Origin of the sequence: Arthrobacter sp. NPDC080031, assembly GCF_040702485.1 — a bacterium.
GTDB lineage: Bacteria > Actinomycetota > Actinomycetes > Actinomycetales > Micrococcaceae > Arthrobacter.
The window spans coordinates 1-57,671 of sequence record NZ_JBFBLA010000011.1 but is presented as its reverse complement, the minus strand read 5'-3'; the positions used below and the strand labels follow the sequence as shown (position 1 = coordinate 57,671).

Sequence of the window (57,671 nt, the reverse complement as noted above, 5' to 3'; positions counted from 1 at the left end):
CGTAGCCGGGGACGATCAGCGCGTTCTCGCCACTGGCGAAGCGCGTGACAATCTCCCCATGGCTGCCGACATCGAAGACCTGGCCGATCTCACCGGAGACCGGCGTGGCCTTGCCGTCACGTCGCAGCTTTTCGGCGGTCCAGCTGATGACGCCCTGCGCGTCGACCAGGATCTCACCCGGCGTCGCGGCGTTGCGCTCTATGCTCTCCCGGACGGTCTGACCGATCCGACGCATGAACTCCGAGGGATGCTCGGCGATGGGGGCGGCGGTGGCCGCGTGGAAGGAGACGATCCGGTCCTTGAAGCGGGTCGCCTGGAAGCTGGTACCCATGAGCTCGGTGGGAGGCACCCCGCAGCGGCGCAGCGCCGAGGCGAGGTTGTCCAGGTTCGACCACTGGCCGGTCGGGCTGGTCATGTACTTGGCGACGCGGGCGGGGTCGAAGCGCTGGTCGAGCCACTCGCCGTCGATCAGGTGCGGCTCGGCATCCCAGGTGCCGACCAGCTCGAACGGAACGTCATCAGCGTGCGCACGGACCTTGTCGGCGGCCGTGCCACCATAGACGAGGTTGCCCAGGTCCGGAAGCTCACCGGCCTGCAGCTCGCCGATCTCCTCCAGGCGCTCCTGATACATCTCCTCGGTCGCGCCCGGACGCAGCAGCTCGCTGCGCGCTCCGGTGAGTACGTCCCAGTATGAGCGCTGGATCGCCGCGACCTCGGGGTCAGAGGCATACTCCGGGGGCTCGATCTCGTCGAGCACGCCCTCGGTGCGCTGCAGCTCAGACTCCGCGCGCAGAATCAGCTCCTCGACGCCCAGGGCGGCGCGCAGGTTCTCCCGCGCGGTATCCACGGCCTCGCGACCGTAGGCCTCGGCCGGCTCTGCATCCACGAAGAAGGTCGGCAGGGAGCGGTTCTTGGCATCCCGGCGCAGCATGACCTTGGACCCGGGGCGCGGGGCGCTCTCACCGGGGACGACATAGTCCGCGACGACGAACATGCTCTCGCGGTCGACGTGATAGCTGTCCGGCACGTCGATGAGGGAGCGGCCGCGGCCATGCTCGGGGTGGCTGGAGCCGACGACGCCGACCACCGTGCCGGGAAGATCCTCGCGTTCGATGGGCAGGCCTTGGGCGAAACGCAGCAGCCGCACGGCGTCCTCGGAAGTCGGGGCGGGCACGGCCATGCCGCCGGGCACCCGGTGATTGGTGCTGTAGCGCAGCACCGTTCCGTTGTCATAGATGCGCGCCCCGGCGTACTCCTCCTGGCGCGTGTCAGTGAGACGGATCTCCATGCCGGTCCCGGAGATCCGGGCCTTGATCTGCCCGGGCTCACGGTCGCGCAGGACCTCGTAGGCCACGCCCTGGGACTTCAGCTCCTCGAGCAGCGCCGCCGAGCGCGCCACCGCCCGCTGGGACATGAAACGGTTGCGGTCAACGCGGCCGGTCTGCGGGTCGCGTCCGCCGTCGATGACCCACTCGCGGACCTGGTCGTACTCCTGGCGGCTCATCTTGTCCATGAGCGCCGTGAGGCCTGCGGCGTCGTCGTTGGTCATGGCGCGGCCGGCCTCGTACGGCTTACCGTCCTCGTCGAGCCGCCAGAGCGTCATGTTCCCGCGGCGCGGCTCAGACAAGGACTCCACCTCACCGCCGGCGTTCTTCACGATCGTCTCGTCGGGAATGTACAGCAGCTCGGTACCTGCGCGCTTCACCGTCGCACGCTCGGACCAGGCCGGGTCGTAAGGGCTGATCGGCAGCCGCGCCGAACGCGGGTCAATCTCCGCTCCGACACCCGTGGCACGGGTGAACTCACGCTGCAGCGTCTGGTAGCGCTCGTTGGCGGGGGAGTGGTCGCCGAACTGCGGCTCGTAGTCCGGGACGCGCTCGGAGAAGGCCGTGTCGATCGCAGTCAGACACGCGGTGACGCCGAGTCCGGGATCAGCCAGGGCGGTTCCGCGCTGGCCGAGGATCTGATCGACCCGTCCGCGGATGGCCTTCGCCTGGGAGATGGGAATGATCTCCCCGCTCTGCTCCCGGGCCTGCTCGACTGCCTTGTAGAAGACGTACTCGTAGAAGTACCGCCTCAGTCCGTGTGCCTTCTTCATTGCTACTCAGCCTCCTGTGGACGCTCGGGGACATAACTATGTATAGATCATACCCTGACGATTTGAATGGAAGCGATAGATGAGTAAGAAACGAGCCAAAAGACGAATGCCGGGACAGTCGAATTGCATCGACTGTCCCGGCACGGAGCGAATAGACCCGCCGGCACTACCCCCGGGACTTCATCTCTACGGCCATGGCCCGGTCGAAAGCCCCGTCGGCCAGGACCTCCCAGCTGGGCAGCGAGGCCAGGTAGGTGTAAAAGGCGGCGTGCACCTTGACCGTGGCCAGCGACCGCAGATCCTCTTCGGTCACGTCCTGCTCGGCGAATACGCGTGAGCCCTCGTCGCTGATCTGGCCGTTGATCCTGCGGGCGGCGTCGGTGTAGGCATCGGAGCGGACCTGGCTGATGTAGGTCTTCGACCCGTCGGCGCTGCGCAGCTCGCCGTCCCCGCCGACTGAGAAGTGCTCGCGGTCCCGCTGCATCTCCACCAGCGCGGTCTTGTACGCCTCACCAATCTCAAGGTCCAGGGCCTTGACCTTCGCCGAGCCGTCGAGATTGATCAGCATCTCCTTGCTGACCGTGCCCTCGGCGTAAACCAGGCGCTTGTGGTCCTTCTGCGTCGCCTGGTGGGCAGCCACGGTCGCGGCCACCTCCACGTCCTCCAGGAACTCCTCGTCGTTGCCCAGCATCATGGCCTCGTAGTCGTCCGGGTCCACGACCACCGGGGCGTTGGGATCGCCACTCTCGTCGGTGAAAACCATGCGCGTGATGACCTCCATGACCTCGTCCGAGTAGACGTCCGGGTCAAGGCGCTCGATGTCGATGTCCTTGTAGTCGTACGTCTCCTGGTAGAGCGTCTTGGCGTCGGCCGCCCTGACCGCCTGGGCCATGCGCTTGTCGAGCATCTTGACGAAGTCCGGCTGGTTCATGCGCACGTCGAACTCCATCGCGGAGCTGAGCGTGGGAATCGTCTGCAGCGAGTACTCGTGCCCCGGGTGGGTGATCGTGTTGCCGAGCAGCTTGAATGACATCGGCAGGATCGTCTCGTTGCGGTTCCAGACCGGCGCGTCGCCGGCGCGCAGCACGATCGAGTTGCGCGGCGAGAGGAAGGCGAAATCGTTGTACTTGATCAGCGGCTCCTCCTCCGTCGACCAGGTGCGCGAAATCGCTCCGTCCGTCTTCCCGCCGACCACCTTGTCCAGGTTCTGCGTGATCTGCTTCGAGCTGGCGTGGGTCCGGTGGGTCTTGCCGCTCATCTTCTCCAGCGTCTCGATCATCGAGTCGTCGGTCGACTTGAGGAAGACGATGTTGCTCGTGTTTCCCTGCACAATCTTGTCGACCGACTCGCCGTAGACGTCGCGCAGCTGCTGCAGCGTCTGCAGGATAAGCGTGAACTGCTGCTCCTGGCCGAGGCCGATGGAGAGCATGGTCTCGAAGCCGGCGATGCCATTACCGTCGGACTGCAGGTTGCCGAGCTCGTCGAGCATGAACCGGGTGCGGTAGAGCGGCTTCTGGTTCGACTTGGTCATGTACGACTGGTCAAACGAGACGTCCACCAGCTGCTTGACCAGGATCAGGATCAGCTTGGCGTACTTCATCAGGTGCGGGGGAGTGACGAGAAAGACCGCCTTGGGCGACTCCGAGTACCGCGCCATCGTCTGCGTGATCGCGCGCGCCCGGACCTCGACCTCCTCGGGGTGCCCTCCGCCGGAGAAGTCCAGCTTGCGGCTCGGAAAGGTCGTGTCGCCGGGCTGGAACGAGAGGATCTTCCCGTCGCGGGTGCCGCCCTCCCGCACCGGCCGCAGCTCGCGCAGCACGCCGTTCTTCACGATCTTCTTGCCGGTGACCGGCTCGACCACGAAGTGCCGCCCGTTGAGGGAGAGCTGGTAGCTCTTGCGGAAGTGGAAGTAGAAAGTGCGCACGAGCATGCCGCTCTGCGGGTTCTTCAGCTCCAGCTTCAGCCAGGCCTCGTCGCCGGGGAAGATTCCCTTGAAGTTGTAGCGCGCCCAGCCCACGCGGCCGACGATCTCCGAGTGCTCGAAGTCCTTGCCAAGGTTCTGGATGAACATCGGGTCCGCGTACGCCGACCAGCTCGCCATCTGGCCGAGCAGGTGGTCGCGCTTCATGAAGTTCGGCGAGAACCGCACGCCCAGCCGCCGCGGGAAGGACAGGCCCGCCAGGTCAGTGTTCTGGCTCGGCTTACCCGAGGTCAGGGTCGAGATCGTCGGGTCGGTGAAGAAGCTCATGCCCGTGATCGCGATGCCGTAGACCGAGGACATCATCTTCTCCGCACCGGCCATGGCGACCAGGGCGTTGTGGGCATTGCCGACGAGCGTGCGCATCGAGTTGCGCGGCAGGGCCTGGGTGGCGTTGAAGTAGAGCGTGAGCAGGTCCTGCTCGGCCTTGCCCTCCCACAGGAAATCCTTCTCGGCGACCTTGGCCTGCTCCTCGGCCAGGGCGTCCTCGTCCTCTTCGAACTCGCCGTTCTTGATGCGCTTCTCCAGCTCGGCAGCGGGGTTCTTCCACTTCTTCGAGGTCAGCTGCACGAAGAGCTGGTAGCAGTTGTACAGCGTGACCTTTCCCCACATGTCGTCCAGCCGCTGCTCCAGCGTGCCCGGGTCCATGCCGGTGGCTGCTGCGTACTCGCGCAGCTCACGCTCCTCCTCGAGGTAGTAGTCGATGAGACCGTAGGCGGCCCGTTTGAAGGCGTTGTTCGCCGCGTTCGGCCAGACCGGGTCCTCACCGCCGTCCAGCGGGAAGAAAACCTCGCCAATGTTCTCGATGTAGAGCGCGCACTTGGTCGAGTCGCCCTCGCGGGCGGCGTCGGCGGCCATGCCCAGCGGGTTGTAGATGTCGGTCTTCATCGCGTTGATCAGGTTGAACTGCACCGGCTCGAAGCCGCGCGTGACCAGCGGGATGTAGTTCTTGACGAGCAGCTCGCCCTTGGGGTCGTTGATGACCATGTTCGAGGGCTTCTTCTCCCTCGACCACATGTCGATCATCGGCTCGATGTAGGTCTGGCCCTTGCCCGCCCGGGTGATGGCCAGCACCATCGTGTTCACGGGAGCAGTGTCGACGATGTAGGCACCGGCAGGGCGCTGGACTTCGTACGCCGGGAACTCCCAGTCATCGGTGATCAGGTCAGACACCGTACGGTAGGGCCCGAGCTTGTCACGGTTCGCGCCCTGGAGCTTCCCAGGGTCCTTCGCCTCTTTGGCCTTGCGCCGGCTCTCCTCGGTCGGCGGGTTGTACGGGATCACCGTTGCGTCATACTTCCGGCGCAGCCGCTTGTCCCGGGGCAGGCCCGAGGCGTCGAAGAGCGCCTCGCCGAACTCCTCGTCGATCAGCGGCAGGGTCTCGACCAGCGGCTCGCCGTCGTCGCCGTCCATGGCCTCACCCTTGTAGTAGACGATGTTGCCGTCCTGGTCAATCACGTCGGACTCTGCGCGCCGGGAGACCTTGACCGTGCCCAGCCCCTTCTTGCTGAGCATCATGTGACTGATCATCGAGCTAACCTGCACCCCCGAGTGCGCACCGGCGTCCGGGAACCAGCCGTAGTTCTGCTGGACCTCCTCCGGCAGCGCGATGTGCTGGTCGTTGCGGTGGTCGTTGATGTCCGTGTGGTCGACCGTCGCGTTGTGCTTGGCGACCTGGCGTCCGGTCCAGGTGGAGATCACGATCATGACCAGCGCGCCCGATCCCAGCGTCAGGAAGAGCTTGAACCCGGTGACGGACCCCAGCTGCCCGCCGACGTTCGTCGCCGTGGGCGTAGCCCCTTGGTCAGCCTTCGGGGCGTCCTGGGCGGCGCTGCCTGCGTGGGTCCACCACGCTGGCACCGGGACGTCCTTGAGATCCGGGTAGCACTTCGAGCCGATCTCGGGGTTACCCTTCTCGTTGACGGCGCGGTAGCACGTCATCGGGGCCCCGCCCTGGCCTGTCGTGGTGTCCTCCACGTAGTACGAGTCCGGCTTTCCGCTGCTGTTTCCGCCCAGGCCACCGCCCATCGTCGCCCCGAGCGTGAGCACTGCCGTAGCAATGACCGAGTACAGCACCCACGCAACGATCGCGACCAGCAGGCCAGCGACGCCGGCGAGCACGAGGCCCGACGTGTTCGACTTCTTGCTCAGCCGCTCGCCGCGGTCCAGCTGCTGGTCTTCATAGACGTCCCGGTTCGTCAGCGTCTCCTCCGGCCGACGCGCCGAGATCTTCTCCCAGCCGCTGGCCTTGGGCCGTGCCGCCCTGCGCTTGCTGCCTGCCATTGTTCTCCCTGCCTGTTTCCGCGTGTGTCTGTGTGTCCTGCGCCTGTTGTGATCCCGAAAGACGCCGACGGCGCACAGGGTGCGAGCCCCATGCGCCGTCAGACCCCGTCGATCTCCGAGTCGGATCAGCCGCCCATGGCTGCCCCGCCGATGAAGCCGGCGAGGCCGCCGAGCACGGGCAGCGCGACGATCAGGGCGATGAGCATCTTGTTGTAGCGGCTCTGGATCTCCGAAGCCCTTGCCAGCTCGCTGGCGTAGGACTCCTTGTCCGCAGCCATCTCCTCCAGCCGCGCCTCGTAACGGCGCTTGACCGAGTCCTCGACAACCTCCATCTGCTGCAGCAGGTCCGTGTTGCGCTGCGTGGCCGAGTCGGTCTTCTCCTTCTCGAGGGACAGGCTGTGCTGCCATTCCGTCTCTCGGGCCTGCATCTGGGTGATCGCGTCCTTGCGGTTGCGGTCGAGCTCGTCCTCCATCCGGCGGATGCGGTCGGCGTGCTCGTTGCGGATCGACTCCAGCAGCGCCTCCTGCTCGCGGCGCAGGACGCCGATCTCGTCGGTGGTGCGCTGGTGCTCTGCCAGAGCCTCGGCCTGGGCGATGTCCGCCTTGCGGTTGTCGTCGACGATCCGCTGGATCTCGGCCTTCCACTGCCCCAGACGCTGCTCCTCGGCCTCGAGGTAGGCCTTCTGCTTCTCGGCCAGGACCTCGAAGATCCGCGTAGTGCCGACCTGCATCTTCAGGGCGGCGTCGGAGCGGCGCACGCGCAGGATCTCCTGGCGGTCGTGCGAGTAGGAGTTCTCGAGCACCCGCTCGATCTCGGCGACGGCGTCGGCCTGCTCGCGCTCCATGCGGGAGCGGTTGCGCTCCTTGTACTGGATCTCCGCCTGGAGGGCGGCCTGCTCGGCGAGCTTCTTCGCCTGGGCCTCGTAGTCCTGGACGATCTCGGCCTTGCGGGTGCGGATCCGCTGTTCCTTCTCGGACTCCCGCTCGCGGTGCGCCGCCTCGGTGCCGTCCTTGAGTGCCTTGTAGCGCGAGCCCTCGCGGTCGGTGGCCACGTCACGGATGACCTGCTCGACGTGGGCCGACATGAGGTTCACGTACAGCGTGCGCAGTTCGTCCTCGTGCGCCCACCGCAGCTGGGCAAGGTCGGCGTTGGCCTGCCGGTTGAGCTGGGCGACCTGGTCGCCGAGCCATTCGGTCGCACCCTGCGGCACCTCGATCTGCACGACCGGCGCGCCGATGGCGAAGGTCGCATTGAACTCGTCCAGGCGCACGTCGAGGTCCAGGTCCTCGGAGAGGAAGCGGCGGGCGATGACCTCGCGCACCTGCTCCTGGTTCTCCAGCAGGACGGCTTCCTCCTCGGCCGGGGCGTAGGCCGTATCGTCGGCGGTCACAGGACCGGTCTCCTCGTCGAACTCCTCGAAGCCGGCCGTGCCGTCGAAGCCGGGCTCCGGCTCCACCGCAACCGGGGCCGCGTCCTCGTCTCCGAAGTCGACGGCTTCGTCGTCGAACACGGGCTCATCGCCCGCAGCGTCGAAGACCGGCTCGTCACCGGCACCCTCCTCCCCGCCGGGGATGGAGTCGAAGATCGGGTCACCTTCGTCGGCGGTGTCCACGGCAGCAACAGCGTCCGCGTCCGCGTCCACCGCGGGAAGGGTCCCGGGCTCGTCGGTGGTGACGCCGCTGTGCTCGCGCCAGGCCTGCGCTCCGACAGCCTCCTCGAGGCTCAGCGTGCCGGAAGCGACCTCCTGGGCCTGCTTGAACGTGGCCTCGGCGACCAGGTCCACCAGCAGCTCGCCGCTGGGCTTCTGCCAGACGACGGCCCAGGAGTACTCCGCGCCAGCCAGGAGCGAGTACTCCTCCATGCGCGCAAGCGTCTCCGTGTTGGGGATGATGCCGAAGACCTCTTCGCCCAGCATCTCTGCCGTGGCGACGGTCTTGATCTGGTCGGAGTCAATGAGCTCGATGAGCGAGCCCTTCGCCTCGTCGCGGCCGTGCCGCTTGCTCAGCCCGCCGATGGACTCGGCGGCCAGCACGAGCATGACCCACGCCGTGCCGCTGGGGAAGACGAACTTCGCGTTCGACCGCAGCAGTTCGACTGCTGCGGGGATCGCCGTCTCCCTGACCACAGACGACAGCAGCTCGTCAGGCTTCTTCTTCCGATCCTTGTTCCGGCTTCCCGCAGCCGTGCCCAGAATGCCCATTGGTGTCGATCCCTTCGATGATGAAACGCAGTTCGCCTGGTATATGAGTATCCTATCGCCTATGAGTCGATAGGTGCAATGATAGGCAATCCGACACGACGCCGAATGGTCCGCAATGGCCGCTGGCGCAGATCAGCGCACGGCGCTCACCTCGATGCAGGCATCGGAGGTGAGCATGTCCTTGTGGTCGCTCGCCAGCTCGCCGACGACGTCGATCCGGATCCGCCGCTCAGAGGGATGCTCGTTGATGAACGTCGCCACTCCGGTGGTGACCTCGTCGGTCATCTTCGCCACCGCGCCACGGGCACCGCCGGCATTGGAGTCGGTGTCGCCCTTGTCGTCGATGAGGTACTGCAGGACCCTCTGGTCGATGTCCACCCGCACGTTGTGCTTGATGAGGACCTCCTGCACCAAGTGGCGCAGCTTGTTGCGCACGATCTTGCGCTGCGTGTCCTCAGAGAGCGGCTGGAACGGGACGATGGCGTCGATACGGCCCAGCAGCTCGGGCGGGAAGCGGTTATCCGCCGAGGTCTCGGTGATCGAGCGGCGGATGAGCTTGTCGTACTTCAGCAGCTGCTCGCCCGAGCCCGTGTCGTCGGCCGCGTACTGCGCGATGGTCTTGTAAATCTCCGAGCCTGCGTTCGTCGTCATGACGATGTAGGTGTTCAGGAAGCTGACCTCGCGGTTGTTGTCGTCGGAGAGCCGGCCGTCGTCGAGCACCTGCAGCAGCAGGCGGGTGACCATCGCCGAGGCCTTCTCGACCTCGTCGAACAGCAGTACGGCGTGCGAGAGATCCCAGACCCGCTTCGTCAGCTCGGAGCGGAACAGGTCCATCGAGGAGTCCTGGGCGTACTCGGACATGTCGAAGCGGATCAGGTGGCGCTGGTCGTCACCGAAGAGCAGCCGTGCCAGCTGCTTGGCAAGCTCGGTCTTACCCACGCCGGTCGACCCCGTGAACAGCAGCGAGGCCTCCGGCCGGCCCTTGTCGTTCAGGTCCGCGACCGACAGCTGCAGCCGGCGCGCGACCGCACGCGTGGCCAGGTCCTGGCTGAACACCTTCGAGTCCAGCTGCTCCTTGATCTTCGCGCCGTCGACCTTGAAGGCAACGTTGACGCCCAGAGACTCCTGGAGTACGTCCGAGAGCAGATCGCGGTCCAGCGCCCGCCTGGTGAGGCGGTGCCAGCCAACCATGCTGTCCAGCACCAGGATCGACTTGCGCGGCTGCGAGCTCGCCGGCATGTAGCGCTCGGTGTACTCATAGATCTGCCGATAGATGTGGTCGTCGTAGAACTGGTCGGCGACGTCGTAGTGCTCGGCCATGCCCTGCAGAATCCGGATCGTCGTCTCCTGGTCCGGCGGCGTCAGGTTGATGCGCTGCAGTCGTTCAACCAGCGGCTGATTCGGCCCAATGTGCTTGTGGAACTCGTCATAGGTCGTCGCGGCGATGATTCGGATGCCGCGTGCCCCGGAGGCCGCCAGCACCGGCTTGATCGCCTCAACCGCAGCGTCGGAAAGCTGGATGATCTGGTGGAACTCGTCGATGAACAGGACCAGCTCCTGCTTCTCGTCCGCCACGAAGTGCTCGGCCTCGTCGAAGAAGCCCTTGAGCATGGCGGCCATGCGGTCCGAGTCGCCGGCCTCGGAGATCATCCGGGACGGATCGACCTCGAGATAGAGCCGCTCGGCGTCAGCGGCCATCGTGGCCTGGACGAGAGCGGTCTTACCCGTACCTGCCTCGGCCAGGAGCAGGGCGTTGCACAGCTCCGGCCTGCTCATCGAGGCCAGCAGCTGGAGCTTCTCGTGATCGCGGCCGACGATCTCGCGCTCGGCCCTCTTGAGCGGGTCCGACAGCTTCGACAGGAGCGGATAGCCCTCATTCAGGTGCACTTCATGGAACATGCCGTGGAAGACCTCTCGCCAAGACTTGAATTCATCTGATAGATCAGTCGAAAGTCTATCATGACACCATTCGGCTCGACTGTGATAGGACAGCGAAAGGCCCCCGGACTCATATCCGGGGGCCTCCTGGCCATTCACTCCGTAGGGGTGCTGTCACAGCCCCTGCTGGCGGTCCTCCTGGGACGAAGCCCCATCCTGCTCGAACTGGTAGTCGTACCGCTCGCTCATTGGCCTGCTGGACTCCCGGTCGCGCCGTGCCCGCTCGTTCGCCTCGCGCTGCTGACGCATCGAGGCACCCACGCGGTCGACCAGGGCGCGCCCGGCCTCCGCCCACATGTCCTTGCCCTCGTCCGGGGCCGTGATCTCGTCCAGGCCCAGCTCCAGCAGGCTCGTGCCGCTCAGTGGGCTGGGATCGTTCGTCGCCATAGCCTTCTCCTCCTCCGTGCCTGTCTCAGGCCCCGCGCTGCTGCTCGGTGCCCTCGGGACCGCCCTGGCCCTCGAACTGATAGTCGTACCTCTCGCTGACCGGCTTCCGTCCCTGCGGCGAGGTGCCCGGCAGCTGCTCCTGAGCACCACGGCCGACAACCGAGCCCATCCGCCCGACCAGGTCCGCCCCGGCAGCGGAGCCCTGGGGGGCCTTCTGTCCGCCATGTCCGGCCAGCTCCGTGTGCAGCCCGCGGGCTGCACCCACGGCAGCTCCCCTGGCGGCGCTGGCGGCGACGCCCCTGGTCAATGCGCCGGACTGCTGGGCACGTTGGGCGTGGGCCGCGGTATCCTGCATGGCCTCGGTGCCGAGCCGCCTGGCTCCCTCGCGGAGGCCCGCGGACTGCACGGCCTGTCCGACCTTCGACCCGGCGGCCCGTTGGATGAGCGGGACCTTCACCGGACCCTGAACCGTGCCGCCGGCATGGGCCTGCTTCGCCTGGGGCTGCTCCTGCCGGGACGATTCCGGCTTCGGCACATCCGCTGAAGTGATCATCCCCGGTGCCGGCTCAGCCTGCGGGCGCGGCCGCCGCTCGACCACGTTGGGGTTGAACCTCGAGCCCGGCTGGCCGGGAGCGGGGGAGGAGGGCACGCTATATCGGGGACCCCGCACCGCGCCGAGGCCCGCCTGAGAGCTCGGGCCCCGCTGCTCTCCGGTATCGGGGGTGGCCCCGCGGATCGCCGCCAGCTGCTCGGGCGTGTATGACGTCGGGCGCTGGGCGTGCTCCGGTCGACCCTGGGAACCTTTACTGAGATCTGCCATGATGATTCGTTCCTCTCTATGCGAAAGGCCCCCGGAGAGGTCTCTCCGGGGGCCTTTCAATGAGTTCTGCTGAGCCGTGGATCGGTGTCAGCCGACCGCGGGGGCCTCGGCCTCGACGACCTGCTCGGCCTGGGCGGTCTGCTCCGGACCGGCCTGGCTCTGCTTGGCAGCCGCCTGGGCCTCCTTGGCCGCCTTCATGGAGGCGAACTGGTTGTCCAGGGTCTTGGCGTCGACCTTGAAGTCGCTGGCCTCCACGGACTTGGTGTTGACCACCAGACCGGTGCCGCGCGAGGCCGGCATCACGTTGCCCTTGAAGCCGTAGACGGTGCCGACCTTCTCGCCGTCCTTGTTGAGCAGCGGCTCCGTATTCGGGCCCGCGGCCTTGACGATCTCCTCCAGCTGGCCCACCGAGTAGGGGGCGGTGTTGGCGAAGCGCTCCTTGCCGTCCGGGCCCTTCACGCGCTCGGACTTCAGGTGCAGGTTGCTCTGCTCCGGTCCGCGCGAGTCGCGGGCGTCGACCTGGATGTCGGCGTAGTGCGACTTGCCGTCCTTGGTCGCGCCGTTGTCATAGACCTTGGCGATGAGGTTGACCCCGGTCATTGCGCCCTTGCCCTTGAGAAGTGCCATGATCTCGTCCTTTCGTCGTTCCGTCCGCCACTCGGCAGAACGGCCTTGATCATTCACGTCGTCCGAGCAAAGCCCCGAAGTGCCTGCCGAACTGCTCTATACACTAATACTCCCATAGAGCATTCCGCAACCATTCGAATGATCTTTCAACTCGTGTCCCTACTCGTGCTGGATGCCGTCGGGCCGCCCTGCCGGCTCCTGCTCGGGGCCGGGGAGGACACCGGCACCAGCCACCGCGGCGTCGACCCGCTGCTGGACGCGCACCACCAGGCCGGCGTCCAGCGAGGAGGCCTTCGACCGGCGCATCCGGGCCGCCTGTTCCTGCTCTTCGCGCAGCGCCGCGATCCTCGAACGCAGAACCGGCCGCGTGGAGCCGTCCTCCACCGGAACCAGTTCCCGCGAGACCCGGGTCATCGCGGCGATGTCGTCGACCGGGAGGTCGGCGATCGCCTCGGACTGGCCTGACTGGTCGAGGTACTCCATGGCCGCCAGCAGCAGCCGGCGGCGTTCGGCCGCGGCTGCGGTGAACTCCCGCCGGGCCCGCTCGCCGATCTCGACATCGGCCACGAAGTCGTAGCCCAGGTGATGCAGGTCCAGTGCCTTGACCTCGTCGAAGGGGTGTACCGTCCCGGTCTCGATCGACAGCTGAGTGGAGAGCGCCGGATCCCCGCCAGCGACGGCGCTGCGCTGGTCGGCAGGACCGGCGACGAGCACCAGCCCCGAGTCGGCCAGGTCGGTGCGCAGCTCCTGGAGCCGTTCGTCGTAGACCTGCTTCATCGTCTCGATGCGCGCGTCCAGCACCGCCCGTCCGGCCTTGCCCGCGGTCAGGTGCCGTCCGCCGGGCTGGCCGTAGATTTCGCGGCCCATCTCCTCGGCCTGGTCGGCGTCCTTCATCCGCTGCAGCGAGGCGTCCTGGCGCAGCGCCATCAGCGAGAGCAGGCGCTGGCCGTACGCGGCGACCTCCTGCTGCTGGGCGTACCACTGGCTGGCGTCGCCGACAAACGGCAGGAAGTGCTGGTACTTGCTCATCACCCGCCGGTGCCAGTCCTCTTCGTAGCGGTAGAAGTCGTAGAGCGGCCGGGAGTCCTCTACGGCCACTTCGGCCTTCTCGGCACGCTCCCATTGCCGTGCCAGGTCCCGGTAGGCGCTGGCCTTGGACTTGTGATGCTGCAGGCGGGAGGCATAGCTGCGCAGCCGGAAGCCGAAGGAGACGACATCGTCCTCCGAGCTGCCGTGCTGCTGCTGGCGCTCTGCGGCCAGGGCGGCCATCTCGGCGTAGTCCATACCCATCACCTCAAGCATCGGCGTACGCACCCGCAGCTCCTCCTCGGGCAGGGCGCGCAGCATCTGGTAGACGCCGTTGACCGCCCGCTCGGTGATCTGGCTGCGACCCGCGTCGACCAGGCGCTGCCACGCGTCGGTGGGCAGGCCCTCGGCCTTGCGGCGCTGATTGGCGTACTCCACGACCCTCTCCATTGCCGCCGGCAGCGGAGAGCCCGGCCGCTCCAGCTGCTCGGCCACCAGCTCGGAGACCAGACGGTTGGCTTTGCGCATCCGCAGATCGTTGGTTCCGGCGCGCCACAGCGAGCGGTCGGCGGGCAGGCAGGCCAGCAGGAACTGGGGGAGGGCCTCTGAGCGCATGCGCTCGTGTGCCCAGCGCTTGATGAAGGTCGTCACGTTCCTGCGCTCGTAACCGACGGCGCTGGACAGGTGCGCGACGGCCTGCTTCTCGTCCAGCCAGGCGTCCACGCCGCGCCGCAACCGGGACTTGTGCCGGTCCAGAAGCTTGCCCCGCTGGGTGCCGTCCTTGGCCAGGTGGCCGTGTCCGGCGTCGACCATCGCCAGGTGGCAGTGGACGTGCTCGGTGTCGACCTGGATCACGCCGACGTAGCGCAGGTCGTCGAAACCGCTCGTGCCCGAGCTCATCCGCTCCAACCCGTGCATGATCGCCATCCGCAGCTTCATCTGGTCGATGTGGCCGCGGTAGTCCCCGCGGCCTTCGCAGTGAAAGTCCTCGCCGACGATGCGGTGCCGTTTCAGGTATTCCTCATCGAAGGAGAGCACGGTCTTCAGCACCGTCTTGCCGCTCTCGAAGTGTTTCTGGATGTCCCGGGATGCAGCCCGCAGCTGCTCGTCGGAGAGCGACACTGAGCCGTAGCCGAAGGCCACGCCGCCATCGTCCTGGGCCTGGCGCATTATCGTCTTGGCCTCGACCCTGCTCGTCCCGGCGCGCTCGACCGCGCTCTCGCGGGCCATGTAGCGCAGGATGAAGTCGTCCATGCGCAGCCGCTGGATCGGCGCGAGCGACTCAGTCGCCTGCTCGCGCGCCATGTACCGGGTGACGTAGTCGCCGGGGGTGCCGCCCCGGGACCCCTTGCCGCCGGGCAGCGGCACACTGAACTCGTTGACGATGACCACTGACTGCTTCAGGCCCATCCCGCCTCATCCCTCCGTCGTGTGAATGCACAGAACCCCGGCCGCTGTCCTACAGCGACCGGGGCCCGTCCTGACTGCTCTGCCCGCCTCGGCCTCAGTGGCCCAGGCCGTGCCCGTCTTCCTCGCCGAAGTCGAGGTCGGCGGCGCGGCGGGAGGCCTCGCGCTTGCGCTCCTCGAGCGTCGGCGCGGGCACCTCCTGCCCGGTGGCCTCCTCATCCAGACCAAAGTCCAGATCGTGGGTCGCGCCGGCATCCGGCTCCGCGTCCGCAGGGACGGCAGCATCCTCCGGTCCGTCCAGGTGCAGGGCCGGGGCCACACGCTGGTGATACAGGTGCTCGGGCGTGCCCTCAGTGCGCTCCAGCTCAGCCTGATACCGCTCGCGCTCCGCGGTGATCTCGGCCTCGACCGCCAGCAACTGCGCGGTGACGCCCTCGGCAGCCGGCTGCTGCGCCTCCGGCCGCTGGAGGTTCTCCGCCTGCGCGACCAAGTCGAGCTCGTCCTCGCTGAACAGCGAGTTGATCGCGTCGGAGCGGGCCCGCAGGCCCCGCTGGTCGACGACGGACTCAACCGGACCATGACCATCCTTGGAGCGATCAGCGAAGTAGGCCGCCAGGTCGTACTCGGTGGAGGCCAGGTCGATCTCGAGATCGGCGATGCGGTGCACGTTCATGAAGACCACGGGGGCATCGGCCTGGTCCCCGGACGGGGTGAGCACGAGGGCATCCACCCTGGCGGGCAGCTCCCACTCGATCCCCGTGAGCTGGTCGGGCACGGTGAACGAAGGGCTGAAGTAGCCCTTGGCCGCCAGTGCGACCAGCTGCTCGTCGTCGAACTCGTAGAAGGCGTCGACCTTCTCGCCCTGGCCGTGCGAGTAGGTCACCTGGGTGATCCCGTACGGAAGCGGCTCGGCGGGAGTGATCGAGCGCAGCTCGCCCACGACGTGCAGATAGGGCCGGTAGTTCTCCTCCTTGCCGCGGTGCTTGAGCTCGACAGAGTCGACCAGCACCCCGATCTGGGCATCGAGGCCGTCGTAGCGGTGCGCCTGCACGCCACGCTCCCGCAGGGCCCGGTCGGCCCACACGTCATTCATCATCAGTCCAGCAGTGCGCATCAGTTGCTCCTCTTCCGGTTGGTCTTCTTGCTCGGGCGGGTGGTCCTGGGGGCGGCGGTGGCCGGGGCCAGCGCCGGGGTGCGGGCGTCGCGCACAGCCTGGATCCGGCGGGTGGACCAGCGCCACATCCCGCGCATCGCGGCGATCTCCGCGGCGGCCAGCAACAGGACCACAAACAGCAGCGGGGCGATCCACATTGCGACGGTCCCGGCCATGGTCAGGTCGCCGCTTGCTGCGCCCGACTGCCGGTGCAGCCACGCGCCGAGCATCGGGATCACGACCATCGCAGTCATCGAGGCCAGCACATAGTCGGCGATGAGCACGACCGAGCGGAAGAACACCGCCCAGATCAGCACCGGCGATCCGCCGGAGCCCTTCCCGGGGGCCAGGCGGCGCAGCGCGCCCGCCAGCTTCGAAGGGCCACGCCCGGCCTTCGGCTTGGCCGGGGCCTTCTCGACGGGGACTGCAGTGGCAGCCTCCACCCGGGCTTCGTGCTCGGTCGCGCTGCCGGTCTTGTCCAGAGTCTGGATCGTCATTCGTCTCGTCCTTCGTTGTTGTCGTGTCGTGTCTGTGCGGGTGTCCCGCCGGTCAGCCGCTGTGGCTGGGTCCGGGGCTGGCGGTATCGGCCGGTGAAGCAGAGGCAGGTGACCTCTGCGCGGCAAGCTGGTCCCGCGTCCGGCCCGAGGCCCGGAACGCTTCGAACGAGGCGACCGTGCCGTCCTGTCCGGTGGCGAAGGTGAAGACCACATACTCACTTTTGGCCGTGGACTTGCCGTCGGCGGACACCGGGTCCAGGCGCGCCACTCCGATGTAGGAGTAGTCCAGGCCCTTCACCGCGGCAACGTCGACGTCGAAGTCGGCCAGCTGGTACGCCGTCCCCGCGCCCTTTCCGGCACCGGTCGCTGCCATCCACTCCGGGATGAACTCGGTGAGGGTCCGGGACGATGTCCCGAGAAACCCGTACCGGGCGTCGAGGGCGGCCTGCGTCTCCTTGACGGTCCGCGAGGCGGCCGAAGAATCCGTCAGGCTCAGCAGCACCGAGCGCGCTGCGGCCCGGTCCCGGTCGGCCCGCTCGGCATCCATCCCCGGCAGGGCAGCCAGCAACCGGGCGTGCTTGGTCTCAAGTGCCGCCTGCGCGTCCTCCTGCTTGCCCTGGAGCTGGACGATGAGCTGGTCGGCCTTGGCGTCGGCGTCCGCCGAACCGTCGGCCAGCAGCGCCGGGGCCAGAGAGAGCAGCGACAGCGCCAGCAGCGTTCCGGTGCTGCAGACCAGGACCTTCCCGGCCCTCGCTCGCACCCAGTCCTTCACGTCCTCGATCACGGTGCCTTCACCTCCTGCCGCAGGGCCTCGCCCGTGGTCGTCGTTCCGGTCTGGACCCCGGAGAAGCTCTTGCGGGTCATGTCGTAGTCAGCCCGGGCCCAGGCCAGTACCGCCGGGGCGTGCCCAGCCGCCGGACGGGTCTGCACCGCCAACCAGGTGACCCGGATCGTGCCGTCCACCTCGACCGAGTAAGGGCGCTGGGCGACCCACTTGAAACCGGAGTCGAAGCTCATCGGAATCTCGTTGCCCGCGGCGACGTCCTTGTCGGAGGCCAGCAGGTACCAGGGTTGGAGAGTGGCCTGCCCGACGTCGGGAGCGAAGTACGGGGTGAGGTTCCGGCGCGTCGGCTCGGCGGCAGCCTGGTCCAGCGTCCCGCCCGAGTCTGCCACCGAGGGTGTCAGGTAGCGGTACTCGTTCTGCAACCGGGCGATCTGTTCCGCTGCTCCCTGTGCCGTGACCAGGGCGCGGTCAGCGTCCTTGGCCTGCGGGAGGGCGTCGGTGCGCACCTCGGCGGTGCGGATCTGCTCGCGCAGGGAGACGATCTGCTGAGCCTTGTCGTGGCTGACGGTGGCCTCGCCACCAGAGAGACCCGCGCCGACCAGGAAGCAGAGCAGCGCAGCTGCCCCCATGCACACCCCGCCGATGGCCGCCCGGCGGCTCATCAGCGCACCCGGGACATTTCCGTCCCCAGTGGGGTCGGCGTCGCCCGGTGCCGCACCGGCGTCCGGCGCGGCCACGAAGCGGGTCTTGCGGACAGGCTTGTCAGCCTGCACACCCGACTCGCCGATCTTTGTCGATGCCATTGCCCCTCAACTCGCTCTTCGTCTCGAATACCAGTACAACTCTATCAAGAAGATGAGTCGAAAGGGAGTCGGATCATCTGGAATGACGAGTCGAACCGCCAGCGGGAATGGCGGACAGACCAGAGACCTTCCCTTGGGCGTCGACGGTGAGGTACACCAGCACGGTCCGGTACGACTTGACCCGGTCCGGTGCCACCTTGTTCTGGGACACCGCATCGGAGGTAACCGCCACCTCGACCTGCACGGCATACGTGTACTCGTCCGCCGTGACCTTCACGACCTCGAGGTCTGCGTCGGCATTGACCGCCGAGTTCAGCCCTTGGGTGTCGATGTAGTAGTAGCGCTTGCCCGCGGCGTCTTCGTTGAAGCGCGCCGCCGGCATGAACTGCTTCAGGAACTGCTCGTCCTCGGACAGGTGGTAGCGCTCTTTCAGGTCCCGGCGAGCGGCCTCGTAGGCCTGGCCGGAGTCCCAGGTGAATGCCGTCTTCACCAGGCGGTCCACGATCTGCGTGTCGTCGTGGATCCGGCTCTGGCTCACGCCGAGCGACTGCATGACATCCTGCTCGACCTGCTCGGACTTCGCGGTCCCGACCGAGGCAAGCTGACCCTGAAGGCCCGTGATCGTCTGCTGCTGCTGATCCAGTGCGCTGCGCTGGGACCCCCATGTCAGGCCGGTCACCGTCACGGCCGTAACCAGCAGTACCGCGACCCCGACCACCAGGGCGTTGCGCCGCATGAAGCCCGGTCCCGGCGCTGCCGTTTCGTCCGTGCCGTCAATCTGCTGCTCCTGCATCATCAGCCCTCTCCGCTTCCGTTGCCCGTCGTCGATGCGCCCTGCCGGTGCTCCGCGCCGGCGGCGGTCACCACGACCTTGAGATCGACGAAAGTCCCGGCCTTCCCGTCATAGGAGTAGGCCGCGTTCGCCCACGCCAGCACCTGTCCACCCGCGGTGTCCCGGCACAGCCAGATCACCCGCGCCGTGCGCGTGGTGCCCGTGGCGTCCTGGGTGGCGAGGTCCGGCATCACCGACTCGACCGACCAGGCGTATGCTCCGGGCGAGGAAGCCTTCAAACCCTCGTAGCGCACGTACCAGGGGAACCGCGGGTCGATCTGCGTGCTCGGGTCGAACGGCGTTACAGAGGTCCAGGAGTAGGCCCCCTTTTCGTCGGCCAGGAACGAGCGCGGGCTGAACAGGGGTGCCAGCGTCCGGCGGTGCTCGGCGATCTGCAGTGTCGCCGCGTTCGGCGTACCGTTGCCCGCATTGGGCTGTGTCGCCGCCTCGTGGTGCAGCTGCGCGAAGCGCTGCTGGGCCTCCGCGACCTTCTGGGCGTCCTTTGCGGCTGCCTCCATCAGCCGCGTCATCTTTCCGGGCAGATCCGGGGGGACCGGAGTGCTCCTGGCATCCTCGATCTGGACCTGGAGCGCGGAGATCCGGTCGGCGTTGGCCGCGTGCTCCGCCTCGAATCCCTTGCCGCTCACTCCCGCGGCCGCCGCCAGCCCGAGGATCGCCACGCCCATTGCGGCGCTCAAGACCAGGCGCGTCCGCCGCGCCGACTCCTCGGGAGTGCGTACTTGCCGCTCTCCGCGCCGCTCGGAGCGCCAGCCCTCGAAGCGGGCCTCGAGTTCGACCCCGCTGACCCGACTGCGGGTGGCGGGGGCCTTCAGCTTCTTCGGCGCGCCGTCCTCGTCCTTGACCGTGTCCCCGGCCCTGCCACGCGCATCATCATCCGCACTCGTCACGATGCCCGCCCTTTCTCGCGTTGTCCTCATATATGACTCCCAAGTCTAACTTCAATGGTCATTGAATAACGAGTCTGCCCCATTCGACAGGTCACTGCGCACGGATCGGGACGCAGAAAGGGCCGGTGCCCGGATCGTCCGGACACCGGCCCTGCTTCCGCCGGCTACGCCGGCAGGTTGCCGCCCGTGGTGATGAGGTCCGTGACGTCGACGAACACCCACCCCTCTGACTTCATCCGCTCCGCACTGTCAACGCGAACGCGGCCCATGAACGCGCAGTAGCCGGCCTCACCGAGGATGACCTTGTCGCCCTGCACGCCCAGCACCACGAGGGTGTGGCCCGCGGACCCCGTACCCGGCCCGGAACCGACCGAGTACGCCGTCGGCGTACTCGAAACCTGCTTGCCTGTCATGGACGCGATCGCGTGGGCTGTCTGGATGCCGTCGCCCGGCGGGTACTGCTGGAACGAGGTGTACTTGTTCATGAAGTAGACCGAGAACGACACGCAGTTCATGGCGTGGTTGTCGCCGCAGGAGCCCGGTCCGCCAGCGCCGTACTTGTCGTCCAGGAACTTGTCGCCCTCCTGGTTGTACAGGTCGATCAGCTGCCGGGCCTGCTCCTCGTTCATGCCACCGTCGACGAGGCTGCCCGGGCGCACCTTGGTGTCGCTGTCGCAGTTGCCGAAGATGGAGCGGATCCCGCTGCCGACCGTGTCGACAATGCCGCCCACGATGTCCTGGACCCCGCCCACGACCGAGGTGTCGACGGTCCAGCCGCTCATCTTGCCGAACCACATCTCGGCGTCGGCCTTACGCTCCTGCAGCTGTGAGGCGTTGTCGGCCGAGCGCTCCCACTTGTCGTGGAAGTGCAGTGCAGCAGCAGAGGGAGAGCCCTGCGAGGTCTTGATCATGTCCTTGAACACGGCCACGTCCCCCGGGCTGTCGCCCTCCGCCATGAATGCCAGCTGGGCCTTGATGGTGTACCAGTCCAGGTTCTTGGACTTGGCATAGTCCAGGAGCATCGTGGTTCGCCCGTTCGACCACTGGCCCAGACCGATGCCGCCGTGCGACTGGCCGGGAATGTGGGTGAAGTTCCCGTCCCAGGCGGTCTGCTTGCGCGGGCCGATCTGGTAGGGCTCGTTGTAGATGCCCTCCACGCTGGTGGGGTCCACGCCCGACTCCTGCGACCAGTTGCCCAGGATGCCCGCGATGTTCTCCTCGGGCATACCCCAGGTCTTCAGCACGGAGTAGACCGCCCGGGCGTTCGCCTCGGTGGTCGCCGGGACGTCAGCGCCGGGGCCGTTGCGGCTGACATTGACGATGCAGTTGGTCATGGTCGAGCCGCGGCCGCCATCGAGGCCGGCCTGGTCGAGCACACCCGTGAGGACCGTGCTGAGCACAGCCACCGCGGCAACGGTCGCAGCCACCCCGGATGCGGCCGTGGCCACCGGGGCGACGGTGGCCGTCACGGTGACCCCGAACACGGCTCCTGCCGCCTTGCCGACCAGCCCGCCCAGTGCGATGAACGGTGCGGCGATCGTGTGCCCGACCGCCTTGGCGATCCCAAGGATGAAACCCCAGATCATGCTGGCCGCGTTGGCGGCCATCGCGAGCATCGCGAAGAACATGGTCTTGAGCCACTTCAGGAAGGCCATGACCATGAGAAGCCCCGCAGCCGGGGGAGCGGCCGCCGCGGTGCCGCCGACGGCGACACCCCTGGCGGTCTTGGACAGCAGCTGGCCGTCCTTCTCCTTCTGCGAGGTCCGCTCGTAGCCGGTGCCCCCGGCACCGAGCCGCTTGTCGGCAGGCTCGGCGTCCGGACCTCCGCCGGTGACCTTGGACGCACCGTCGACAACATCCTTGCCGGTCTCCAGGCCCACATTCTTGGCAGCGCCGACCGCTGCCCCGGGCAGCGCGCCGACACCACCGGCGGCGGCTCCGGCCTGCGCCCCGGCGACAGCTCCCGAGGCAGCCGCTCCCGCGTACCGGCCGGCACCGCGGCGGACCGCGCTGCTGCCGTCACCCTCGACCGCCTTGCGGGCAGCTCCCCCGGCCGCCCCGGCGGCGACACCGTCGAGGCTCTTGGCAGCCTTGGCGGCCTTGCTGGTCTTGCTGGCTGTGTCGGCCGCACCTGCGGCCTTGCCAGCGGCAGCCGCTGCGTCCGGGGCCGGTGCGGCTCCCAGGTGCTTCGACCCGCGGCCCGCAGGCGTCGGGTCCACGGGCTGCGGCGCGGGGGAGGCCCCCGGGGTTTTCGGCAGACCCTTGGCTGCATCCCCGGACGGGGAAGGAGCGGAGGCCGCTCCGGTACGGGGCCCGGCGCGGCGTACGCCGGACCCCTCACGACGAGGGGGCTGCGACTCCTCCTTCGCACCCCCGTCGGCGGACCTGCGGTCCCCGCGGGGCGATGCAGCGCGCCGGGCCGGGTCATCCCGCCGCGTCGGCTGGTCGATGGCCATAAGCTTGTCCTTTCCGGCTCGATGCCTGGGTGGTGACTGCCCGCTCCGTGGAGCGCGCTCAGTGATAGACGGTCAGGAAGTCCCCGGCCGAGTTCGCAGTGCTGTTGGACTGCACATCGCGCAGCTTCACGTCCAGGCCGAGCAGCTCGAGCAGAAGCCCGGACTGGTACTCCGACTTGGCCTTGCCGTAGTCCTGGTAGGCCTGGGAGAGGTTGTTCATCACGTTCGTGAGCGGGCGCATCGTCACATCGGAGGACCGGTAGTCCTTCTTCAGGTCGGTGCCGTCGGAGAGGACCCACTTCATGTCCGAGACCTGCTGGCTCGTGCTGTCGCTGCCCTCGGCGCGCTTGTCGGCGAGGAACTGCACATAGCCCTTACCGGCGGGCACGAGCGTGTCGAGGTAGCCGGCATAGAGGTTGCCCGCGCGCCAGTTGAAGTCGAATCCGCCGGGCACGACATGGCCCGTCTTCAGCTCCAGCGTCGCCTTCCCGTCCTTGGCCTCGGCCGCCGAGACACCAGCCACCTGATCACCTGCGATGGAGGGCGGAACGGCCGGCGGACGGAGGAAGAGCCCATCGACCTTGGTGGTCGCCAGGTCGGAGGTGTACGACTCGACCTGCTTCAGGCTCGTGCGCATCGCGAGCAGCTTCTGGTCGAGCTTGTCCCGCGTCTGCTGCTCCTGGGTCTTCAGCACGACGTCGTAATAGGCCCGGGCCGGGTCGAAGCTGGCCGCGTCCAGGGCCGGGATGTCGGTGGTGCCCGACGCACCCGGGTTGATGATCACGCGCCACTGGTCGTACTTCTTGAAGCTCGAGTCGCCCACGACCTGGTCATCCCTGCTCTGCTGCCGCTCGTCGTAGGTCAGCTCGGCGTTCGCGCGGACGGTCAGGTTGAGCACCTGCCGGTCGAAGGGCCGGTCCGCGTCCAGGAGGACCCCGACGTAACCGGTCGAGCCGAAAACGTGGAAGGTGCCCCTGATTCCGCTGGTACTGACCTTCTCGGTCTGCAGCTTGTCGTTGGTGCCCAGCAGGAAGGCCTGGTAGTCCGCCGCGTTGTACGAGATCGCCGCGCTGGCGGGGAAGTGCATCATGACCAGTGCCCTGTTGCCGGTGTGATTGGTGTAGACCCCGTCGACCGTGCCCTTGAGCTGGGTCTTCGAGGAGGTGAACTCGGTGTTGTAGAGCGCGGTGTGCGACACCGCGTCGCTGCCCGCCTTGAAGGCGGCGGCACCCGAGCCGGCCACCACGACCAGCCCCATCACAGCGAAGATGCCGAAGAACACCCCGAAGCGCTCGATTGCGTGGTGCGAGTCGAGCTTGAACCGCTTGCCGAAGGCCAGCGCCTTGTCCTTGATCCCCATGTCCGTTCCCGTTCGTCCTGTTCCTTGCTCTGCCTGTCCTGCTCGTCGTCAGCGCCGTCGTCCGACCCCGGAAACGACGCGCCGGGTCGGTTGAGGCCTGGTGACCTCAACCGACCCGGTGCGGTCCGTCGACGCTTTGTGTGCCCGGCCGTTGATTCCTGCCGCGCCGGGCTTAGCCCAGGACGCCGCTGGTCAGTACGTGGCTGACCGTCTGCACGAGGACAGAGCCGCCGCCGAGGTCCTCAAGGGTCTTCTGGCCGCCGGAGCCGATGGTGTTGATCAGCGACCACCCACCGGTGCCGAGCGCGCCGCCGACCAGGATGAGCAGGGCGATGGTGCCCCAGCCCTGCTGCTGGCCCGCGGACTGCGGGGTGGCCATCAGCTTCTTGATCAGGAGCACGCCGCCCCAGACCAGTCCGACCGCACCCAGGAGCATGAGCAGCAGCCCGCCCCAGAGCTGGATCTGGGACTTCGCGTTCTCCAGGAAGCTCGTCAGGTCCCAGGCCGCGGTGGGCAGGGCGACCCGCTCGAGTGCCGCCTCGTAAATCTTCGTCATGGTTCTTTCCTCTCGCCTATCGAATGGTCGCTTGCATGACATGTGTCACGAGGCGACTGGCACAACCGATTCGCCTAGACAGAGCACAGCGCCCTATCAATGGTCTCTCCCGATGCGACGCGACTCCCCGTTGAGCGGGACGACATGCCTGCAATCATGCGCCCGACCCCTCTCTAGGGACTCGTATACGTGCATATCTTCAGTGACCAATCTACATCATTCGAGTCATCAGTCATAGTCGTATCCGTGACGAGTCGGATACGAGTCCAGAATGTGCTCGAAGACCAGCGCAAACGAGGTGTCGGCGGGAGGACTGACGTTCTGCTCAAAAACGTGTAGATTTCACATGACGGGGCGCGCGGTGTGCGGCTCCGGCACGGCTCGGCATACGCTTCTTGCTGAGCCCTTCGCGCCCATGTACCCGACCAGGAGCCCAAACCAGATGAACGCCTTGCCCGGAGACCTCTTCGCCCGCCGACTGCGACAGGAGAGGGAACGCCTGGGCATCAGCCAGGCTGAGCTGGCCCGCAGGATTGCCGAGATCCTTGGAACGAACGTCGACCCTTCGGCGGTGACCCGGATAGAGCAGCAAATCCGCGCCGTCCGCCTGGACGAGGCGGTCGCCGCCTCCAAGGCCCTGGACGTCCCCCTGGCGATCCTGGTCGCCGAGGATCCGGAGGCAGAGAGCGAGGCCCAGCTGCAGCAGTACCTCGCCGACCTGGCAGCGGCCCAGCGCGAGTGGGAGAAGAACAGGCTGGAGGTGCTGCGGCTCTCCAAGGCCATTCAAGTGCTCGGCGGCGGCGCTCAACTCAAAGGTGTCGTCGACTTCCGCCTCATGGAAAGCATCGACGCCCGCGTCCCGGTCGAGGAGGACGACCAGCACGGGCACCGGGTTGCCCCCGGCATCGAGGGGTCTACAACCCCAGACGCATGACGCTGTTGCGTGCCGCAGGATTGAACTCGCGGTCGTAAACGTCTACCGTCGCTGCCCGGCTCCACCGGCCGGCGCGCATGATCTCCTCCGTGCTCGCACCGTTGCGCCGCGCCTGGGTGACGTGCCCGGCCCGCAGCGAGTGGAAGCCGTAGGCAGCAGGGTTCATCCCCGCCTCGACCATGCGCGAGAGCAGCATCGTGTGCAGCGCGTCGCCGCTCACCGCCCGTGCATGGATCCGGGCGTCCTTCCTGTTGCGGTACGTTGCCCGGAGCAGGGGCGCGCCCGAGGCCAGGTCGGCGCTGCTGATGAGCGCCGTCGAGCCGGCGGCTCCGCAGACGTGCTCCTCGAGACCGTACGAGAACAGCTGCTGCATGATCCCGCGACGCCGTGTGCGCGCGTCGTCCTGCCGGGCGAGCCCGAGCAGCGCGACCCAACGGTGCACCGCACACGGGGGACAGGATGCCGGCGAGCTCCCGAACGGCAGCACGACCACGTCCGGCAGCGCGTTCTCCGGGTCGGCCTTCGAGGCCCCCACATGAACGTGGACACCATCGACCGGGTGCAGCTCGAGCCGGTTCAGCGTCAGGGCCGCCGCCTCGCTCCTGCGCAGGGCCCCTGCGAACCCGAGCCACACCGCCAGGGCGTCCCTGGTGGCTGACACGCCTGCCGGATATGTGTCGTGCTCCATCACCGCGATGATCCGGACCACGTCGTCCAGAAGCAGAGGGCGCTTGCGCCGGGGCCTGGTGGCCCGCAGCTTGGCCAGCCCGCGCACGAGATCCACCACGCCGCGGTGGGCCGTGGGATCCAGAAGCCCGCCGCGGAGGTGCCTCTCGCCGATACCGGCCAGGCGCTGGCGGATCGTCGCGACGGAGAACCGGGGGAGCCCGTCGTCATCGAGCTGCGTGGACATCCAGGCGACGTACCAGCGCACGGTCTCCGGATGCGCAGGCAGCGCCTCCAGTCCGTGGCCGGTACAGAAGTCATCAAAGGCACGCCACGCCGTGGCATAGGCGCGCCGGGTGGCAGCAGACAGCGTGTGTCCTTCCAAAGACCGCGAAATTTCTTCGAGCTCGCGCAGCTCGTCGTCCACCTCCGGTTCAGGTGGGACGGTGGGAGCGCTGAGCGCTGCGAGCCTCACCTGTACTGCCATGACTCCAGTCTCGACTCACTGGCCGGAGAATCCAAGTCGCAATGGTCTGTCAGTGGCGATTCCCCATACCCGCGATCGACGGGGCGGCTTCGAACCGGGTCTCTGGTAAGTGCGCTTATCGGGGCATGGAGAAGGACTGCTTTCGCGTGACGCGGTGATTGTTGAATCACTCACAACCAGCGCATAGTCATGCACTCGGCTGCAGGAACACGAAGAACGAAAAGCCAGAGCTGTCCAGCGCCCGGTGGGACAATCAAGAGAATGACGACTGCCCTGCCCGATCTCTGGCTCGACTGGTGCTCGGTCGCGGGCAAGCCCACCGAGTTGGTCGACGACGCCACCCTTGCTCTCTTCTCCAGGCAGGTCGGAGCATCGCGCGCTGTGCTGGCCTCGTTACGGCGAATGATCAGTCAGGAGCCAACCGTCGCCCCGGCTTGGCCGCGCTGCCACAAAGACAACCCCGAATCGCTCCGTCGGCTGGTAAAGCGCGCCACCGTACTGATCCAAGATCCTGCGACCCAATGGGTCTTCCGTCTGCGCCTGCGGCGAATGCTCTTCGCCGCGGTGATGATCGCGCCGCCCGGGCACGGGGGACTGGGCCTGGACCGAGCAGGTGCGCTGGGGCTCAGGCCGAATGAGATGCAACGGCTGCGCTCACGTATCGGCGTCACACCCGATGCGCAGTCCTGCTCCGCGTGCGCCGTATGGTCGTGGCTCGACGTGATCGGTACCAACAACGGATGGTCGCACAGGGCCGTCCGAGCACTGGGTCACCGCTTTGACCAGAAGGACGACGAACACCGTCATCTGCTTCCCGACACGAGTGCCGACTGGCTCCTCTGCGTCGGGATGCTGCCGGCGATCGATCGGTGGGGCTACATCGACCCTTATTCCTCAATGCACCCCTCGTCACTCTCGGCGGTCATCCGCGCCATGGACGCCCTGCTCGAGGGCCCCGTGCCTGTCCCAGCCCCAGTGTTGGATCCCGAACCTCGTCCCGCCGTGCGCGCGATCTCGCCGCAGGAAGAAGAGCAGATCCTCGCCAGGGCCGACGAGCTAACCGCCCGTGTCGCCAAGATCCTCCGCGAGTACGGCTGACGCTGGAAGCAACAACTGCCCGAGCCCGCCGAGCTGCGTAGAACTCGTGGACCGATTCAGGAAGCGAATCAGGCTCCGAAAGGCCTCCACGCACCTAGATTCGCCCCATGCCGGTCGAGGGCCTTCTTGTGCGCTGACATACTGTCTCTATCATGGTGACATTACTCCATTTACTGGATAACCATCGTGTCAAAGCTCGACGTTGCTAAGGAAGATCGGAGTTGGGGGATGGCCACTGGAACCGAGGCTGGACTGCTGGAGAGTCCGAAGCCGCAGTCGGTCTACAAGCACGGGATTCTTGAGCAGTACGTCATTAGGTTCGCAACGATGACGGCCAGCAAGCTGACGCCGAAGAGGGCGGTGCTGTTCGACGGCTTTGCTGGCAGGGGACGCTTTGACACCGGCGAGGCAGGATCCGCCGAGCGAATGATGCTCGCAGCGCAGAAGGCTAAGAACTCCACAAGGATCGACCTCTTCCTGGTCGAGAGGAACCGCGAGGACTTTGTGTCTCTCGACAAGGTGGCCGATGAGTACCGTAACCGTGGCATCCATGTTGACAGCCGGAACGGGGATTGCGGGCAGCACCTCGACGAGGTCAGGCAGCTCGCCGTAGGCGCGAGCCTGTTCGTTTTCCTTGACCCCTGCGGCGCGGGGCTGCCCATGGATTCGATCAGGAACGTCCTCCTCAAACGAGGTTCATGGCCTCGGACGGAAGTTCTGCTGAACTTCAACGCTGACCTCATTCGCCGTGCTCGCGGACAGCTGAAGAAGGGGCAACTCGACCTTGGAGGCGTCGCCAAAGCGGACTCAGTGTGCGGGGGCGAGTGGTGGCGTGACGTGGCATTGCAAGCACACGAGGCTTCTGGCGGAACCTCCTGGGAGGCGGCCGCGGACGCCGTCGCACACGAGTACGCCCGACGACTTGCGGCGGGCACGAAATATGGCAGCGTCGTCGCGCCGGTGCGACGGCAGATTCGCCACCAGCCCGTGTACTACTTGATTTTCCTCACCCAGGCTCCGCACGGCTTCTGGGTGTTCGGGGCTGCCGCGGCAAAGGCACGGGAAGAATGGATCGACTGCCTCGGACCGGACCCTGACGAACGTGAGGGCATGCTCTGGGACACTGTCGCAGATCAGTTCGAACGTGAACACGACTCGGCGATCAGACACATCACTGACAACCTGCGTTCATTGGTGTCGGACGGCCGGCCGAAGGCTGTAGTCGAACACGTCCAGGAGGTCTATGGCGATCTTTACGGCGAGGCCAAGGAGACGGCCTTCTCGGCCGCACTTCGCGCGCTCGTGAAGTCAGGCGAGATTGAGTTCGCCACCAAAGGAGCCAAGCCCCACCAACACGTCATTCGCAAGGCCACCGGCTAGGCTGACGCTGCAGCGAGTTGCGGCATGTCATCCCAAGTGCGTCCTCCGAGTTCGCGCCCATTCGCCTTCGGACTCCGTCCGCCCCACTGCTTGAAGAAGAACGCCACATCGGCTTCAAGGCACTGGTCACGGATGTCTTCGGCCCAGGTCGGATCCATGGGCCGTGCGCGCGGACCGGACTCGCCACCGACGATCACCCAGTCGATGCTTTCAAGGTTCAATGTCGGCAATGCTGTGATGAGCGGTTCGCAGGACAGGAATCGTGTTGCGGCTGGTACAGCTCGAAGGTAGTCAATGCGATCGACGACATCAAACGACTCCACCGAGACTCCCATCCACAGGTTGTCTGGCCAATCAAGCTTGTCTGCCACCCTCGCCATCCGATGAGCCCGCTTGGTCAACACCTGGTAGGTGTGCTGTGGTGTCTGGCGCATGACGTCAAAGATGTCGCGAATGAAGTCGAGCGGAACCTTGGCATGGAACAGGTCGCTCATCGAATTCACGAAGACAATTTTGGGTTTACGCCAGCTAAGGGGCTGCTTCAATGCTGCCGGGTGCGTCGTGACCCCGAATCCAGGACCGGAGGTCCGGGGGTCACCGTCGGTCTGGTACTTCTCCGCACCCATGGCCTTCAGACGCTTCGCGAGCGCCAGAGCGTAACAGTTGTCGCACCCTGCAGCGACCCGATCGCAACCTGTGACAGGGTTCCATGTCACCTCAGTCCACTCAATCCCACTGTTCGTCGGCACAGTCTCACCCTTCTCATAACCACTGCGACTAGCAATGCGTTCCATGCAGTTGCTGATCGTCGCGCGAACCGCGGTTATCCGACCGGCGCATGGATCTAGATCTTGGCCCGATCATCTCACGGCACGAACGACGTATGGCTTTCCACCACGCCGCTACGAGGGGTGAGATGTACCGATTGGACTCTCAAATGCAAGGCGCGGTATCCCCCACGAACTGTTGCCCGACCGCGCGATCAGGCAAGAACAAGATCAACCTTTGCCCCATCGCGGCGCATTGATCATGCTGATACGCCATTCGGGTGTTGAGCCTCTAACTCCTCGCCGGACTGGACTTCAATTGGCACGAGCTGATGGATCTCACCCGAAGGAAGCGCGATGTACCGCACGGTGTCAGGCGGATCGATCCGTGGAGGCGTCACCCGTTCACGAAAAGCTGTCTGCCGGCCAGCGATCGACTTCTTGGTCTTATGCCAACGACCAGTGAGCTCCAGCGTGGTGAGTGCCTCGGTGACCTGAGCCTCGCGGCTCTCAGCCCTTCTCACATCCGCTGCGTCTCGCTCAAGAGACTTTCGAAAGGCAAGGTATGGGTTGCCAGGATCGGCAAGCGCTGCTTTCGCGGCGTCGGCGAGAAGCGCTTTTCGTCCGAGGGCGACAGCGGCACGAGCGAAGTGAAGTTCGCGAAAAAAATGGTCGAGATCTTTCGTCTTGCCGCCGAGGGCTTTTTCCAGTTTGCGATAGTCAACAGCACCGCTGCCCACACCAGACTCCAGGAGTGGCTGGATAGCAGACCAGGTTTGCTCCAAGAATATGTCCGCGTTGTGGAACTCCTCGCCGGCACTTTGCTGAACAACGTCGAGATCAGGAAGCCCGCCGTCGAGCATGGAACTGATTGCTTTGGACAGTCGCTTGTCCGTCGTTCGTTGGGCCGCAATACGCATGTCTACATATCGCTTCTCCTGACGTCCAAGGATTGCCTCGACCCGCCGCTGATGAACCCTCTGTTCCCGCTGGGCGAGCATGTCCAGAGCCATCACCGAGGCACCCACTGCCAAGATCGGCCAACCAGCAACCGCGGCACCTCCGACCCCCACCGGATACAGAACAGCCTGAGCTGAGATACTGGCGGGTCCGCGCGCGAATCCGCGGAACCCGCTGGTGCCAACCGCGCGAACAAGCTCGGTACCCTTCGGCAGCACTACCTTGAAAAGTGTGGCACTCTTCGGATCCACTGCACGGACGACGTTAGTGAGTGCCTGCTGAATGGCAGCATTCACTGGAACCGACTTGTATTTTGTTAGCTCAATGTCGGTGATCGGGTGGTACTCGAACGCCATAGGAATCGAAGCGGCCTCCAGTGCCTCCTCGACCGAGACGGATGCACCGGTTGTAGACAAGACGGCATCTGGAACCAGGAGCCCCGATGCGGGGAGAACACGGACAGGTGCCAAAGTCTCGCTCGGCGAAGGCTCAGTCACCAGTGGGGTCCTTGCCACGTTGTCTCCGCGAGCACTTCTGTACCTGCGAAAAGTGAGAGTAAGGAGCCCGCCAGCGGATACGACGACTGCGACTGCCAACGCGATCCAGAGTTCGGTCATTGCGACAGCCTAACGTGACAGACGATGCCCTATGGGTCAAGCCTCGCAACTCATACAGGCTTAACCCGTTCAAACCCAGTCAAACCCTAAGAAGACCTGCAGTTGAAGCTAGGATGGCTTTGTTCGTCGTTGCCAATCCCGACTGGAGGCTCCACCGTGGCCGAACCATGGCTGTCCGCCGATGGCATTGCCGCGCACCTGGGGATCACGAAGGACACGGTCTACACGTGGATCAGTGACAAACGCATGCCGGCCCACAAGGTCGGCAGGCTCTGGAAGTTCCAGGCAAGCGAGGTAGACGAGTGGGTCCGCAGCGGAGGCTCTGCAGCATCGAGCGACGACGAGACGCCGAGCTGACGGCCGCACCTGAAGGAATACCTCTCGGACAATGCCGAAGCTACTTGCCTGAAAAACTGAAGGGGGTTACACGTGATCGAGCCGCATGCCGAGGCGCAGCGCTATGCACTCTCATTTACTAGTGGTGCCCTCCTCATGCGTGAGGCGGCGATCATTGCGCCCATTTACTTGCGTGAACGCGACTGGGCAAGAGTTCGAACGGTGGTTGCGGGGGAGAACTTGCTTCAGGCTCGGACAGTTGCCTCTGGGCTCAGGCTTGCGCGTGAGGTTATCCAACGGCTCACCGTGCTGACCGACGACGAAATCAAACTACTCATCGAGGCGACCTCTACTGAGCGCGGACACTTGCTGTGGGCGGCGGCCTGCCGTCGATATGACCTGATTGGTGAGTTCGCTGAGGAGATCGTACGCGAGCGGTTCCTCTTGCTTACGCCGTCGCTCGATCTCAACGATTTCGACAGCTTCGTGCGAAGCAAGTCTTTGTGGCACTCCGAGCTGTCTGAACTCAAGGACTCCACGCGGCGCAAGCTGCGTTCAAACTTGTTCCGGATGCTTAATGAGGCAGGGTTGCTTTCCAGCAGCGGGCACATACAGCAGGCCATGATGTCTCAAAGGGTGGCCACCGCCTTGGCCGCGCGTGGTCCGAATGACCTGCGATTCTTCCCAACCACCGATGCTGTTACTTCTGGGAGGGCCCAACCGTGACTCAGACCGACCTATCCAAACAGGAAGAGCACCTGTTCGCAGTTCTCAGTGGCAGACGATTTCTCCAGATGGAGGGCCTGAGCAACGAGGTACCGTTCTTCATTTACCCCTACGACCCTGAGGATGCACTCGCGGTTGCGGGGTCGAAGAAGCGCATCAAGAATCGCCTGGCGAACAAGGGCATCGGCGTGCGCGAGGTCAACCTCTACGATCTGTCCGTGGAGATTCTTAAGGAGCGCGGAGTCTGGGATCGGCTGATCGCGCTTGAACCCGAGCAGGACAAGGCGGATTTCCGTGAGTTGCTCCAAGGGATGCTCGATCCGCAGCTACACATCGCGGCCGCCATCCGGGCCAAGCTCGGCGAGGCTGACTTCGACGTCGTCTTCCTCACAGGCATTGGTGAGGTGTTCCCATACATCCGCTCCCACAATGTGCTGCACAACTTGCAGAGCGTCGTGACTGACAAGCCGATGCTTATGTTTTTCCCAGGCCGCTATGAGCAGTCCGACACGCTGGGGTCATCCCTGGTGCTGTTCGGTCGACTCAAAGACGACCAGTACTACCGAGCCAAGAACATCTTGGAACAGGAGGCTTGACTCGATGAATCTGAACCAGATCTTCGCCAAGGACGTCCAGCGCCCGATAGAGGGCGTCATCAAGGCTGACGATGCCGCGCACCTGGGCACCGAAGTTGATGAGTACGTCTTGACCAACGAGGCGGCCAAGGGCATGGAGCTGTTGCTTGAGGCATACACGGACTACACCAACGCCAACGGCGTGTGGATCTCGGGCTTCTTTGGTTCCGGTAAGTCGCACTTGTTGAAGTTGCTTGCGCACCTCCTTGGCGACGTGGAAGGCCAGGACTTCCCTCGGGCACGTGTCTCCGAGAGTTTCCGGTCCAAGGCGCAGGATGCGTTTCTGCCGGCGCTTTTGACCAAGGCTGAGCGGATCCCGGCGAAGAGCCTCCTGTTCAACATCGACCAGAAGGCCACCCTTATTACTAAGGACCAGACCGATGCCTTGCTGAAGGTGTTCGTCAAGGTCTTCGATGAGAGCCGCGGCTACTTCGGTAATCAGGGGCACGTTGCCAGGTTCGAGAGGGACCTGGACAACCGAGGCCAGTACGAGGCGTTCAAAGCCGCATATGCCCGTATCTCCGGGCGCGACTGGGCGCAGGGACGTGAAGAGGGCGTGCTCGAAGAGGTCAACGTGGCCAAGGCGTATGCCGAGATCAGCGGCCAAGCCGAGGGCACGCCGGCCAACATCCTCACCAAGTACCGCAACGAGTATTCGGTCTCGATCGAGGACTTCGCCGACGAGGTGAAGACGTGGCTCGACAAGCAGGAAGACGCCTACCGGCTGAACTTTTTCGTCGATGAGGTCGGCCAGTTCATCGGATCGAACACGCACCTGATGCTAAACCTCCAGACCATCGCCGAGTCGTTGAACACCAAGTGCAAGGGCCGGGCGTGGGTGTTCGTGACCTCCCAGGAAGACATGGACAAGGTCGTCGGTGACCGTACCAGGCAGCAGGGCAACGACTTCTCCAAGATCCAGGCCCGGTTCGCCACCCGTGTGAAGCTCACCAGCGCCGATGTGGAAGAGGTCATCCGCAAGCGACTGCTGGAGAAGAACGAGGCGGGCGAGGCCACGCTGAATTCGATCTATGCAGAGCAGCACGCCAACTTCAAGACCCTGTTCGACTTCGTAGACGGCGCGAAGACGTATCGCAATTACACCGACGAGGCGCACTTCGTCGGCACCTACCCGTTTGTGAGTTACCAGTTCCCGCTGTTCCAAGCGGCGATCGAGGGCATCTCCGACCACAATGTGTTCGAGGGGCGCAACAGCTCAGTTGGTGAGCGGTCGATGCTCGGCGTCGTGCAGCAGGTCGCTAAGGGCATCGGCGATGTCGAAGTGGGCAGGCTGGCGACGTTCGATCACATGTTCGCTGGCATCCGCGCTTCGTTGAAGTCAGCCGCGCAGCGTTCAATCGACGTTGCCGAGCGCAACCTGGATAACGAACTGGCTGTGCGGCTGCTCAAGGCTCTGTTCCTGGTGAAGTACGTCGAGGGCTTCCACGCCACCCCACGCAACCTGACCGTGCTGGTTTACGACCGTTTCGGACTTGACCTGCCCGCCCTGGCCAAGCAGGTGCAGGAGGCACTGACACTGCTGGAGACGCAGACGTACGTGCAGCGCAACGGCAACCTATACGAGTACCTGACCAACGAAGAGCAGGTCATCGAGGAGGAGATCAAGAACGTCGATATCGATGCCTCGGATGTCAGCGGCCGGCTCTTCAAGATCATCTCCGGCGACGTGGTTCGCACGAGCAAGCTGCGGTACGCCAAGAACGGACAGGATTTCGCCTTCGGGTACAAGCTTGACGATCAGGTGTACGGGCAGCAGCGCGAACTGACCATGCACTTCATTACGCCGGAGTACCCATTCGGCCCCGAAGAGACCCGGATGCACAGTGCGGGCAAGGACGAGCTGCGCGTCATCCTGGAGCCCGATGAGCGCGCACTTTCGGACGTGCGCCTGCTGATCAAGACGGAGAAGTACACCAAGCGCAAGCAGACGACTTCGCTGTCCGCAATCGAGGACCAAATCCTGCGCTCGAAGGCGACGCAGAACGTCGAGCGGGAGAAGGAACTCATCGAGCGGATCCGCCGCGCAGTTGGCAAGGCGGACCTCGTGATCAACGCCGCTGGCGTAACCTCCTCCTCACAGGACCCCATCGCGCGCGTTACCGATGGCTTCCAGGACCTCATCAGCCGCACTTACACCCAGCTCAGCCTGCTTGGCGGTGTTGCGTACAGTGAGCAGCAGGTTGCTGCGTTCGCCAACCCCAACCAATCAGGCATGATCGACGATTCGTCGCTGTCGATGCTTGCTGTACCAGGTGACGAGGTGCTTTCGTTCCTGCTGCAACGCGACCGGCTTGGCGAGCAGGTAACGGTCAAGACGATCGTGGATGCATTCCAGGCCAAGCCCTACGGATGGGATCTCGCCTCGATAGAGGTCGTCATCGCCTGGCTCGTTGGAAACTCGAAGATAACGGTTACCGTCGATGGAAACGTGCTGAAGCGGACCGAGGTAGCTGCCGTTCTGCGCAATACGCAGAAGCACTCGCATTCCGTGGTGGCCCCGCAGAAACTCTTTGACGAGCGCAAGGTCGCCACGTTCCGCAAGTTCTGCATTGACTTCTTCGACGAGGCCACCCCACCGAAGGACCCGCTGGAGCTGGCTCGGCACGGCAGCGAAAAGCTCGGGGCAAAGCTCGACGAGTTAAGAGCGCTGGTGAGCGGATCGAAATACCCATTCGTGGAGCAACTGGCTACCCCCATCGCCCTGCTCGAACAGGCTGTGGGCAAATCTGACGAGTGGTACCTGACTGAATTCAGTCTTGGCGACGAATTGCTCGACGCCAAGGAAAACGTCATCGACCCTATTCAGTCGTTCCTGGGCGGCGGCCAGAAAGTCATCTACGACGACGCCGTCGTACTGCTCACCTCGAACACGAACAACCTCGGATACCTGCCCCCAGGAAGCGAGGCCGACGTCAGGCGACTCCTGGACGATCCCAACGCCTTCCGGGGCAATCGCATGACCCAACTCAAGCAGGCCGCAGACGCCCTTGGGGCGAAAGTCGAGGACACGCTCGCCACCCATCGCAGGACGGTCATCCAGGACATCGAGGCACGCAAGTCCGAGGTACTCGCCAGCGCCTACTACGGCAAAGCCACGGAAGAAGCGCAGCAGCGGGTCACCCGTACAATCGACCAGATCATCACCCGCTTAGGCAGTGAGCGGCAGATCGCGCTCATCCGCGAGCAGGGTAATGGCTTTGAGGAGCGGACCTATCCCGAGCTGCTCGACCAGCTCGCGTCCTCTGCCCGGTCGACGGGCGGCACGGACAGTCCGGAGCCCACACCAAGGCAGACCGTCTCGGTCAAGACGATCACAGTGCCCGGTGCCCACGGTGTGCTCGAGAACCTGGATGATGTCGACAGATATCTAGATGCGCTCCGTGGTGCGCTGCTGAACACGCTCAACGACGGAAAGAGAATCGCTCTCTGATGGAAACCGCACCACTGAAATCGTTCGCCACATGGGCTCGCACTGCACTCATCCGCGAGGTGTCAGCCCGCATCTCCGTCGTTCTGGCATCGGAAGAGCTGCGCCAGGAACAGCCCAACGCCGTCGCTGCCCTGGAGAAGGCCGTCAATGCTGCTGGCGGCAGCGACAAGGGCCGCGACACAATCGCGGACAAGGTCGCCTACACCTGGTTCAACCGCATCATCGCGCTGCGGTTCATGGACGCCAAGGCCTACACCGGCATCGGTGTCGTCTCGCCCGAACGGGGCCGCGAAGGAGGCCAGCCCGAGGTTCTCGCCGAGGCCAAGCGCGGAAACATCGACAGCGCGGTCGTTACGAACAAGCGCACGGTGGAGACCATCACTAGTTTGCTCAACGGCACGCGCCGCAGTGACGACCCGCAGGGGGAGGCGTACGCGCTACTGCTTGCGGAGTACTGCCGCCATTGGAACCGCTCTATGCCGTTCATGTTCGAGCGGGAGGGCGATTACACCGAACTTCTCATCCCCGCGAACTTGCTCGCCGACGACTCGGTGCTGGCCCGCGCGGCAAACGTGCTCACTGAGGATGTCTGCCAGGATGTCGAAGTCATCGGTTGGCTGTACCAGTTCTACATTTCCGAGCGGAAAGATGAGGTCTTCGCCGGGTTCAAGAAGAACAAGAGGGCAGGCGCTGCGGAGATTCCCGCCGCGACACAACTTTTCACACCGCACTGGATTGTTCGGTATCTCGTTGAGAATTCCCTTGGACGCCTCTGGTTGCTCAATCGCCCGAATTCGGGGCTGGTTCATCAGATGGACTACTACATCGCCCCGGTTGGCGACGAAGCCGACTTCCTCAAAATCAGCGGCCCGGAAGAGCTGAAGATCATCGATCCCGCCTGCGGCTCTGGGCACATGCTCACCTACGCGTTCGACCTGCTCTATGCCATCTACGAGGAGGAGGGTTACGCGCCATCGGACATTCCCGGCCTCATCCTCACTCACAACCTCTACGGCACCGAGATCGACCCTCGAGCAGGAGCACTAGCTGCCTTCGCGCTGACGATGAAGGCCCGCTCCCGCCAGCGCACGTTTTTCAACATGCCGGTACAGCCCAACATCTGCGCGTTGGAGCCGATTCTCTTTAATGCCCAGGAGCTCGACGTCTTGCTGACGGCCAGTGGCGACCGGCATGAGGAGATTGCATTCTGGACGCAGTTCGCGCACGCCGACACGTTCGGCTCGCTGATCCGACCGAACGTTGAGCTAACAACTCGTCTCGGGCGTCATACCGCTGAACTCGACAGCGGTGGTGATCTGATGGCGGCCGACGTGATCGAACGGGCAGAGCAGGTCGTGGCTCAAGCCGAGTTCCTTTCGCCCCGATACGCCGTCGTCATCACAAACCCTCCGTACATGGGTAGCGGGAACATGTCCGCGGCTGTGAGTTCCTGGATTAAGGAGACTTACCCAGACGAGAAGCAGGACTTGTATGCCTGCTTCATCGCTCGCGGCGATGATTTGGTGGTCTCACGCGGGTATGTCGCATTGATCACCGGCGATACATGGATGACCATCAAATCGTTCGAGACGCTTCGTCGCCGACTCTTGGCAAATCACGCTTTCCTAAGTTTCGTCCACATGCACGACGTGTCGAATCACCCCGACATCTTCGGTGCCAATACAGCTTTCATTATCGGCAAGGACGAGAGCCCGGAAACGTCCGGAACTTATATCTATTTGGACGCAAGTAGTTCGGACACGAAGGCACAACACCTACGCGAGTCCGCACAGGGCCTTGCGCCACAGCGAGTCTTCGTGGCTGAGAGCGCGCAGTTCGAAGAGGTGCCTGGTGCTCCATTGGTATTCCGGATCTCCTCCGCAATGCGGAAAGCATTCCACTCGGGGAAGCCGTTGAGCGAAGTGGCTCAGCCGCGGCAAGGGATGGCGACGGCTGACAATGCCCGTTTCGTGCGCCAATGGTGGGAGGTCTCCGTTAGCCGATGTGGTTTCGGGTGTAGGAGCAGACTGGAGGCGAAGTCATCGGGCTTTCGGTGGTTCCCATATACCGATGGGGGAGCGTTCCGGCGATGGTATGGCAACCGCCATGCAGTCGTGAACTGGGGGAATGATGGCGAGGAGTTGCGCCTATTCGAGCGCTCCGTCGTCAGAAATCCCGAGCTGTACTTTCGAGAGTCTGTCACGTGGTCGGCAGTTGGTTCGGGCATTCCCGCGTTCAGATATACGCCGGCCGGGTCGCTGTTCTCGAACGCCGGAATGTCGTTTTTCGCGGCACCAGACACGCTCGAGAGTTCCGCCGCGATCTGTAACTCAACAACGGCTGAGCGCCTATTTGCGGCGATCGCACCGACGCTCAACCTCGGGGTGGGTGAGATCGGGAAGCTACCAATTGTAGATCTCTCTACACGAGGGGCACTGAACGTGGGAAACCTCGTCACGTGCGCGAAGCGCGACTGGGACGACTTTGAGACGTCGTGGGACTACGCGCGGCCATCCCTTCTTGCCGACCTTGGCACTTCGATGCTACTCCGAGACCAGATAGACACCTGGGCGTCGTCGTGGCGAGAGGTCGCTCTGGAACAGCAGCGGCTAGAGGGCGAAAACAACCGGACGGTCGCCGAGGCGTATGGCGTCGAGGACGAGGTATTGATCGATGTCCCACTCCACCGCGTCTCGCTGGGCCGGAACGTCGAGTTCGCGTACGGTCCCAATCGGACGACGGAGGCGTACGCGAGTCTTCAGCGAGCCGACGCGATGCGGGAACTCATCTCATACGCCGTCGGTTGCATGTTCGGGCGCTACAGCTTGGATGATCCTGGCTTGATCCTCGCGGACCAAGGTGCAACTTTGCAGGACTACCTCGCCAAGGTTCCGACACCGACTTTCACGCCAGACGCAGACAACGTTCTGCCGATCGTTGACGGTGAATGGTTCGAGGACGACATCGTTGCACGTTTCCGGCAGTTCCTCCGGGCGGCGTTCGGCACGGAGCTCTTCGAGGACAATCTGCGGTTTGTCACGGAGGCGCTTGACGTGAAGGACTTGCGCGACTACTTCGTGAAGTCGTTCTATAAAGACCACGTCCAGCGGTACAAGAAGCGCCCCATCTACTGGCTCTTCTCCAGCTCCAAGGGGTCGTTCAACGCACTCATCTATATGCACCGCTACACGCCGTCGACCGTGTCGACGGTCCTCAATGAGTACCTGCGGGAATTCAAAGCAAAGCTGGATGCCAGTCGCCAGCACCACGAGCGCCTCGCAGCAGGCACAGGTGCACCACGGCAGCAGGCCGCCGCCCAGCAAGAGGTCGACCGCCTGCGCAAGGTATTGCTCGAACTCGATGAGTACGAGCACGACGTGCTGTACCCGCTGGCGACCCAGCAGGTACAGATCGACCTCGACGACGGCGTGAAGGCGAACTATCCGAAGCTCGGTGCTGCCTTGAAGAAGGTCCCTGGACTAGAGGCCAGCGATGAGTGAGACATCCGCCGTCAGGCCCCATCTGGAGCGTCGCTTTGAGGCGCAGCGTGTGGTGTTCTGGCACGACCCCGAGGGTGAGTACGCCGCTGACCTCGACACGCTCGGCCTGGAGGGCGTGCAGACTTTGCGCGTCAATAACGACGAGTACGCGATAAAGAACCGGCTGCTCCACCAGGAGCCCAAGTCGAAGTTCCTTGTCTATCGTTCGGGTGCTGTGCCGACGGGGATCGGCAATTGGCTGTTGGACCTGGAGCTTGCCTACGGAGTGTTTACAGCAGACCGGACCTCGCTAGTGCAGCAGGAACTCGGGCTCCCCGCCGACGATATTGGCGAAGTCGTGCTGGCGCATGAGAGCTTCTTTCGCGCGGCCAAGCGCATCCAAGACCTGAAGAAGCTGCTGGACGCCGACGGTGACGCCCGGCTGCTGCAAGCCAAGATGTCAGCAATTCTGCTCGGTCAAAGCGAGCACAGCCTACTGGAGATCACCCGCACTCTGCTGATCGAGAACGCCGGCGGTGCGGACGCCAAGTACGGTGCCCTTGCCGAGCACGGCCTCGACGAGTTCTACTGGCAAGGCGTGGAGTCGATCTACGGCTACATGTCACCAAACCCGAGCATCGCCGATTTCGTTCTGTGGGTTTTCCGGCAGGCCAACGCCGGATTCAAGTCTGAACGACCCGGCGGCTTGCGCAACATCCAGCTCGACTTCGGGAGCTTTCGCTACGACAGGCGTAGCCAGGAGGCATTGACAACGCTCGCGAAGCGCGCAGCGCAAGATCTGGACTATGCCAGCACCATCGAGGACGCAAGCTTCCGCGATCTGTTGGGCAACGACCTTTTCGAGGAGACTGACCGCAAAATCATCAGCAATCTGGCACGCGCGGTCGCTGAGCGAACGGTCACAGGCCGCGAGGTTACAGAGGTGATCCGCAGCCGTCAGAGCAGCATCTGGGTCGACGGGTACCGGAAGCTATACACAGCGATCGGCTGCGCCTCGGAACTCCTGACCGCGCTCGGGACGCTTAACCTGTCGATGCAGTCGCTCGATGAGGGATTGGAGCGATACCGGGGTGACTGGTTCCGCATCGATCAGCTCTACCGACAGTTCACATATGCTGCCCGCACAGCAGAGTTCCCCGGCCCGCTGGAGTCCCTGCGCATCCAAGTGGAGAAGTTCTACGCCAACAAGTTTCTCTACGAGCTCGGTAACACCTGGCAACAGCAGGTCGATGGCGTCGACCAGTGGCGTTCCACATTGCTCCGGCCCCAAACCTCGTTCTTCACCGACCACGTTGCACCCATCACGAGAGACGGCCGGCGCAAGGCCGTCGTCATCATATCGGACGCCCTGCGCTACGAGATCGCTGACGAACTTGGCTCACGCATCCGCCAGGAAGACCGCTACGATGCGGACCTGAAAGCCATGCTCGGCGTGCTGCCCAGCTACACCCAACTGGGTATGGCGGCACTGCTGCCACACAGCACGATCGGACACTCCAAGGACGGGGATCCCGTTCTGGCCGATGGTCAGCGCACAGACGGCACCGTGAACCGCAGCAAGCTCCTCGACGCCGTTGACGGGAAAGCGATTCAAGCCGAGAACGTCTTCTCCCTGACCCGGGACGAGCTGCGGGAGCTGTACCAGCAACATCAGGTGCTGTACGTCTATCACAACCGCATCGACGCGACGGGTGACAAGGCCGGCACGGAACGTCAGGTCTTTGAGGCCGCCGAGGACACGCTTCGCGAACTGGTCGACCTTGTCAAGCGATTGACCAACGCGAACGCGACGAACATCCTCATCACGGCGGACCACGGCTTCCTTTTCCAGGACACGGCGCTCGAGGACGCCTTCTATCTATCGGCGCTGCCGGAAGGTGACGACATCAAGGTGATCAACCGCCGTTACGTCCTCGGCCACGGCTTGAAGGAAGTCCCTGCGTTCAAGACTTTCACGTCAGCTCAACTCGGCCTCGATGGAGACCTGGATGTGCAGATACCGAAGTCGATTCACCGCCTGCGGCTTCCAGGCGCAGGCTCGCGATTCGTCCACGGCGGTGCAGCCTTGCAGGAGATCGTCGTCCCGGTGCTGGCGATCAACAAGAAGCGCAAGAGCGACGTGCGAACAGTTAACGTCAAGATCATGCCCGAGTCGGACAAGATCACGACAGGCCAGCTGGTCATCAAGTTGTTTCAGGCTGAGCCGGTGAGCGAGAAGGTACGCCCCCTTGTGCTGCGCGCAGGGCTGTATGTCGGCGAGATCCTCATATCGAACCATCTCTCGCTCACTTTCGACCAGGACTCGACAGACCAGCGTGACCGCTACCAGAACGCGCACATGCTGCTCAGCCAGGACGCAAACGACTACAACAACCGCCCGGTCGAGTTCCGGCTTGAAGAACTCATCCCGGGCACCAATCAATGGCGCGGCTACGCCAAGGCGTTCTACACGCTAAAGCGATCGTTCGCCTCGGACTTCGACTTCTAAGGAGAGTGCGGCTATGAGCGAAGTGAGCGAGGTCAGTCCAGAGATATCCGCTGGGGCCAACGCACCGGCAGACGCCACTCCGGTGCAGAGCGAACTGGACCGAAAGATAAACCAACTCTTCCCCGGCGTTGTAGTCCGCAAGGATCTGGTGAAGGCGGTCAAGGGCAACGCCATTGTGCCCTCCTATGTGCTGGAGTACCTGCTCGGCCAATATGCTGCCTCCGACGACGAAGCCACCATCCAGGCAGGCATCGACACGGTGCGCAAGATCCTCGCCGAACACTACGTAAACCGGAACCAGTCCGAACTCGTGAAATCCACGATCAAGGAGCGTGGGCGTCACCGCATCATTGACAAAGTGACGGTCACGCTCAACGAGAAGGATGATGTCTACCAGGCAGAGTTCGCCAACCTCGGCATCAAGGGCGTGCTCGTCGAATCCGCGACGATCAAGGCCCACCCAAAGCTGCTTGTCGGTGGTGTTTGGTGTATCTGCGACATCGAGTACTTCCACAGTGACGACGCCCGAATGGTGCCGTGGATACTGGGGTCGATCAAGCCCATCCAGTTGTCGAAGTTCGACTTCGAGGGCTATCTCGCGGCGCGGAGCGAGTTCACAACCGGCGAATGGACTGACCTGCTCGTGCAGTCGATCGGGTTCAATCCCGAACTGTTCGGACGCCGTGCAAAGCTCATCCAGCTTGTGCGGCTCATCCCATTCGTCGAGCGAAACTACAACCTCGTCGAACTCGGGCCCAAAGGCACCGGTAAATCGCACATCTTCTCGGAGTTCTCACCCCACGGCATGCTCATCTCCGGTGGCGAGGTCACGGTCCCCAAGCTGTTCGTAAACAACTCCAACGGCCGCATCGGGCTGGTCGGCTACTGGGATGTCGTCGCGTTCGACGAGTTCGCGGGTAAGAAGAAGCGCACCGATAAGGCGCTCGTCGACATCATGAAGAACTTCATGGCGAACAAGTCGTTTTCCCGCGGCGTCGAGACGCTCGGCGCGGAGGCGTCAATGGTGTTCGTCGGCAACACGTCGCACACCGTGCCCTATATGCTCAAACACTCCGACCTGTTCGACGAGCTTCCCGAAAGCTACCACGACTCGGCGTACCTCGACCGCCTGCACCACTACATCCCAGGGTGGGAAGTCGACACCATCCGAGGTGAGATGTTCTCCAACGGGTACGGGTTCGTCGTCGACTACATCGCCGAGGTGCTCAAGTCGATGCGTTCGGCGGACTACTCCGACCGCTACCAGCAGCACTTCACACTGTCATCGGACATCTCGACACGAGATCGCGACGGAATCCACAAGACCTTCTCCGGGCTGATGAAAATCCTTTACCCGCACGGGGAAGCCTCGGCCGAAGAAATCGAAGAGATCCTGCAGTTCGCCATCGAGGGCCGCAAGCGCGTCAAAGACCAGATCCTCCGCATCGACTCAACGATGGCAAACGTAAAGTTCGGCTACCTCGACAAGGCCGGTACATGGCATTCAGTCTCCACGCTTGAAGAGGATGAGTACCCGGCGTACTACTACCGTGAGCGCCGCGTAAGCACTGACGCGGAGGAGGCGACGGGCGATCCAACCGGGCACGCCACTACTTCTGCGGAAGACGGTCAGCAAATTGCGCCCGAGCCTATCACCGTAAAACCGCTGTTTGAGGGTCACCAAGAGTTCCAGGAGAACCAGCGTGGGGTCTCCTTCGAGACCCTCCTCGTACCGTACCTGCGCGGAGCCACGCAGATCACCATCACGGACCCCTACATCCGGCAGTTCCATCAGGCCCGTAATCTCATGGAACTCATCGAGTGCATCGCGGTCACCAAAGACGCGGCCGACGAAGTGAATGTTCGGCTCGTTACGTCTGAGAACACCGACGGACCAGACAATCTCCGCAAGCAGTTCGAACTGTTGCTGAAAGTCAAGCAGGGAGCCTCTGCCGCCGGTATCAATGTCGACATCGTCTTCGACGGAGCCATCCATGATCGGTCCATCCTCACCGACACCGGATGGAGGATCCTGCTCGGCCGCGGGTTGGACATCTTTCAGTACATCACGGGCGACGCCTTCGAGCTTGCCACCAAGCTTCAGGAATACCGTCAAGTCAAGGCTTTTGGCATAACTTACATCCGGGACGACGCGTGAGTCGCGCTGCGCGAGCTTGCCTACGACGGCGCAGCCGGCGAAACGACAAAGACAGACCACGCCCGGCATTTTGTCTTCAGCCTTCTTCGCGTGTTCGGACCCAGCACACCCTCCACAGAGGTGGATTCAGCAGAGTCTCACTACAAAGACGCACTGATGACACGACAATTCGGCCTCAACAGAAACTGATCGACCGATGACACCACGTCCACGCCGCGCTTGGCAGGCGGCAGCAAAAGCCAAGCAAGAGTCCAGGGAACTGGGCGAGCTGCACGCGATCGAACCAGCCTCCCGGCGCAGCGATGGCTCACCCAAAGTGGGCCCTGGCCAGGTTTACGTGGTGAGCTCCGGCAAGGTCTATCACCCGGCCTGGTGCAACTCAGTGGGCAACGTCTGGGACGACAACCCCAAACGGCTTCTGGTCGTCGAGGAGACCGGTGTTGGCGGCCGTCAGGCCTGCAAAGCCTGCGACGAACCCCTGCAGGCCTGACTTTGCATATTTAGCGGCTACGCCTGAGTCAGGCTTCCGGCGGTCCTCTCCGTAACAGACGGTCCGCCCGCATAGGATGTTCCCATGTCTGAACCCGAGCCAATCATGATCCGGAACAGTCTGCCGAACATCCTCGCAAATGAGGCGTACGGCCCGGATTGGAAACGCACGCAGGATGTCATGGTGGTCATAACAGTAGGTGGTACTTCCACTCACCTGGCTTTGAAGTCTGCACCCACCACGACGCTATGCGGTCAGAATTCCCGGTTCGTGGCCCGCGCCTGGTTTCTCCTCAGCGGCTGCATGAAGTGTTCAAAGGCTGGTCTCAAACAGGGCATCGCCACAATCACCGATACAGACGGCACACTCATCGACCTGGCGACCAACACCGAGAGCAGGAACACTAAGCTCTTGCCGCTTCGAAGGCAGCTTCCTGGATCTCCATTGAGGGACCGGGCCAGACCTGAGTGATTGCCTTGGTCAGGACTACAGAGCGCTCCTTGATGTCGGCTTCAGTCCAGAGATCGATGTGGCTCTGGATGATTTCTTTGTTGAGCACCAGAAGGCTGAAGGCGTCGAGCAGCGTTCGCTTACCCTTGCCGGACTCACCACCGTCGATGAGTCCCGTGGCGTCGCTGTCTGTCCACGGACGGTTGGATAGCGAACCATTGAGTGACTTGGTCACGAGCGTGAGATTACCGATCGTGTTTACGAGCCGGTCGCGGACAGCTGCCTCTTCGGGAGTGAGTCTTGGCGGCGGGTCCCAGTGGGTTCGCCAACCTTGCGGCATGACGTGCTCGATTTCCAATCCCCATGGAAGCTCGACTGCTTCGTACTTCGTGCTTTGGTTGCGAAGTTGTTGCTCTACAGCACGGAGGACTACCTGGAGCCGCCACTGGCGGATGTTCCCGTAGAGCTTCACATCAGGGAGTGTCGTGAGCATCTCTTGATCGGAAGGCCAGTAACGGGTCTCCGCGGTCTGCTCCGAAAGAAACTTCCTTATGGCGTTTCCGGCTTCGCGAGCATCAACGCTCCCGAGCGACTTCAAGGTGGCGACCATGAAGCGGTTTACATCCTTGGAGGTCTTCCGCAGGAGTGTGCGGCGGATAACCCAACTTTCGATGGCATCCAGTGCTATCCGCACCTGGTCGCGGGGAACCGAGTGGTTCTCGGAGAGGAGCCAGAGGAAGAGGGGGGTGGTGGCCGCCAGCTCCATCGTTTCGATAACCCGGGAGCGGAACCGTCCTTCGGGCGTCGCTACGTCGAGTTCGCTGAGGCCCCGGTAGGTGTCGGCATCCTTCCGCAGTTCCGTCAGCAGGGCTTCCGCCTTGGCGGGAGTGGACAGTCGCGACCCTGCGTAGTCCGCGAAAACTCTGAACACCAACTCCGCTTTGACTTCTTCCTGTAAGCGCATCGTGAGCCAGTACTGCAGAAAGATGTCCACGCGGGACCGAATCTGACGGCCTTGGGAGATTTCAGCCCGCCACTATACGGTATCGAAGTCGGCCCAGTGCGTCCTGGACCACTTGTCCACGTCAGCACCAATCTGTTCGCCCTTGCGGAAGACCCAGTTCTTGATGAGGTCCGCTTTCAGCAGAGGTGTGCCCCGGTCGTTCAGCGTCTCGAAGATCAGCTGTGAGTCTTCATGTCCTGACAAGTCGATGGCGACGACGACCAGTCGATGTTCAAGCGTCGAGCATAATTCCTTGGCGCGGAGCTCTTCAGTTCCGGGTGGGACGATCCCTTCCTCATCCGGCGTTCCCGTTAGCCACCGTTCTATTTCGCGCCGAAAAAAGTCGTGGGCCTCGATGACTCGATGCTCCTCGACACGCGGTTCCTCTGGATCCATGGCATGGGCAAACGCGCTTCGGTCCGCCTGGGATGGCCAGAGCTTGAAGCGCTCGATGCGGCCTTTGAAGGTCAACGCCTTGTTCAGAATGAGCTCTTCGAGCTGATCCGCTTCCGTCTGGTGTCCACGCTCGGCCACGATTTCATGTGCAGCATCAAGCAAGAGCTGAAGCGTCGTCATGCGTTGTTGGCCGTCGATGACCTCATGCCGAGTCACATCGCCGGCAGACGGCGGCTTCGACTCGTAAACGACCGCACCCAAGAAGTGATTCGGAATTGGGGGCTTACCCCCGTCAAGAAGATAGCTCTCGGTGACCCGGACCACGTCGTCCCACAGAGGGGCCCACTGGCTCTCCTCATCCCAGACATAGGGACGTTGAAACGCGGGAATCTCAAAATGGCGACGACCCTCGAAAAGATCTCGCGGGCTTCGAGGATGAGTATCCAATGCATGCACCTTTCGACTACGACGTCCTCCGTCACACGCTATCGGTCAACTAAGCACGAAGGCGACAAATCCTGCGCAATAGCCTTTTGGGTCGCCGGCAAGCTCAATACCACCTGAGCGGGCTGAGACAGGGTCAAGGCCGTCGACCGCTGGGGGTGGATCGATGCCTACCGCTCCATGCACCCGGCCTCGCTGTCGGCGCTCATCAGTGCCGCGGCCCTGCTGCTCGACGGTCCTGAGCCCGCACCTGGACCGGGGCCTGCTGCGGCTGCGATGCAGGCCAGCCCCCGGCGGCAGATGTCACATGAGGAGGAAGAGCCGATCCTCAAGCGCGCCGACGAACTCAGCGCGCGTCGAGGCGATCCTTCGCGAGTTCGATAACGGCCGATAAAATCGTGTGCATGGGATTCGACTGGGAGCAGGTCCTCGGGGCCAATGGCGCAGGCCTCTCCGACGCCTACGATCAGAGCGCCTCGGACGCGCTGTACCAGGACCACCCGGGCGCGGCTCCGCCAGCAAGTCCGGAAGACCCGGGCGATGAGGTCGTCCGCCTGCCGTTCGACGAGAGCTGAGCCTCCAAACACCCACGCCGGGGTGTCCGTTTTGAGACATAACCACAGGTCAGCGCGCATGCATACTTAAGTGTGTAGTCCCCCGGGTGCGGGCAAGACGATGCTCGCCGAGCGGCTCCCGGGACTCTTACCGGATTTGGGGGACCAGGAAGCCATGGAGGTCACCGCGATCCACTCGCTTTCGGCTGTGCACGTTGACTCGGTAAGGCTGTTGCGCCGGCCGCCCTTTGAGAACCCCCATCACAGCGCGACCGCCGCAGCTATCATCGGCGGCGGCTCCGGCCTGCCGCGGCCCGGGGCGGCATCACGGGCACACCGTGGCGTCCTGTTCCTGGACGAGGCGCCTGAGTACGAACGGCGGGTCCTGGACGCCCTGCGGCAACCGCTGGAAAGCGGAGAGCTCGTCATTCATCGTTCGGCCGGCACAGCCGCATATCCGGCCCGCTTCCAACTGGTCCTCGCGGCGAATCCTTGCCCTTGCGGGAAGGCCGCCGGCAAGGGAGTCGACTGCACCTGTACTCCCGTGATGCGGCGCCGCTACTTCGGGCGCATGTCCGGGCCGTTGCTGGACAGAGTGGACATCCAGCTCCAGGTGGAACGGGTGTCCCTCGCGGACTTCGGGCAATCCGGCGCGGAGGAGGACACGGCTACCGTCGCCCGGAGGGTCCATGCCGCCCGGTCACGGCAACGTGAACGCCTGGGCAGGTACGGGATGGAAACCAACTCGCAGGTTCCCGGGCGTGTACTGCGCGGCGAACTGCGCCTTCCTTCCGCGACCACCAAGATTCTGGATACTTCCCTCGAACGTGGGATCCTCACGGCGAGAGGCTACGACCGCGTCCTGCGCCTCGCATGGACACTTGCGGATCTCGGCCACCGGGACCACCCCCACAGCGACGACATCGGGCAGGCCCTCGGCTTGCGGCAGGCGGTTGCGGCCGCATGAAAGGACACGCCATGACTGAACACGGCCAGCGGCTCACCCCGGGCGCTCGGGACCGGAAAAGGGAGCGGCTTGCCCGGGCAGCACTATCACGGCTCATGGAACCGCAAGATGCCGCAGGGCTCGCGCTGGTGCGGGCGGCGGGGGCCGTTGACGGTCTCAGAATAGCGAGCGGCGAGCTCGCTCCCGGGCCCGGGCTTGAGCAGGAAGTGGGTTCCCTGTTGCTTGACAGCGGGGTTTCTTCTGCCGGGGCCGGACTGGCCGCTGCATTGCGGCGGTGGGCGCCACGGATCCCGGATCTTGCCCCGGAGCGGGATCTTGCCACGATGCAACGCCTTGGCGGGCGCATGATCATCCCGGGCGACCCGTTCTGGCCCTCGCAACTGGCGGACCTGGGCCTTCATGAACCGCTGTGCTTGTGGTGGCGGGGACACGAGATGGAGTTCCCACCGCTGCGGCTGGTCGTGGCCCTTGTCGGCTCACGGGACAGCACCAGCTACGGGGCCTCCGTAACGGGCGATTTCGCTTACGGGCTCGGTCAGCGCGGCTGCGCGGTCGTGTCTGGAGGGGCCTATGGGATCGACGCCCACGCGCACCGCGGGGCTTTGGCCGGGGGCACGAACGACATGCCGACCATCGCGGTGATGGCCGGTGGCGTGGATCGATACTATCCGTCCGGAAACGAGGATCTACTGCGTGCCGTGGCGAACCAAGGGGCGGTCATCGCGGAGGTTCCCCCGGGCTCGGCGCCCACCCGCTACAGGTTCCTCCAGCGGAACAGGATTATCGCCGCCTTGGCAGCCGTGACGGTGGTTGTGGAAGCGCGATGGCGTTCGGGCGCCTTGAATACGGCCCATCATGCTGAATCCATTGGCAGGGCCGTTGCCGCGGTCCCCGGGTCCATCCACAGCGCCAACTCTGCGGGCTGTCATAGGCTCCTCAGGGATGGCGGGGCTGTCTGCGTTACGGACGTCGGTGAGATCGCTGAACTGGCGGGGTCAAGTGGCGAGGCGCTCGTCGGGGATAAGGAAACGGCTGCCTCGGACCACGACGGACTCACCCTGGAGGACCTGATCCTGCTCGATGCCCTGCCCGTCCGTTCGACGAGCTCGGTGGAGAAGCTCGCGGTGGTGGCAGGACTCAGTCCGGAGTCCGTCAGGGCCGGACTTGGACGCCTAGGCCTGTTGGGTTTGGCGGTATCAGCGAGCGGCGCCTGGAAGAGGTCGGGAAAGCAGGGATAAGCTATGGATAGTCGACTATCGGTTAGCCGGAGGTTGGCGTAGCTTCGGTGGGGGTGGTGTGGACATGAAGAAGTCAAAGGCGCAGCCCGCGAGGTTCGTGATTGGACAGCAAATCGGTCTCATTCTGATCGCGGGAGCCGTCTTCTTCGTCCAAGGCCGCCCTGGCCCGGTATGGCTTTGGGTTCTTTTCGCGGTCTGGCAGGGGTTGCTCGTGTGGCAGTACTACAGGATTTACAGGTCCATCGGTCAAGGATGAAGACGGCCGGACGTGGCGATGCCAACCATCGGGCCCCGCGACTGGCACAGTGGAAGGGTGCAAGAGAATCCGCTCCCCGAAGCACTAGCCCGGTCTGTTCATGACTTCCGGCGTTACCTTGAGGGCGAACGGGCAAGATCCGCCCACACAGTAAGGGCGTACATCGCAGACGTCGAGGACCTGCTGCGCTTCGCCGCCGCGGAGGGCGTCGGGGAGCTCGCGGCCTTGGAGCTGGGCACCCTTCGGCGTTGGCTCGGGGCGCAAAGCGAATCCGGCCGGTCCAGGGCGACACTCGCACGTCATGCCGCCACAGCCCGCGCATTCACCTCCTGGGCCCTGCGGGAAGAGCTCATCGCCTCGGACCCGGCTCTTCGCCTCCAAGCCCCCAAGAGGGACCACACGCTCCCTGGCGTCCTTCATCAGCAGCAGGTCTCCAGGATCTTCGAAAACCTGTCGGAGGCAGCCGCGGACGGCTCTCCGATGCCGCTGAGGAACCGCGCCCTCGTCGAATTGCTCTACGCCACGGGGATCCGCGTCGGCGAGCTCGCCGGCCTGGACATCGATGATCTCGATCGGGATCGCAGGACTCTCCGCGTGCTCGGCAAAGGCAACAAGGAAAGGACGGTGCCCTATGGGGTCCCGGCCGCGCTCGCCGTCGACGACTGGCTCCGCCGCGGCCGTCCGCGGCTCGCAAACGAGCGTAGCGGACCGGCGCTCTTCCTCAGTTCAAGGGGCAACCGCATCGATCAGCGCCAGGCCCGCAGCGTCGTCAACGACCTGCTGACGGCCCTGGGGGATACGGCGGCAACCGGACCCCACGCCCTGCGCCACACGGCCGCCACCCACTTGCTCGACGGCGGGGCGGACCTGCGTGCCGTGCAGGAAATCCTGGGGCACAGCAGCCTCGCAACAACCCAGATCTACACCCATGTGTCGGTCGACCGGCTTCGCAAGAGCTATCAGCAAGCCCACCCCCGCGCATGAAGACCTGGAAACCGTGCCACACTTCGAGGAGTCCCAAGGGAGGAAATCCGCCCGTCTGTGAATCGCACTGGCGTAATTCCGGTCCGTACGGCAAAATGAAAGCACTGTGGGGAAACTTTCAACCTAAACTTGAATGTTCTTCCGCTGCGGAAAAAATCATAGATAGGTAGGGAAACCGGAACGGCGTGGCACCCGCGCAGCAAAATTTCATCCAGGCAGAGGTCGTTGGGGAAGACGTACCTACAGCTATGGAGGATGGAATGTCTGTTGCAATAACCCGTGGTGTCTTGTTTGTGCATTCGGCCCCAACCGCGTTGTGCCCTCACGTTGAGTGGGCCATCGGATCGGTCGTTGACAAGCGGACCGATCTTGAGTGGACCCCTCAACCTGCCGCGCCCGGAATGTTCCGCGCCGAGCTCTCCTGGGTAGGAGTCCCTGGAACGGGCGCCCAATTGGCTTCGGCATTGCGAGGTTGGGCGCACCTTCGCTACGAAGTCACCGAGGAGCCGAGCCAAGGCGTGGACGGCGCGCGCTGGTCGCACACACCGGAGCTGGGTATTTTCCATGCCGTCACCGATGTCCACGGCAACATCATGGTGACTGAAGACCGCATCCGCTACGCCTACGAGTCAGCGGCGGGGGATCCTGCCGCCGTCTACCATGAGCTGTCCTTGGCGCTTGGTGAGGCCTGGGACGAAGAGCTCGAGCCGTTCCGGCACGCCGCCGAAGGCGCCCCTGTCCGTTGGCTCCACCAGGTCGGTTAGGGAACAAAGTACCGAGCCGGTTTTCCATAGCAAAGAGGAGGGCCCCACCGCGGTGGGGCCCTCCTCTTGTGCCTTGCTTGTGCCTTGCTTGTGCCTCGAACCGGCCGCGACGGTCAGACGTTGCGGATGGCGATGACCGCGTTGTGGCCACCGAAACCGAAGGAGTTGCTCAAAGCGACGATGTCACCGGCGGGCAAAGTCCGCGCCGAAGTGACGACGTCGAGCGGGATCTCCGGATCCTGGTTCTCAAGGTTGATGGTCAACGGAGCCTGGCGTTCGTAGACGGCAAGAACCGTCAGCACTGCCTCTACGGCCCCTGAAGCGCCCAACAGGTGGCCCATCTGCGACTTGGTAGCGGAGACTGCCACATTGTCGACGTGGGCGCCCAGCGCGGCACGGAGCGCCGTGTACTCGGGCTTGTCACCGACAGGGGTCGAGGTGGCGTGGGCGTTGACGTGCACGACGTCCTCGGCCTGGATGCGTCCATCGAACATGGCTGCCTTCAAAGCGCGGGTAGCGCCCAGGCCTTCCGGGTCCGGCGCCGTGATGTGGTAGGCGTCAGCGGTGACCGAAGTACCGGCGAGCTCAGCGTAAATGCGCGCGCCGCGGGCGATCGCGTGCTCTTCGGCTTCCAGGACCAGGGCACCGGCGCCTTCGCCCATGACGAAGCCGTCGCGGTCGCGGTCGTATGGCCGCGAAGCGTGCTCAGGATCGTCATTGCGGCGCGAGAGCGCCTGCATCGAGGAAAACGCCGCGAGGGGCATCGGGTGGATGGCGGCTTCGGCACCACCGCACACGACGACGTCGGCTTTGCCCGAGCGGATGAGATCCAGGCCGAGGTGCATCGCTTCGGTGCCGGAAGCGCAAGCCGAAACCGGGGTGTGCGCACCGGCGCGGGCACCAAGGTCAAGGCTGACCGCGGCGGCGACACCGTTCGGCATAAGCATCGGGACCGTCATGGGCAGGACCCGGCGGGGACCCTTTTCCTTCAGCGTGTCCCAAGCGTCCAGGAGCGTCCAGACGCCGCCAATGCCCGTGGCGAAAGCCACGGCAAGGCGATCGTGGTCGATGTCGGCGATACCGGAATCTGCCCATGCCTCGCGGGCGGCGATGACGCCGAATTGCGTAGACGGGTCCATGCGCTTGGCTTCAACGCGGCTCAGGACCTCGAGGGCCGGCGTCGAGCACCGGGCGGCAAAGTGGACCGGGAGGTCATACTTGGCTACCCACTCGTCCTCGAGTGTGTGGGCACCGGAGACCCCTTTGAGCGCGTTCTTCCACATCGTGGGGACGTCGCCGCCGATGGGCGTTGTAGCGCCCAGACCGGTTATGACTACTTTGCGTGCCATGCGATCACTCTCTGTCGGATCAGCCAACCCAGGTGCTGTTCTCACCGGGGAGGCAGGAAAAAACTTTGGGAGATATAGCAGCTGTGCCGGACTTCGGATGCAACAGGGCGCACCCGAAGTCCGGCACAGTTGAGGCCAGGCTAGGCCTGTGCGTTCGAGATGAAGTTGACGGCGTCGCCGACGGTCTTGAGGTTCTTGACCTCTTCGTCCGGGATGCGGACGCCGAACTTCTCCTCAGCGTTGACGACGATCGTCATCATGGAGATGGAGTCGATGTCCAGGTCCTCGGTGAAGGACTTGTCCAGCTCCACGGCTTCGGTGGCGAGGCCGGTCTCTTCGTTCACGATTTCAGCCAGGCCGGCCAGGATTTCTTCGTTGCTAGCCATTGTTGGCTCCTTTTCTTGTTGTGCCGGCTATTGCCGAAATGGGGCCAAACCGCGGACACGGCTTGGGTTTCAAAGCACTATTCAATTGGAAGGTAGGCGCGGTCCGAAACTACGGAAGAACGACTACCTGGGCACCAAAGACAAGACCGGCACCGAAGCCGATCTGCAGGGCAAGGCCACCGCTGAGCGCAGGGTTCTCCTTGAGGAGCCGGTGCGTGGCCAGCGGAATGGAGGCGGCAGAAGTGTTTCCCGCATCAGCGATGTCCCGTGCAACCACCACGGTTTCGGGAAGTTTGAGCTTCTTGACCATTTCGTCGATGATCCGCATGTTCGCCTGGTGGGGGACAAACGCTGCCAGATCCGAGGCTTCAATCCCTGCGGCGTCGAGGGCTTGCTGGGCAACCTTCGCCATTTCCCAGACAGCCCAACGGAAGACCGTCTGGCCGTCCTGCCGGAGCGTCGGCCAAACATCCTGCGCTGCGGAAATGATGGCCTGATCGTCGGATTCATCCGAATGACGGGCGGTCTCGCCAAGGTTGCGGACTTCGTCAAGGGAGTGCGTCATGCCGATCGCGTTCCACTTGCTGCCATCGGATCCCCAGACGGACGGGGCAATGCCGGGCGTGTCGGACGGGCCGATGACCACTGCGCCGGCACCGTCGCCAAGAAGGAAGGAAATGGTTCGTTCATGGTTGTCAATGACGTCCGAGAGCTTCTCAGCGCCGACCACCAGGACGTATTCAGCCGCGCCCGATCGGACCAGGGCATCGCCCTGGGCAATGCCGTAGCAGTAGCCTGCGCACGCTGCGGAAATGTCGAAGGCCGGCGCCGGGGTGGCCCCCAAACGGTCGGCGAGGGCGGCAGCCGCGGACGGCGTGGCATACGGGTGCGTGACGGTGGAGATGATGACGGCACCCAGTTGGGAAGCCTCAATGCCGGCCTGCTTGAGTGCCTCGCGGGCCGCCCCCTCGGCCATGTCGATGACGCTGACATTGGCTGCGGCGCGGTGGCGGGTCACGATACCGGTGCGCTGGCGGATCCATTCGTCCGAGGAATCGATCCACTGGCAGACGTCGTCGTTGGTGACGATGATGTCCGGGCGGTATGCCCCGATGCCCACAATGCGTGAATATTCCCTCGTCGGTGCCTGCTTGAGTACTGGGGCGCTCATGCGTCTCCCTCCAATTCCGCGAAGAGTGCAAGTGCGGCGGACAAATCATCCGGGGTTTTGACGGCAACGGTTTTCACGCCGGGCATGCCGCGCTTGGCGAGGCCGGCCAGCGTGCCGGCCGGTGCCAGTTCGATAAGTCCGGTGACTCCGCGCTGGACGAGGTTCTCCATGCACAGGTCCCAACGCACCGGGCGCGAGACCTGGGCGATCATGCTTTCGACGGCGGCGCCGCCGTCCGTGACCTCCTGGCCGTCGAAGTTCGAGAGCAAGGGAACCGTGGGAGCCTGCGGCTTGAGCGACGGCCGTAGTGCTTCAAGCGCGCTCACGGCCGGAGCCATGTGGGAGGTGTGGAATGCTCCGGCGACCTTCAGCGGGATGACCCGGGCTTTGGCCGGCGGGTTGTCAGCCAGGGCCTGAAGCTGTTCGAACGTGCCTGCGGCAACGGTCTGGCCCGCGCCGTTGACGTTCGCGGGAGTCGCGCCGGCCGCCTCAATAGCGGACAGCACCTCGGCCGGATCGCCGCCGACGACGGCACTCATCCCGGTGGGCGTGACGGCGGCCGCAGCGGCCATGTTGTTGGCCCGCTCGCGGACGAACGTCATGGCTTCTTCCTCGCTCAGGACGCCCGCAAGCGCCGAGGCCGTGATCTCCCCGACCGAGTGGCCGGCGAGGACGATCGGAAGGGTACTGAGTTCGACGTCGAACAGCGATTTCGCTGCCACGAGACCCGCGGCAACAATCAAGGGCTGCGCGACGGCGGTGTCCTTGATGGTTTCTTCATCGGAGGTGGTGCCGTGGGCCTTGAGGTCGATGCCTGCGATTTCGCTCAGGGAGGCCAAATGGCCTTCTACGGAAGGGAGCTCCAGCCAAGGGGCCAAAAATCCAGGGGTCTGGGAGCCCTGTCCAGGGCAGACGATTGCAAGCACGTAACCAGCTTTCCAAATTGCCGCGTGAACTACTGGTGTTTGCGTACACCAAGCTCACTGGGTCAGTTTGTAGGAAGTCTACAACGGTTCAACCCGCGGATCGGGTACCGTGACGCTCCGACGTCGCCTTTGGCTGGGCCGAAAGCCTGCCGACGACCAACGCAGTTTGGAGTACGAAAGCCTCCCGGGGGAGGAGCGGATCCCACCCCGTGACGTCGCAGACGCGCTTGAGACGATACCGCACAGTGTTTGCGTGGACGAACAGCTCGCGGGCTGTTGCTTCGAGGGAATGGCCAAGTTCCAGGTAGGTGCTGAGGGTTTCGACAAGGCCGTTCGAAGCGGCCAGCAGCGGCCGGTAAATGTTCTTGATGAGGGAACGGCGGGCAGCGTCGTCACCGGAGACCACGCGCTCCGGGAGGAGATCGTCCGCGGCTACCGGTCGCGGAGCCGAAGGCCAGGCCCTGGCGGCGGTGAGCCCTGCAAAGGCCGCCTGGGCAGAGCTGCTTGCCTCCAACAGGGAGCCGGCCTCGGGGCCGTAGACCACCGCGCCGGGGGCGAAAAGCTCGCTGAGTTTCAGATACGCGGTGTCCCGGTCCTGCACGCCACCCAGAATCAGGATGAGGCGGTCGCCCTGGATGCCAACGAGGGCGTCCTCCGCGTAGCGACCTGCGGTGCGGCGCAACTCGCTCACATAGCTTGCGCTTGGTTCCGACGGAGAGTTTCCGACCATCACCGTGAAGCGCTCCTGGGCTTTCCAGCCGAGGGCCGCGATCCGGGAACGAAGGGCGTCGGTGTTCTCGCCACGGAGGATGGCGTCCACAATCAGGGCTTCGAGCCTGGTGTCCCAGGAACCGCGGGACTCGGCGGCGCGGGCATATACATCCGCGGCGGCGAATGCCACTTCGCGCGAATAGCGGAGGACCGCTTCGCGCAAAGAAGGCTGGTCGGCTTCAGGAGCGATTACGGGGACCTGGTCCTCGACTACCTCCACGACGATCCGGATCAGCTGGAGGGCCTTTTGCAGGCTGATGGAGCGGGTCAGCTCCGTCGGAGCATTCCCGAAGACGTCCGTCAGGATCCACGAGGGCGAGCTCGGCCTTTCGTACCACGTCACGAAAGCGGCGATTCCGTTTTGGGCAACCAGGCCCAAGGCTGAACGCTCGTCGGAGCTCAGCCGGCTGTACCAAGGCAACGATTTCTCAAGCTTGCGCATGGTGGTGGTGGACAACTGCCCCACATTGGCGCGGAGGCGCTTGAGGGTCTCCGCCTTTTCCGGTGTTACCGGGCGCGCAGCCGCTTTGCGCTTCGCGGGGGTTTGAATCGGCTCTGCCATGCCTTGAGCATACGGCGCATCATCCACAAGCTCCATTTGTGCGAAGGCTACAACTGCGTTTGGTCCGCATCACGTGCCGGGTGCGTCGATTGGTGTTGTGCGGCGATTGTGAAGCCCGGGTGTTAATGCCCAGGTGTTAATGCCCGACGGCGGCCCGCACCTTTCGGTGCCGGCCGCCGTCGGGATGTTGCCTGGCTTCGCTGGAGGCTTAGCTTTCGCCGCCTGCCCCTCCGGTGGTGCCGGCGTTGACATCGAGGAGACTGTACTTCTCGATTGCCTGGGCTGCCGCCTGGGGGTCGACTTCTCCTCGGCGGCCGAGGAGTTGCAGGGTTTTCACGACGATGGAGTGGGTGTCGTTTTTGAAGAAGCGGCGTGCGGCCTGGCGGGTGTCGGAGAATCCGAAGCCGTCGGCGCCGAGGGAGGCGAATTCGTTGGGGATGAATTGGCGGATCTGGTCCGGGACGGCCTTCATGTAGTCGGTGACGGCGATGACCGGTCCGGTGGCGCCGGCGAGTTGCTGGGCGACGAACGGGGTGCGGGGTTCTTCGCCGGGGTTCAGGAAGGCGTGTTCTTCGGCGGCGAGTCCGTCGCGTCGGAGTTCGTTCCAGGAGGTCACGGACCAGACGTCGGCGGAGACTCCCCA

At 64.3% G+C, this 57,671-nt stretch carries 43 protein-coding genes and 2 pseudogenes (1 of these 45 running past the window's edge); 17 read left to right on the top strand and 28 right to left on the bottom strand.

Annotated features, from left to right (window positions below):
* From AB0323_RS10990 to AB0323_RS10910, 17 genes are all read right to left on the bottom strand, one after another.
* A protein-coding gene (locus AB0323_RS10990) for a hypothetical protein (RefSeq protein ID WP_366177347.1) crosses the window boundary here: on the bottom strand, window positions 1-2,098 show its beginning. It extends 3,464 nt beyond the left edge of the window; only the first 2,098 of its 5,562 coding nucleotides appear in the window; it begins with the start codon at window positions 2,096-2,098; the stop codon falls past the left edge of the window.
* A 166-nt stretch (window positions 2,099-2,264) separates the two neighbouring features.
* Entirely contained in the window at window positions 2,265-6,359 is a 4,095-nt protein-coding gene (locus AB0323_RS10985; protein WP_366177346.1) for a type IV secretory system conjugative DNA transfer family protein, read from the bottom strand.
* Between the two features lie 125 nt (window positions 6,360-6,484).
* Complete coding sequence (locus AB0323_RS10980) at window positions 6,485-8,560, bottom strand: hypothetical protein (protein WP_366177345.1); 2,076 nt, start codon at window positions 8,558-8,560, stop codon at window positions 6,485-6,487.
* A gap of 132 nt (window positions 8,561-8,692) precedes the next feature.
* Window positions 8,693-10,459 carry an AAA family ATPase gene (locus AB0323_RS10975; RefSeq protein ID WP_366177344.1) on the bottom strand — a complete coding sequence of 589 codons (1,767 nt, stop codon included), beginning with the start codon at window positions 10,457-10,459 and terminating at the stop codon, window positions 8,693-8,695.
* 153 nt (window positions 10,460-10,612) lie between these two features.
* Window positions 10,613-10,885, bottom strand: a complete 273-nt coding sequence (locus AB0323_RS10970; RefSeq protein WP_366177343.1) for a hypothetical protein — start codon at window positions 10,883-10,885, stop codon at window positions 10,613-10,615.
* 25 nt (window positions 10,886-10,910) lie between these two features.
* Window positions 10,911-11,705, bottom strand: coding sequence for a hypothetical protein (locus tag AB0323_RS10965; RefSeq protein ID WP_366177342.1), 795 nt, complete (start codon window positions 11,703-11,705; stop codon window positions 10,911-10,913).
* Window positions 11,706-11,792: 87 nt separating this feature from the next.
* Window positions 11,793-12,332, bottom strand: coding sequence for a hypothetical protein (locus AB0323_RS10960; protein WP_071416492.1), 540 nt, complete (start codon window positions 12,330-12,332; stop codon window positions 11,793-11,795).
* A gap of 159 nt (window positions 12,333-12,491) precedes the next feature.
* Window positions 12,492-14,750 (bottom strand): relaxase MobL, encoded by a 2,259-nt coding sequence (mobL, locus tag AB0323_RS10955; RefSeq protein WP_366177341.1) that lies wholly within the window; start codon window positions 14,748-14,750, stop codon window positions 12,492-12,494.
* A 112-nt stretch (window positions 14,751-14,862) separates the two neighbouring features.
* Complete coding sequence (locus tag AB0323_RS10950) at window positions 14,863-15,879, bottom strand: hypothetical protein (RefSeq protein ID WP_366177340.1); 1,017 nt, start codon at window positions 15,877-15,879, stop codon at window positions 14,863-14,865.
* Window positions 15,879-16,415 (bottom strand): hypothetical protein, encoded by a 537-nt coding sequence (locus AB0323_RS10945; protein WP_366177339.1) that lies wholly within the window; start codon window positions 16,413-16,415, stop codon window positions 15,879-15,881. The genes AB0323_RS10950 and AB0323_RS10945 overlap by 1 nt, the downstream gene beginning before the upstream one ends.
* A 52-nt stretch (window positions 16,416-16,467) precedes the next feature.
* Complete coding sequence (locus AB0323_RS10940) at window positions 16,468-17,199, bottom strand: hypothetical protein (protein WP_366177338.1); 732 nt, start codon at window positions 17,197-17,199, stop codon at window positions 16,468-16,470.
* Window positions 17,196-18,002 carry a hypothetical protein gene (locus AB0323_RS10935; RefSeq protein ID WP_366177337.1) on the bottom strand — a complete coding sequence of 269 codons (807 nt, stop codon included), beginning with the start codon at window positions 18,000-18,002 and terminating at the stop codon, window positions 17,196-17,198. The genes AB0323_RS10940 and AB0323_RS10935 overlap by 4 nt, the downstream gene beginning before the upstream one ends.
* A gap of 73 nt (window positions 18,003-18,075) precedes the next feature.
* Window positions 18,076-18,798 carry a hypothetical protein gene (locus tag AB0323_RS10930; protein WP_366177336.1) on the bottom strand — a complete coding sequence of 241 codons (723 nt, stop codon included), beginning with the start codon at window positions 18,796-18,798 and terminating at the stop codon, window positions 18,076-18,078.
* Window positions 18,798-19,772 (bottom strand): hypothetical protein, encoded by a 975-nt coding sequence (locus AB0323_RS10925; RefSeq protein ID WP_366177335.1) that lies wholly within the window; start codon window positions 19,770-19,772, stop codon window positions 18,798-18,800. Before AB0323_RS10925 ends, AB0323_RS10930 begins: the two co-directional genes overlap by 1 nt.
* Before the next feature lie 134 nt (window positions 19,773-19,906).
* Complete coding sequence (locus AB0323_RS10920) at window positions 19,907-22,198, bottom strand: phage tail tip lysozyme (protein ID WP_366177334.1); 2,292 nt, start codon at window positions 22,196-22,198, stop codon at window positions 19,907-19,909.
* A gap of 58 nt (window positions 22,199-22,256) precedes the next feature.
* Window positions 22,257-23,558, bottom strand: a complete 1,302-nt coding sequence (locus tag AB0323_RS10915) for a hypothetical protein (protein WP_366177333.1) — start codon at window positions 23,556-23,558, stop codon at window positions 22,257-22,259.
* A gap of 172 nt (window positions 23,559-23,730) precedes the next feature.
* Window positions 23,731-24,114, bottom strand: coding sequence for a hypothetical protein (locus tag AB0323_RS10910; RefSeq protein WP_056387364.1), 384 nt, complete (start codon window positions 24,112-24,114; stop codon window positions 23,731-23,733).
* Between the two features lie 442 nt (window positions 24,115-24,556).
* Between AB0323_RS10910 and AB0323_RS10905 the strand changes: the two genes are divergently transcribed.
* Window positions 24,557-25,048: a helix-turn-helix transcriptional regulator gene (locus tag AB0323_RS10905; RefSeq protein ID WP_133830691.1), complete on the top strand. Its 492-nt coding sequence runs from the start codon at window positions 24,557-24,559 to the stop codon at window positions 25,046-25,048.
* On the opposite strand, the gene AB0323_RS10900 is transcribed toward AB0323_RS10905, so the two are convergent.
* A complete protein-coding gene (locus AB0323_RS10900; RefSeq protein ID WP_366177332.1) occupies window positions 25,029-26,201 on the bottom strand; it encodes a hypothetical protein in 1,173 nt (390 codons plus the stop codon). The two genes, AB0323_RS10905 and AB0323_RS10900, sit on opposite strands and share 20 nt — an antisense overlap.
* A gap of 261 nt (window positions 26,202-26,462) precedes the next feature.
* Between AB0323_RS10900 and AB0323_RS10895 the strand changes: the two genes are divergently transcribed.
* Window positions 26,463-27,299: a hypothetical protein gene (locus tag AB0323_RS10895; protein ID WP_366177331.1), complete on the top strand. Its 837-nt coding sequence runs from the start codon at window positions 26,463-26,465 to the stop codon at window positions 27,297-27,299.
* A 228-nt stretch (window positions 27,300-27,527) separates the two neighbouring features.
* Window positions 27,528-28,679 (top strand): three-Cys-motif partner protein TcmP, encoded by a 1,152-nt coding sequence (gene tcmP, locus AB0323_RS10890; RefSeq protein WP_366177330.1) that lies wholly within the window; start codon window positions 27,528-27,530, stop codon window positions 28,677-28,679.
* Here tcmP and AB0323_RS10885 read toward each other — a convergent pair.
* Together AB0323_RS10885 and AB0323_RS10880 are read right to left on the bottom strand one after the other, a co-directional pair.
* Window positions 28,676-29,473 (bottom strand): phage Gp37/Gp68 family protein, encoded by a 798-nt coding sequence (locus AB0323_RS10885; RefSeq protein ID WP_366177329.1) that lies wholly within the window; start codon window positions 29,471-29,473, stop codon window positions 28,676-28,678. The two genes, tcmP and AB0323_RS10885, sit on opposite strands and share 4 nt — an antisense overlap.
* A 233-nt stretch (window positions 29,474-29,706) precedes the next feature.
* Window positions 29,707-30,903: a hypothetical protein gene (locus AB0323_RS10880; protein WP_366177328.1), complete on the bottom strand. Its 1,197-nt coding sequence runs from the start codon at window positions 30,901-30,903 to the stop codon at window positions 29,707-29,709.
* 276 nt (window positions 30,904-31,179) lie between these two features.
* Between AB0323_RS10880 and AB0323_RS10875 the strand changes: the two genes are divergently transcribed.
* The 8 genes from AB0323_RS10875 (at window position 31,180) to AB0323_RS10840 (ending at window position 44,807) form a co-directional block, all read left to right on the top strand.
* Window positions 31,180-31,380 carry a helix-turn-helix domain-containing protein gene (locus tag AB0323_RS10875; RefSeq protein WP_347783594.1) on the top strand — a complete coding sequence of 67 codons (201 nt, stop codon included), beginning with the start codon at window positions 31,180-31,182 and terminating at the stop codon, window positions 31,378-31,380.
* A 72-nt stretch (window positions 31,381-31,452) separates the two neighbouring features.
* Window positions 31,453-32,085 (top strand): DUF1819 family protein, encoded by a 633-nt coding sequence (locus AB0323_RS10870; RefSeq protein ID WP_366177327.1) that lies wholly within the window; start codon window positions 31,453-31,455, stop codon window positions 32,083-32,085.
* Window positions 32,082-32,681 carry a DUF1788 domain-containing protein gene (locus AB0323_RS10865; RefSeq protein WP_366177326.1) on the top strand — a complete coding sequence of 200 codons (600 nt, stop codon included), beginning with the start codon at window positions 32,082-32,084 and terminating at the stop codon, window positions 32,679-32,681. Before AB0323_RS10870 ends, AB0323_RS10865 begins: the two co-directional genes overlap by 4 nt.
* Before the next feature lie 4 nt (window positions 32,682-32,685).
* Entirely contained in the window at window positions 32,686-36,171 is a 3,486-nt protein-coding gene (gene brxC, locus AB0323_RS10860) for a BREX system P-loop protein BrxC (protein ID WP_366177325.1), read from the top strand.
* Window positions 36,171-39,671 (top strand): BREX-1 system adenine-specific DNA-methyltransferase PglX, encoded by a 3,501-nt coding sequence (gene pglX / locus AB0323_RS10855; RefSeq protein WP_366177324.1) that lies wholly within the window; start codon window positions 36,171-36,173, stop codon window positions 39,669-39,671. Before brxC ends, pglX begins: the two co-directional genes overlap by 1 nt.
* Window positions 39,664-42,159 carry a BREX-1 system phosphatase PglZ type A gene (gene pglZ, locus AB0323_RS10850; protein ID WP_366177323.1) on the top strand — a complete coding sequence of 832 codons (2,496 nt, stop codon included), beginning with the start codon at window positions 39,664-39,666 and terminating at the stop codon, window positions 42,157-42,159. The genes pglX and pglZ overlap by 8 nt, the downstream gene beginning before the upstream one ends.
* Before the next feature lie 13 nt (window positions 42,160-42,172).
* The gene (gene brxL, locus AB0323_RS10845) at window positions 42,173-44,317 is read left to right on the top strand and encodes a BREX system Lon protease-like protein BrxL (protein ID WP_366177322.1); all 2,145 of its coding nucleotides are present in this window, start codon (window positions 42,173-42,175) and stop codon (window positions 44,315-44,317) included.
* Between the two features lie 196 nt (window positions 44,318-44,513).
* Window positions 44,514-44,807, top strand: a complete 294-nt coding sequence (locus tag AB0323_RS10840) for a hypothetical protein (protein ID WP_354259206.1) — start codon at window positions 44,514-44,516, stop codon at window positions 44,805-44,807.
* A gap of 403 nt (window positions 44,808-45,210) precedes the next feature.
* Here AB0323_RS10840 and AB0323_RS10835 read toward each other — a convergent pair whose 3' ends face one another.
* The gene (locus AB0323_RS10835) at window positions 45,211-46,251 is read right to left on the bottom strand and encodes an HNH endonuclease family protein (protein ID WP_366177321.1); all 1,041 of its coding nucleotides are present in this window, start codon (window positions 46,249-46,251) and stop codon (window positions 45,211-45,213) included.
* Window positions 46,252-46,293: 42 nt separating this feature from the next.
* Window positions 46,294-47,103 (bottom strand): DUF262 domain-containing protein, encoded by an 810-nt coding sequence (locus AB0323_RS10830; protein ID WP_366177320.1) that lies wholly within the window; start codon window positions 47,101-47,103, stop codon window positions 46,294-46,296.
* Window positions 47,104-47,504: 401 nt separating this feature from the next.
* Here AB0323_RS10830 and AB0323_RS10825 point away from each other — a divergent pair, with 401 nt between their 5' ends.
* From AB0323_RS10825 to AB0323_RS10800, 6 genes and pseudogenes are all read left to right on the top strand, one after another.
* A complete protein-coding gene (locus tag AB0323_RS10825; protein WP_354259214.1) occupies window positions 47,505-47,675 on the top strand; it encodes a hypothetical protein in 171 nt (56 codons plus the stop codon).
* Window positions 47,676-47,754: 79 nt separating this feature from the next.
* Window positions 47,755-48,621: pseudogene (locus AB0323_RS10820) on the top strand (ATP-binding protein); the annotation flags it as partial.
* Between the two features lie 11 nt (window positions 48,622-48,632).
* A complete protein-coding gene (gene dprA / locus AB0323_RS10815; protein ID WP_366177319.1) occupies window positions 48,633-49,859 on the top strand; it encodes a DNA-processing protein DprA in 1,227 nt (408 codons plus the stop codon).
* 64 nt (window positions 49,860-49,923) lie between these two features.
* Complete coding sequence (locus AB0323_RS10810; protein WP_366177318.1) at window positions 49,924-50,115, top strand: hypothetical protein; 192 nt, start codon at window positions 49,924-49,926, stop codon at window positions 50,113-50,115.
* 57 nt (window positions 50,116-50,172) lie between these two features.
* Window positions 50,173-51,099: a tyrosine recombinase XerC gene (locus tag AB0323_RS10805; protein WP_366177317.1), complete on the top strand. Its 927-nt coding sequence runs from the start codon at window positions 50,173-50,175 to the stop codon at window positions 51,097-51,099.
* A gap of 260 nt (window positions 51,100-51,359) precedes the next feature.
* A complete protein-coding gene (locus AB0323_RS10800) occupies window positions 51,360-51,863 on the top strand; it encodes a DUF3145 domain-containing protein (protein ID WP_284988323.1) in 504 nt (167 codons plus the stop codon).
* A gap of 113 nt (window positions 51,864-51,976) precedes the next feature.
* Here AB0323_RS10800 and fabF read toward each other — a convergent pair whose 3' ends face one another.
* The 6 genes and pseudogenes from fabF to AB0323_RS10770 all read right to left on the bottom strand — a co-directional run.
* Window positions 51,977-53,212 (bottom strand): beta-ketoacyl-ACP synthase II, encoded by a 1,236-nt coding sequence (fabF, locus tag AB0323_RS10795; protein ID WP_364537946.1) that lies wholly within the window; start codon window positions 53,210-53,212, stop codon window positions 51,977-51,979.
* A gap of 140 nt (window positions 53,213-53,352) precedes the next feature.
* A complete protein-coding gene (locus AB0323_RS10790) occupies window positions 53,353-53,598 on the bottom strand; it encodes an acyl carrier protein (protein WP_028267518.1) in 246 nt (81 codons plus the stop codon).
* 109 nt (window positions 53,599-53,707) lie between these two features.
* Window positions 53,708-54,769 carry a beta-ketoacyl-ACP synthase III gene (locus AB0323_RS10785; RefSeq protein WP_366177316.1) on the bottom strand — a complete coding sequence of 354 codons (1,062 nt, stop codon included), beginning with the start codon at window positions 54,767-54,769 and terminating at the stop codon, window positions 53,708-53,710.
* Entirely contained in the window at window positions 54,766-55,695 is a 930-nt protein-coding gene (locus AB0323_RS10780) for an ACP S-malonyltransferase (RefSeq protein WP_366177315.1), read from the bottom strand. Before AB0323_RS10780 ends, AB0323_RS10785 begins: the two co-directional genes overlap by 4 nt.
* An 88-nt stretch (window positions 55,696-55,783) precedes the next feature.
* Window positions 55,784-57,028 (bottom strand): helix-turn-helix domain-containing protein, encoded by a 1,245-nt coding sequence (locus tag AB0323_RS10775; RefSeq protein WP_366177314.1) that lies wholly within the window; start codon window positions 57,026-57,028, stop codon window positions 55,784-55,786.
* Between the two features lie 208 nt (window positions 57,029-57,236).
* Window positions 57,237-57,671: pseudogene (locus AB0323_RS10770) on the bottom strand (pyruvate dehydrogenase (acetyl-transferring), homodimeric type); the annotation flags it as partial.

What these genes read in the sequence shown, in the direction of transcription:
- tcmP (WP_366177330.1), top strand. Translation starts at nt 27,528, where the DNA reads ATGGCCACTGGAACCGAGGCTGGACTGCTGGAGAGTCCGAAGCCGCAG.
- AB0323_RS10785 (WP_366177316.1), bottom strand. Translation starts at nt 54,769, where the DNA reads ATGAGCGCCCCAGTACTCAAGCAGGCACCGACGAGGGAATATTCACGC.
- AB0323_RS10965 (WP_366177342.1), bottom strand. Translation starts at nt 11,705, where the DNA reads ATGGCAGATCTCAGTAAAGGTTCCCAGGGTCGACCGGAGCACGCCCAG.
- AB0323_RS10945 (WP_366177339.1), bottom strand. Translation starts at nt 16,415, where the DNA reads ATGACGATCCAGACTCTGGACAAGACCGGCAGCGCGACCGAGCACGAA.
- AB0323_RS10910 (WP_056387364.1), bottom strand. Translation starts at nt 24,114, where the DNA reads ATGACGAAGATTTACGAGGCGGCACTCGAGCGGGTCGCCCTGCCCACC.
- AB0323_RS10970 (WP_366177343.1), bottom strand. Translation starts at nt 10,885, where the DNA reads ATGGCGACGAACGATCCCAGCCCACTGAGCGGCACGAGCCTGCTGGAG.
- AB0323_RS10930 (WP_366177336.1), bottom strand. Translation starts at nt 18,798, where the DNA reads ATGATGCAGGAGCAGCAGATTGACGGCACGGACGAAACGGCAGCGCCG.
- AB0323_RS10975 (WP_366177344.1), bottom strand. Translation starts at nt 10,459, where the DNA reads ATGTTCCATGAAGTGCACCTGAATGAGGGCTATCCGCTCCTGTCGAAG.
- pglZ (WP_366177323.1), top strand. Translation starts at nt 39,664, where the DNA reads ATGAGTGAGACATCCGCCGTCAGGCCCCATCTGGAGCGTCGCTTTGAG.
- AB0323_RS10950 (WP_366177340.1), bottom strand. Translation starts at nt 15,879, where the DNA reads ATGCGCACTGCTGGACTGATGATGAATGACGTGTGGGCCGACCGGGCC.
- AB0323_RS10885 (WP_366177329.1), bottom strand. Translation starts at nt 29,473, where the DNA reads ATGGAACGCATTGCTAGTCGCAGTGGTTATGAGAAGGGTGAGACTGTG.
- AB0323_RS10825 (WP_354259214.1), top strand. Translation starts at nt 47,505, where the DNA reads ATGGGATTCGACTGGGAGCAGGTCCTCGGGGCCAATGGCGCAGGCCTC.
- AB0323_RS10980 (WP_366177345.1), bottom strand. Translation starts at nt 8,560, where the DNA reads ATGGGCATTCTGGGCACGGCTGCGGGAAGCCGGAACAAGGATCGGAAG.
- AB0323_RS10810 (WP_366177318.1), top strand. Translation starts at nt 49,924, where the DNA reads ATGAAGAAGTCAAAGGCGCAGCCCGCGAGGTTCGTGATTGGACAGCAA.
- AB0323_RS10920 (WP_366177334.1), bottom strand. Translation starts at nt 22,198, where the DNA reads ATGGCCATCGACCAGCCGACGCGGCGGGATGACCCGGCCCGGCGCGCT.
- AB0323_RS10775 (WP_366177314.1), bottom strand. Translation starts at nt 57,028, where the DNA reads ATGGCAGAGCCGATTCAAACCCCCGCGAAGCGCAAAGCGGCTGCGCGC.
- brxL (WP_366177322.1), top strand. Translation starts at nt 42,173, where the DNA reads ATGAGCGAAGTGAGCGAGGTCAGTCCAGAGATATCCGCTGGGGCCAAC.
- brxC (WP_366177325.1), top strand. Translation starts at nt 32,686, where the DNA reads ATGAATCTGAACCAGATCTTCGCCAAGGACGTCCAGCGCCCGATAGAG.
- pglX (WP_366177324.1), top strand. Translation starts at nt 36,171, where the DNA reads ATGGAAACCGCACCACTGAAATCGTTCGCCACATGGGCTCGCACTGCA.
- AB0323_RS10800 (WP_284988323.1), top strand. Translation starts at nt 51,360, where the DNA reads ATGTCTGTTGCAATAACCCGTGGTGTCTTGTTTGTGCATTCGGCCCCA.
- AB0323_RS10790 (WP_028267518.1), bottom strand. Translation starts at nt 53,598, where the DNA reads ATGGCTAGCAACGAAGAAATCCTGGCCGGCCTGGCTGAAATCGTGAAC.
- fabF (WP_364537946.1), bottom strand. Translation starts at nt 53,212, where the DNA reads ATGGCACGCAAAGTAGTCATAACCGGTCTGGGCGCTACAACGCCCATC.
- AB0323_RS10900 (WP_366177332.1), bottom strand. Translation starts at nt 26,201, where the DNA reads ATGGCAGTACAGGTGAGGCTCGCAGCGCTCAGCGCTCCCACCGTCCCA.
- AB0323_RS10895 (WP_366177331.1), top strand. Translation starts at nt 26,463, where the DNA reads ATGACGACTGCCCTGCCCGATCTCTGGCTCGACTGGTGCTCGGTCGCG.
- dprA (WP_366177319.1), top strand. Translation starts at nt 48,633, where the DNA reads ATGACTGAACACGGCCAGCGGCTCACCCCGGGCGCTCGGGACCGGAAA.
- AB0323_RS10905 (WP_133830691.1), top strand. Translation starts at nt 24,557, where the DNA reads ATGAACGCCTTGCCCGGAGACCTCTTCGCCCGCCGACTGCGACAGGAG.
- AB0323_RS10985 (WP_366177346.1), bottom strand. Translation starts at nt 6,359, where the DNA reads ATGGCAGGCAGCAAGCGCAGGGCGGCACGGCCCAAGGCCAGCGGCTGG.
- AB0323_RS10915 (WP_366177333.1), bottom strand. Translation starts at nt 23,558, where the DNA reads ATGGGGATCAAGGACAAGGCGCTGGCCTTCGGCAAGCGGTTCAAGCTC.
- AB0323_RS10840 (WP_354259206.1), top strand. Translation starts at nt 44,514, where the DNA reads ATGACACCACGTCCACGCCGCGCTTGGCAGGCGGCAGCAAAAGCCAAG.
- AB0323_RS10925 (WP_366177335.1), bottom strand. Translation starts at nt 19,772, where the DNA reads ATGAGGACAACGCGAGAAAGGGCGGGCATCGTGACGAGTGCGGATGAT.
- AB0323_RS10960 (WP_071416492.1), bottom strand. Translation starts at nt 12,332, where the DNA reads ATGGCACTTCTCAAGGGCAAGGGCGCAATGACCGGGGTCAACCTCATC.
- AB0323_RS10935 (WP_366177337.1), bottom strand. Translation starts at nt 18,002, where the DNA reads ATGGCATCGACAAAGATCGGCGAGTCGGGTGTGCAGGCTGACAAGCCT.